At 69.1% G+C, this 54969-nt stretch carries 56 protein-coding genes (1 of these 56 running past the window's edge); 30 read left to right on the top strand and 26 right to left on the bottom strand.

Annotated features, from left to right (window positions below; all coding sequences use genetic code 11):
* Window positions 1–328, bottom strand: the 5' portion of a protein-coding gene (locus tag QWY84_RS01480) for a glycine zipper 2TM domain-containing protein (RefSeq protein WP_290200675.1). The gene continues 296 nt to the left of window position 1, outside the view; the window shows 328 of its 624 coding nt (coding positions 1–328); it begins with the start codon at window positions 326–328; its stop codon lies off the left edge, out of view.
* Window positions 329–576: 248 nt separating this feature from the next.
* On the opposite strand from QWY84_RS01480, the gene QWY84_RS01475 reads away from it, so the two are divergent.
* The 3 genes from QWY84_RS01475 to QWY84_RS01465 all read left to right on the top strand — a co-directional run bounded on the left by QWY84_RS01475 (window position 577) and on the right by QWY84_RS01465 (window position 3372).
* A complete protein-coding gene (locus QWY84_RS01475) occupies window positions 577–1638 on the top strand; it encodes a cobalamin B12-binding domain-containing protein (RefSeq protein ID WP_290200674.1) in 1062 nt (353 codons plus the stop codon).
* The gene (locus QWY84_RS01470) at window positions 1635–2618 is read left to right on the top strand and encodes a GGDEF domain-containing protein (protein WP_290200673.1); all 984 of its coding nucleotides are present in this window, start codon (window positions 1635–1637) and stop codon (window positions 2616–2618) included. Before QWY84_RS01475 ends, QWY84_RS01470 begins: the two co-directional genes overlap by 4 nt.
* A 115-nt stretch (window positions 2619–2733) precedes the next feature.
* Window positions 2734–3372: an FMN-binding negative transcriptional regulator gene (locus tag QWY84_RS01465; RefSeq protein ID WP_290200672.1), complete on the top strand. Its 639-nt coding sequence runs from the start codon at window positions 2734–2736 to the stop codon at window positions 3370–3372.
* A 6-nt stretch (window positions 3373–3378) separates the two neighbouring features.
* On the opposite strand, the gene QWY84_RS01460 is transcribed toward QWY84_RS01465, so the two are convergent.
* On the bottom strand, window positions 3379–3888 hold the full coding sequence (locus QWY84_RS01460) for an arsenate reductase ArsC (protein WP_290200671.1): 510 nt from the start codon (window positions 3886–3888) through the stop codon (window positions 3379–3381).
* Window positions 3889–4340: 452 nt separating this feature from the next.
* On the opposite strand from QWY84_RS01460, the gene QWY84_RS01455 reads away from it, so the two are divergent.
* Window positions 4341–4910, top strand: coding sequence for a PRC-barrel domain-containing protein (locus tag QWY84_RS01455; RefSeq protein ID WP_290200670.1), 570 nt, complete (start codon window positions 4341–4343; stop codon window positions 4908–4910).
* 144 nt (window positions 4911–5054) lie between these two features.
* Here the strand turns inward: QWY84_RS01455 and QWY84_RS01450 are convergent, their stop codons facing one another.
* A complete protein-coding gene (locus QWY84_RS01450; protein ID WP_290200669.1) occupies window positions 5055–5750 on the bottom strand; it encodes a winged helix-turn-helix transcriptional regulator in 696 nt (231 codons plus the stop codon).
* A gap of 265 nt (window positions 5751–6015) precedes the next feature.
* Between QWY84_RS01450 and QWY84_RS01445 the strand changes: the two genes are divergently transcribed.
* Window positions 6016–6834, top strand: coding sequence for a methyltransferase domain-containing protein (locus QWY84_RS01445; RefSeq protein WP_290200668.1), 819 nt, complete (start codon window positions 6016–6018; stop codon window positions 6832–6834).
* Window positions 6835–6874: 40 nt separating this feature from the next.
* Here QWY84_RS01445 and glpK read toward each other — a convergent pair whose 3' ends face one another.
* The 9 genes from glpK to QWY84_RS01400 all read right to left on the bottom strand — a co-directional run bounded on the left by glpK (window position 6875) and on the right by QWY84_RS01400 (window position 17101).
* Entirely contained in the window at window positions 6875–8374 is a 1500-nt protein-coding gene (gene glpK / locus QWY84_RS01440; RefSeq protein WP_290200667.1) for a glycerol kinase GlpK, read from the bottom strand.
* Between the two features lie 143 nt (window positions 8375–8517).
* A complete protein-coding gene (locus QWY84_RS01435; protein ID WP_290200666.1) occupies window positions 8518–10272 on the bottom strand; it encodes an ABC transporter substrate-binding protein in 1755 nt (584 codons plus the stop codon).
* A gap of 111 nt (window positions 10273–10383) precedes the next feature.
* Window positions 10384–10668, bottom strand: a complete 285-nt coding sequence (locus QWY84_RS01430) for a DUF2160 domain-containing protein (RefSeq protein WP_290200665.1) — start codon at window positions 10666–10668, stop codon at window positions 10384–10386.
* Between the two features lie 13 nt (window positions 10669–10681).
* Window positions 10682–11485 (bottom strand): carbohydrate ABC transporter permease, encoded by an 804-nt coding sequence (locus QWY84_RS01425; protein ID WP_290200664.1) that lies wholly within the window; start codon window positions 11483–11485, stop codon window positions 10682–10684.
* Window positions 11486–11495: 10 nt separating this feature from the next.
* On the bottom strand, window positions 11496–12368 hold the full coding sequence (locus QWY84_RS01420; protein WP_290200663.1) for a carbohydrate ABC transporter permease: 873 nt from the start codon (window positions 12366–12368) through the stop codon (window positions 11496–11498).
* A 9-nt stretch (window positions 12369–12377) separates the two neighbouring features.
* A complete protein-coding gene (locus QWY84_RS01415; RefSeq protein WP_290200662.1) occupies window positions 12378–13469 on the bottom strand; it encodes an ABC transporter ATP-binding protein in 1092 nt (363 codons plus the stop codon).
* Window positions 13470–13473: 4 nt separating this feature from the next.
* Complete coding sequence (locus QWY84_RS01410) at window positions 13474–14568, bottom strand: ABC transporter ATP-binding protein (RefSeq protein WP_290200661.1); 1095 nt, start codon at window positions 14566–14568, stop codon at window positions 13474–13476.
* Between the two features lie 43 nt (window positions 14569–14611).
* Window positions 14612–16135, bottom strand: coding sequence for a glycerol-3-phosphate dehydrogenase (gene glpD, locus QWY84_RS01405; protein WP_290200660.1), 1524 nt, complete (start codon window positions 16133–16135; stop codon window positions 14612–14614).
* Window positions 16136–16333: 198 nt separating this feature from the next.
* Entirely contained in the window at window positions 16334–17101 is a 768-nt protein-coding gene (locus QWY84_RS01400) for a DeoR family transcriptional regulator (protein ID WP_290200659.1), read from the bottom strand.
* Between the two features lie 179 nt (window positions 17102–17280).
* Between QWY84_RS01400 and gap the strand changes: the two genes are divergently transcribed.
* On the top strand, window positions 17281–18294 hold the full coding sequence (gap, locus tag QWY84_RS01395; protein WP_290200658.1) for a type I glyceraldehyde-3-phosphate dehydrogenase: 1014 nt from the start codon (window positions 17281–17283) through the stop codon (window positions 18292–18294).
* Between the two features lie 16 nt (window positions 18295–18310).
* Here the strand turns inward: gap and QWY84_RS01390 are convergent, their stop codons facing one another.
* Window positions 18311–19090, bottom strand: coding sequence for a class I SAM-dependent methyltransferase (locus QWY84_RS01390; protein ID WP_290200657.1), 780 nt, complete (start codon window positions 19088–19090; stop codon window positions 18311–18313).
* 239 nt (window positions 19091–19329) lie between these two features.
* Here QWY84_RS01390 and QWY84_RS01385 point away from each other — a divergent pair, with 239 nt between their 5' ends.
* From QWY84_RS01385 to QWY84_RS01375, 3 genes are all read left to right on the top strand, one after another.
* The gene (locus QWY84_RS01385) at window positions 19330–21090 is read left to right on the top strand and encodes a PHA/PHB synthase family protein (protein WP_290200656.1); all 1761 of its coding nucleotides are present in this window, start codon (window positions 19330–19332) and stop codon (window positions 21088–21090) included.
* A gap of 64 nt (window positions 21091–21154) precedes the next feature.
* Window positions 21155–21373, top strand: coding sequence for a DUF2835 family protein (locus tag QWY84_RS01380; RefSeq protein WP_290200655.1), 219 nt, complete (start codon window positions 21155–21157; stop codon window positions 21371–21373).
* Window positions 21374–21395: 22 nt separating this feature from the next.
* On the top strand, window positions 21396–22220 hold the full coding sequence (locus QWY84_RS01375; RefSeq protein ID WP_290200654.1) for an HDOD domain-containing protein: 825 nt from the start codon (window positions 21396–21398) through the stop codon (window positions 22218–22220).
* A gap of 12 nt (window positions 22221–22232) precedes the next feature.
* On the opposite strand, the gene QWY84_RS01370 is transcribed toward QWY84_RS01375, so the two are convergent.
* Window positions 22233–22475 (bottom strand): hypothetical protein, encoded by a 243-nt coding sequence (locus tag QWY84_RS01370; RefSeq protein WP_290200653.1) that lies wholly within the window; start codon window positions 22473–22475, stop codon window positions 22233–22235.
* 153 nt (window positions 22476–22628) lie between these two features.
* On the opposite strand from QWY84_RS01370, the gene QWY84_RS01365 reads away from it, so the two are divergent.
* From QWY84_RS01365 to QWY84_RS01350, 4 genes are read left to right on the top strand one after another with little or no spacing between them, the layout of a single operon-like run.
* The gene (locus tag QWY84_RS01365; protein ID WP_290200652.1) at window positions 22629–23483 is read left to right on the top strand and encodes an alpha/beta fold hydrolase; all 855 of its coding nucleotides are present in this window, start codon (window positions 22629–22631) and stop codon (window positions 23481–23483) included.
* Between the two features lie 33 nt (window positions 23484–23516).
* Entirely contained in the window at window positions 23517–24005 is a 489-nt protein-coding gene (purE, locus tag QWY84_RS01360; RefSeq protein WP_290200651.1) for a 5-(carboxyamino)imidazole ribonucleotide mutase, read from the top strand.
* Window positions 24002–25141: a 5-(carboxyamino)imidazole ribonucleotide synthase gene (locus QWY84_RS01355; RefSeq protein ID WP_290200650.1), complete on the top strand. Its 1140-nt coding sequence runs from the start codon at window positions 24002–24004 to the stop codon at window positions 25139–25141. The genes purE and QWY84_RS01355 overlap by 4 nt, the downstream gene beginning before the upstream one ends.
* A gap of 39 nt (window positions 25142–25180) precedes the next feature.
* Window positions 25181–26086, top strand: coding sequence for a recombination-associated protein RdgC (locus QWY84_RS01350; RefSeq protein WP_290200649.1), 906 nt, complete (start codon window positions 25181–25183; stop codon window positions 26084–26086).
* A gap of 358 nt (window positions 26087–26444) precedes the next feature.
* On the opposite strand, the gene QWY84_RS01345 is transcribed toward QWY84_RS01350, so the two are convergent.
* A complete protein-coding gene (locus QWY84_RS01345; protein WP_290200648.1) occupies window positions 26445–27071 on the bottom strand; it encodes an arylesterase in 627 nt (208 codons plus the stop codon).
* Here QWY84_RS01345 and QWY84_RS01340 point away from each other — a divergent pair.
* From QWY84_RS01340 to QWY84_RS01300, 9 genes are all read left to right on the top strand, one after another.
* Window positions 27070–27759: an ABC transporter ATP-binding protein gene (locus tag QWY84_RS01340; RefSeq protein WP_290200647.1), complete on the top strand. Its 690-nt coding sequence runs from the start codon at window positions 27070–27072 to the stop codon at window positions 27757–27759. The genes QWY84_RS01345 and QWY84_RS01340 overlap by 2 nt on opposite strands.
* Window positions 27756–30245 carry an ABC transporter permease gene (locus QWY84_RS01335; RefSeq protein WP_290200646.1) on the top strand — a complete coding sequence of 830 codons (2490 nt, stop codon included), beginning with the start codon at window positions 27756–27758 and terminating at the stop codon, window positions 30243–30245. Before QWY84_RS01340 ends, QWY84_RS01335 begins: the two co-directional genes overlap by 4 nt.
* A gap of 97 nt (window positions 30246–30342) precedes the next feature.
* Window positions 30343–30768 carry a MaoC family dehydratase gene (locus QWY84_RS01330; RefSeq protein WP_290200645.1) on the top strand — a complete coding sequence of 142 codons (426 nt, stop codon included), beginning with the start codon at window positions 30343–30345 and terminating at the stop codon, window positions 30766–30768.
* A gap of 5 nt (window positions 30769–30773) precedes the next feature.
* Window positions 30774–31580 (top strand): DUF432 domain-containing protein, encoded by an 807-nt coding sequence (locus QWY84_RS01325; RefSeq protein ID WP_290200644.1) that lies wholly within the window; start codon window positions 30774–30776, stop codon window positions 31578–31580.
* Between the two features lie 157 nt (window positions 31581–31737).
* Window positions 31738–32637, top strand: coding sequence for a mechanosensitive ion channel family protein (locus QWY84_RS01320; protein WP_290200643.1), 900 nt, complete (start codon window positions 31738–31740; stop codon window positions 32635–32637).
* Between the two features lie 77 nt (window positions 32638–32714).
* Window positions 32715–33488: an enoyl-ACP reductase FabI gene (gene fabI / locus QWY84_RS01315; RefSeq protein WP_290200642.1), complete on the top strand. Its 774-nt coding sequence runs from the start codon at window positions 32715–32717 to the stop codon at window positions 33486–33488.
* Between the two features lie 10 nt (window positions 33489–33498).
* Complete coding sequence (locus QWY84_RS01310; protein ID WP_290200641.1) at window positions 33499–34449, top strand: bifunctional enoyl-CoA hydratase/phosphate acetyltransferase; 951 nt, start codon at window positions 33499–33501, stop codon at window positions 34447–34449.
* The gene (locus QWY84_RS01305; protein WP_290200640.1) at window positions 34446–35615 is read left to right on the top strand and encodes an acetate/propionate family kinase; all 1170 of its coding nucleotides are present in this window, start codon (window positions 34446–34448) and stop codon (window positions 35613–35615) included. Before QWY84_RS01310 ends, QWY84_RS01305 begins: the two co-directional genes overlap by 4 nt.
* 77 nt (window positions 35616–35692) lie before the next feature.
* Window positions 35693–36013 carry a putative signal transducing protein gene (locus QWY84_RS01300; protein ID WP_290200639.1) on the top strand — a complete coding sequence of 107 codons (321 nt, stop codon included), beginning with the start codon at window positions 35693–35695 and terminating at the stop codon, window positions 36011–36013.
* Window positions 36014–36054: 41 nt separating this feature from the next.
* Here QWY84_RS01300 and cysQ read toward each other — a convergent pair whose 3' ends face one another.
* Together cysQ and nudE are read right to left on the bottom strand one after the other, a co-directional pair.
* Window positions 36055–36873: a 3'(2'),5'-bisphosphate nucleotidase CysQ gene (gene cysQ, locus QWY84_RS01295; protein ID WP_290200638.1), complete on the bottom strand. Its 819-nt coding sequence runs from the start codon at window positions 36871–36873 to the stop codon at window positions 36055–36057.
* Entirely contained in the window at window positions 36870–37439 is a 570-nt protein-coding gene (gene nudE / locus QWY84_RS01290) for an ADP compounds hydrolase NudE (protein ID WP_290200637.1), read from the bottom strand. The genes cysQ and nudE overlap by 4 nt, the downstream gene beginning before the upstream one ends.
* 264 nt (window positions 37440–37703) lie before the next feature.
* Between nudE and trxA the strand changes: the two genes are divergently transcribed.
* Window positions 37704–38030 (top strand): thioredoxin TrxA, encoded by a 327-nt coding sequence (gene trxA, locus QWY84_RS01285; RefSeq protein ID WP_290200636.1) that lies wholly within the window; start codon window positions 37704–37706, stop codon window positions 38028–38030.
* 362 nt (window positions 38031–38392) lie between these two features.
* Window positions 38393–39649 (top strand): transcription termination factor Rho, encoded by a 1257-nt coding sequence (gene rho / locus QWY84_RS01280; RefSeq protein WP_290200635.1) that lies wholly within the window; start codon window positions 38393–38395, stop codon window positions 39647–39649.
* A gap of 330 nt (window positions 39650–39979) precedes the next feature.
* Here rho and QWY84_RS01275 read toward each other — a convergent pair whose 3' ends face one another.
* The 5 genes from QWY84_RS01275 to QWY84_RS01255 all read right to left on the bottom strand — a co-directional run bounded on the left by QWY84_RS01275 (window position 39980) and on the right by QWY84_RS01255 (window position 44437).
* Window positions 39980–40465, bottom strand: a complete 486-nt coding sequence (locus tag QWY84_RS01275; protein ID WP_290200634.1) for an REP-associated tyrosine transposase — start codon at window positions 40463–40465, stop codon at window positions 39980–39982.
* A gap of 123 nt (window positions 40466–40588) precedes the next feature.
* Window positions 40589–41548 (bottom strand): hypothetical protein, encoded by a 960-nt coding sequence (locus QWY84_RS01270; protein WP_290200633.1) that lies wholly within the window; start codon window positions 41546–41548, stop codon window positions 40589–40591.
* An 80-nt stretch (window positions 41549–41628) separates the two neighbouring features.
* Window positions 41629–42273 carry an outer membrane protein gene (locus tag QWY84_RS01265; RefSeq protein WP_290200632.1) on the bottom strand — a complete coding sequence of 215 codons (645 nt, stop codon included), beginning with the start codon at window positions 42271–42273 and terminating at the stop codon, window positions 41629–41631.
* 120 nt (window positions 42274–42393) lie between these two features.
* On the bottom strand, window positions 42394–43674 hold the full coding sequence (locus QWY84_RS01260; protein WP_290200631.1) for a porin: 1281 nt from the start codon (window positions 43672–43674) through the stop codon (window positions 42394–42396).
* 562 nt (window positions 43675–44236) lie between these two features.
* Window positions 44237–44437, bottom strand: coding sequence for a DUF2905 domain-containing protein (locus QWY84_RS01255; protein ID WP_290200630.1), 201 nt, complete (start codon window positions 44435–44437; stop codon window positions 44237–44239).
* 177 nt (window positions 44438–44614) lie between these two features.
* Here QWY84_RS01255 and QWY84_RS01250 point away from each other — a divergent pair, with 177 nt between their 5' ends.
* The gene (locus tag QWY84_RS01250; RefSeq protein WP_290200629.1) at window positions 44615–45184 is read left to right on the top strand and encodes a DUF2452 domain-containing protein; all 570 of its coding nucleotides are present in this window, start codon (window positions 44615–44617) and stop codon (window positions 45182–45184) included.
* Here the strand turns inward: QWY84_RS01250 and QWY84_RS01245 are convergent.
* From QWY84_RS01245 to QWY84_RS01235, 3 genes are all read right to left on the bottom strand, one after another.
* A complete protein-coding gene (locus QWY84_RS01245; protein WP_290200628.1) occupies window positions 45181–46185 on the bottom strand; it encodes a sensor domain-containing diguanylate cyclase in 1005 nt (334 codons plus the stop codon). The two genes, QWY84_RS01250 and QWY84_RS01245, sit on opposite strands and share 4 nt — an antisense overlap.
* Before the next feature lie 100 nt (window positions 46186–46285).
* Window positions 46286–46486: a hypothetical protein gene (locus tag QWY84_RS01240; RefSeq protein ID WP_290200627.1), complete on the bottom strand. Its 201-nt coding sequence runs from the start codon at window positions 46484–46486 to the stop codon at window positions 46286–46288.
* Between the two features lie 144 nt (window positions 46487–46630).
* A complete protein-coding gene (locus QWY84_RS01235) occupies window positions 46631–48025 on the bottom strand; it encodes an aminotransferase-like domain-containing protein (protein ID WP_290200626.1) in 1395 nt (464 codons plus the stop codon).
* Between the two features lie 122 nt (window positions 48026–48147).
* On the opposite strand from QWY84_RS01235, the gene QWY84_RS01230 reads away from it, so the two are divergent.
* Window positions 48148–48759, top strand: a complete 612-nt coding sequence (locus QWY84_RS01230; RefSeq protein WP_290200625.1) for a LysE family translocator — start codon at window positions 48148–48150, stop codon at window positions 48757–48759.
* A gap of 150 nt (window positions 48760–48909) precedes the next feature.
* Here the strand turns inward: QWY84_RS01230 and QWY84_RS01225 are convergent, their stop codons facing one another.
* Window positions 48910–49791, bottom strand: coding sequence for a haloalkane dehalogenase (locus QWY84_RS01225; protein WP_290200624.1), 882 nt, complete (start codon window positions 49789–49791; stop codon window positions 48910–48912).
* A 140-nt stretch (window positions 49792–49931) separates the two neighbouring features.
* Here QWY84_RS01225 and QWY84_RS01220 point away from each other — a divergent pair, with 140 nt between their 5' ends.
* The 4 genes from QWY84_RS01220 (at window position 49932) to QWY84_RS01205 (ending at window position 54912) form a co-directional block, all read left to right on the top strand.
* The gene (locus QWY84_RS01220; protein ID WP_290200622.1) at window positions 49932–50378 is read left to right on the top strand and encodes a nucleoside 2-deoxyribosyltransferase; all 447 of its coding nucleotides are present in this window, start codon (window positions 49932–49934) and stop codon (window positions 50376–50378) included.
* Between the two features lie 173 nt (window positions 50379–50551).
* Window positions 50552–52210 (top strand): FAD-binding dehydrogenase, encoded by a 1659-nt coding sequence (locus QWY84_RS01215; RefSeq protein ID WP_290200620.1) that lies wholly within the window; start codon window positions 50552–50554, stop codon window positions 52208–52210.
* Window positions 52211–52215: 5 nt separating this feature from the next.
* Window positions 52216–53238, top strand: coding sequence for an alpha/beta hydrolase (locus QWY84_RS01210; RefSeq protein ID WP_290200618.1), 1023 nt, complete (start codon window positions 52216–52218; stop codon window positions 53236–53238).
* 111 nt (window positions 53239–53349) lie between these two features.
* Window positions 53350–54912, top strand: coding sequence for a sensor domain-containing diguanylate cyclase (locus tag QWY84_RS01205; protein ID WP_290200617.1), 1563 nt, complete (start codon window positions 53350–53352; stop codon window positions 54910–54912).
* Window positions 54913–54969 lie beyond the last annotated feature (57 nt).

Below are 54969 nucleotides of genomic sequence, written 5' to 3'. Positions count from 1 at the left end.
CGATGCCGCCGATGATCGCCGACCCGGCCTCGCCCGGGCCTTCGCGGTGGCGGTGCACGACCCGCTCGTCGTGGCATTCGCGGCGGGGCTGGCTGACCCGCACCTCCCGGTAGACGGGCTGCACCTCGACCACCCGGGCGTAATCGGAATAGCGCCGGGACTCGCTCCGGAATCCATGCCTGTCACCGTGATGCGCCGTCGCCGCGTGGGCCGGCGCTGCTGCGTGTGACGGCGGGCCCTTGGCCAGTGCCGGGGTCGTCAAGCCGGCCAGAGCCAGGACCAGCGCGGCGGACGCCAGCGCGTTCCGGGGCCAGTTTCGGTTGCTCATGACACACCTCCTCCTGTTCGTGACGCATTCGTCCCGTCTCACAACCCAGGATACGAATGGCAACTGAACGCCCGCTGAACGGGCCGTGGCTTGCGGTCGACCGCCGATCGAGGGGGCAGGGGCGGAGATCACGGGCGTGGTTGACCCGGCCGAGGTTGTACAATGTCGGCGGTGATGGGTCGTCTCCGGGTCCCGCTCCGGCGGGGAGACGATCACGGGCTCAACGCGTGACCGAATAGGGTGGACGGATGGTGCCAGCCAATCCCTCGATACCTCTGGAACAAGGCGCTGCAGCCGCGCAGGCCGTGGAGCAGTACCGTGCCCAGGCGGTGGATGAGGTCATGGCGGCCGTCTGCGAGCGAACGGCCGCGGGCGAGGATGTGTTCGGCGACAGCGGCCGGGACGATGTGGACGCCCTCTTCGACTACATCGCCGGGAGCCTGATTGCCGGTGAGCCCGCCCTGTTCGGCCAGTATGTGGTATGGCTGAACGAGCTTCTCGCGGCTCGCGGCGTGCCTCCGGACTCGCTGCCGCGATCGGTCGACCTTCTTCGCGACTTCTTCCGCGACCGGCTTCCCTCGGCGCAGTTCGATCTGGTGAACGCGGTTCTCGAGGGTGGACGCCGTGCCCTCGAGCAATCACCCGCTCTGGGCCGTGGTCCCCACTCGTCCATCGACGCCACGGCCTGTCATCCCTGCACGGAGGTCCTCGCGGAGAGCCTGATACGGGGGGATCAGCGCCGCTGTGAGGAGATCGTCGCCGCGGCGACGGCCGAGCATGGCTATGTGGACATGGCCGTTCGCCTGGTGCAACCGGCCCTGTATCGTATCGGCGAGGGCTGGCAGGCGCGGAAGGTCAGCGTGGCCCAGGAGCAACTCGCGACCGCGCTGGCGCAGCGATTGCTGGTGCGGCAGCTCGCCGAGGCGACGCCGGCAGCCGGGAACGGCCGCAGGGCGCTCTTTGCGTGCGTTCCTTCCAACCAGCACGTCCTGGGAGCCCGCATTGCGGCTGACGCCTTCGAGCTCGAGGGCTGGGAGGTGGACTACCTCGGCGCCGATACGCCGATCGACTCCCTGGTCGAGCGTATCCTGGAGACGCAACCGGAGCTGGTCGGGCTCTCCGTTGCGCTGATCCGGCAGCTGCCCGCCTTGAAGGAGGCCGTGGACCGCATTCGTTCCGCATGCGGGGACGCGGCGCCGCGGATCATCGCCGGGGGCGCCGGTCTCGATGCGGTTCCGAATCTTGCGCAACGCCTCGGGCTGGATCAATGGCATGCGCAGCCACGAACTGCGCTGGAGGAGTACGCGTGACTGCTCCGCTGACGAATGGCTCGGACGGTGTCCCGGAGATCCCGTCCTATCTCCGCCCGCTGCGCAGCGTACTGCTCGCGGTGCTCGATCACCGCGGCCGGGTAGCGGATGCCAACCAGGGATTCCTGGCGCTGGCGTCCGCGGCGGACAACCCGCCGTCCGGGCAGGACGTCCGCTCCCTGTTCATCAACCCGCGGTTCGGCGAGCTCCTCGACAAGGCGGAATCCGCCACCGATGGCGAGGTGTTCACCGGGTGGATGACGCTGGGGAACATGGACGGCGAATCGGAGACCTGGGTCGGCGGCGTGTATCGCCAGGGCGCTCATCTCGTGGTGGCGTGTGAGCGGGAGGTTGAACAGGACCGGCAACTGCAGCGCCAGCTCCTGGCGTTGACCGAGGACTATGCCGACCAGGAACGTGCCCTCGTGCGCGCCAATCGCACGCTCAGCCAGCGCGCCGAGGAAATCGAGCGGCTGTTGCGCACGGATCTGCTTACCAGCCTTCCGAACCGGCGTCATTTCGATGCCCTGCTCACCACGCAGATCGACGCAGCCAGCCGATACGGTGACCCGTTCTCCCTGCTGCTCGTCGATCTCGATGACTTCAAGGCGATCAACGACACCCACGGCCACCTGCAGGGCGACGAGGTACTGCGATGCGTCGCGGCGACGCTGCAGGCCACCCTCAGGGCGCCGGATGTGGTTGCCCGCTGGGGCGGGGAGGAGTTCATTGTCCTCGTTCCCAATACGGACGGCGACGGCGCCGCCGTTCTGGCCGAACGGCTGCGCGAGGCGATTGCCGTCATGGACAGCCCCGCGGAACGCCTTTCGGTCACCGCCAGTATCGGCGCCGCACAATGGCGGCCGGGCGAGTCGGCCAACGAGTTGGTCGGCCGCGCCGACAGGGCGCTGTACCGGGCCAAGGACGATGGCCGGAACCGGGTCGTCGTCGACCGTCGGACGAATCGATCTTCCTCGTAGTGGGAGCCCCTGTTGCAACCGCGACGCTGACGACCTCGGGCCATCGCAATACACGCATATGGCGCGTGGCTGCTAACCCGGTACGATCAGGGGATCATGTCGTTGAGGTCATCTCATGTATTTGCCAAGCCATTTTGAAGAAGCGCGCGATGAGCAGCTGCTGCGAACGATCGCGGCCTGTCCTCTGGGCGCATTGGTGATGAACGGTCCCGACGGGCTCGACGCCAATCATCTGCCCTTTCTGATCGACGAAGCGGGCGGCGACAGGAAGCTCCTGGGCCATGTCGCGCGGGCCAATCATTTATGGCGGGAGGCGAACGACGGGGACGAGGCGCTTGTTATCTTCCGCGCTGATGATGCCTACATATCGCCGAACTGGTACCCCAGCAAGCACGAGTCCCATCGCCAGGTCCCGACGTGGAACTACCGTGTCGTGCATGTCCATGGACGAGTCCGGATCCGGGACGACGAGAGATTCCTGCGCGGCGTGGTCGCTCGGCTCACGCGCACGCACGAAGGGCAGACCGGCTCGCCCGGGCCCTGGAAGATGACGGATTCTTCGCCGGAGTACATCGATGAGATGCTATCGAACATCGTTGGCATCGAGATCGAGATCACGGAGATGATCGGCAAGTGGAAGCTCAGCCAGAACAAGGACGAGCGAGATCGCGTCAACGCGGCCGAGGAACTTCGTAAGCGTGGCGCGCAGGAGATCTCGGAGGCAATGCTCGGCACGGTCGGTAGCAAAAGCTAGAACGATTCACTCAGCCGTATCACCGTCCTGGCCGATCCGGTCCAGCCGCTGTTGAAGCCGCATTCGGTCGAGGGATGCAAACGGCAGGTTGAGAAGCAGCCGGATGCGGTTCTGCAGGGCGAAGAACGCCTCCCGGTAGGCCTGGATGCGTTCCCGCTCGGTGCCCTCCACGCCGGCCGGGTCGGGAATCCCCCAGTGGGCCGTGACGGGTTGGCCCGGCCAGACGGGGCACGGTTCTGCCGCTGCACGGTCGCAGACGGTGATGATGAAGTCCATCGACGACGCATCATCCGCGGCGAACTCGTCCCAGCTCTTGCTCCGCAGTCCTTCGGTGGGGAGCTGCATGCGCTCCAGCAGCTGCAGGGCTTCCGGGCGGACTTCGCCTTCGGGCGTGCTTCCGGCGCTGTAGCCGATGAACCGGTCGGAGCCGAGATCGTTGAGAATCGTCTCCGCCATGATGCTGCGCGCCGAGTTTCCGGTGCACAGGAAAAGCGTATGGAACCGGGTGTCGCTCATTGCCTTCTCCCCGCGGCCCGAGCGGATAGACGTTATCCGCATCTTGTAACCCGTTTCCAGTGACGGAATTGTTACAGGGGCGGCCACGTCGGGGGTTCGACGTGTGGGCCGGGGGCGGGCGGCCATATTGACAGCATCCGCTCCCGAACGAGGCGCTGCCGATGCTTCTCTGGATGATAATGAACCCCTGGTTGTTGCCGTGGTGGAGCGGTGTCGGGGATCGGGCACCGCTGAGCGGCGACGTCCACTAGGCGATCTCGCCCCGCACGAGCTGGTTCTCACCGCGGCTGGATGTCCGCTTCGCCGGCGATCCGGCCATCGCACACCATCTGGTTGTCAGAACGACGCGTCGCGAGGGTGCGGTGTACCATGAGGGGCAGGCATCGGCCCGCCCCGGCAGCATCGGGGCCAAGGCCGCCGTGGAGCGCGGTGAATCATCAGGAGGGACGGCAATGATACGCAAGCGATGCATGCAGCAGCTCGCCGCCATCACGCTCGCAGGCGCGGCTGGCTGGAGCGCGAGCGCAGGTGCGGCGCAGGGGCTGTACTCGGCGGACAGCCTCCTCGGGGCGCCGGTGCACGACAGCGAGGGCGAGCGGGTCGGCACGGTGGACGACCTGCTCCTGGGAGACACCATGGCGGTCCACTCGCTGGTGGTGCATACCAACAGCGTCCTGGGCCTCGGCGGGCGCGAGATCGTCGCCGAGCGGGGCACGTTCACGGTGGAGACGGTGGCGGCGGAGAGCGCGTTCAAGGATATCGCCTACGAGGTCCACATGACCGTCGGCGGCGAGGAGATGGAGAACCTGCCCGAGTACGACCAGGGCTGGTGGAACCGCACCAGCGACCGGCTGGAGCAGGCCTGGGAGAATACCCGCGAGGGCAGCCGCAACGCCTGGGAGCGTGCGCAGGAAGTCGGCTCGTCGGTGTGGGAGGAAATTCGCGAGAGTGCCGAATCCGTCGGGGAGACCGTGGACGAGGCCGTCAACGGCGGCGACGGCGCGGATAACGAGGCGCCCTGAATGGGCGAGGCGGCCGGGCGACGTCGCCGCACCGAGGGCGACGCGCCCGCATCGGCTTTGCGGGCGGGGCAGCGCGGTCCCCGGAGCACAGCGAGGCTTGTCGGCCGGCTGAACGACGGCAGCACGGCGGGGGTTGTCCGGAAATCAGCCGGCAAGCCCGGCCCGGGCGTTGTTCCGCGGAATATCGGCCACATGGCTGAGCTTCAGCCAGGTCGGGAACGCGCTGCAAAGCCTGGCCGGGCCGTGCAGACGGATGGTGCCGTCGGCAATCGCCCGCTTCAGTGACACGTCGCCGTACCAGACCCAGGTCATCGTCCGGCTGTCGGTCATGACGAACAGATCGACCTCGAAGCCGGGGTCGGTGATGCACAGGGTCACGCCACTGCGGTCGCCCACCAGCCAGCGGCGCTGCCTGGCGCGCGGCTGATCGGAGAAGTTGAACTCGACGACGGTCCGGCTCTCGGGCATGTTCTCCAGCGCCATCCGCCGGTGCATGTCCCACATGATCAGGTCGGGATCGGCGTCGTCCGCGCTCAGTGTTGCCGGCAGCCAGCGCTTCCCCCATTCCGCCAGGCTCTGGATGGTCGGCAGCAGCTCCTCGCCGGCCGGCGTGAGCACGTACTCCACGTGGCCGCCGCTCCGGCTGCGCTCGATAATGCCGGCGTTCTCCAGGGTCCGCAGACGGCGCGTCAGCAGCGACGGCGACATCCGGGGCACGCCCCGCTGGATGTCGTTGAAGCGGCGTGCGCCCAGCAACAGCTCGCGGAGCACCAGCGGGGTCCAGCGCTCGCCCACGACCTCCGAGGCCAGGGCGAGGGGGCAGAACTGTCCGTAACCCATACCAAGCCTACCTGACAGCATCGCTGCCGTATTGCCCAGCTCTCTGGTAACGATTCTGGCCCCGACAACAGCCCGATTCCACTACAGATTCGGGAGTTGTTCCCGCCGTCCCCCGGCAGTGGAATGGACCCGACGTGGCAGCCGCTGCCGCGACGCCCGGCGGCACTGCCCTTCAACCTGGCGCTCGAAGCCCGCGCCTGAGCGGGAGACGCCCGATCTCGCGAGGACCGCAGGCTGCCACCACCCAGCACCGGAGGGCACACCGATGGACGAGGCAATCACCGAAAACCCGGCCGAAACCTACCACAGCTATCTCGGTCCCGCGCTGTTCGTCCCCTGCGCGGACCGGGTGCTCGCCGCGGCCGCCCCGCAGCCCGGCGAGTCCGCCGTGGACGTCGCCTGCGGCACCGGCATCCTGACACGCCGCCTGGCGCCTCGGATCGGCCCGGACGGGCGCATTACCGGCGTGGATATCAGCCCGGACATGCTCGCCGTGGCGCGGTCGCTGCCGGCGGCCGACGGCGCATTGGTGGACTGGCGGGAGGGCAGCGCGGACGGCTTGCCGGTGGCCGACGGCGGCGCGGACCTGGTGGTCTGCCAGCAGGGATTCCAGTTCTTCCCGGATCGCGCAGCCGCCGCCCGGGAGATGGCTCGGGTCCTGAACCGTGGGGGCCGCGCCGTGATCGCCGTGTGGCGGTCCCTGGAGCACCACCCGGTGTTCCGGGCGCTGATGGAGGCCGAGGCGGACTACCTGGGCGTGCCCCTCGCCCGGGTGGCGGTGCCGTTCTCCCTGGGCGACGCGGACGCGCTTCAGGGGACGCTGACGGCCGCAGGCTTTCGCGGCGTCCGGATCGAGGCGGCATCGTTCACGGCCGAGTTCCCCGATCCGGACCGCTTCATCGAGCTCACGGCGATGGCCGGCGCCGCGGTGATACCGGAGATCAGGCAGGCCGGGCCCGGGGCACAAGCGGCCCTTGTCGACGCCGTCACGCGGGCCTCGGCGGACACGATCCGCCGGCACCGAAGCGGCGACCGGCTCGGTTTCGCCATGCATGCCTGGGTAGCCACGGGCGCGATGCAGTGAGGGCGTTACGCGCGCGCGGCGCTCGCCCGGGCGGATGCCCTCACTCCTCCCGGGCCCAGCCCATGGTCCGCTGCACGGCCTTCTTCCAGCCGCGGTACTTGGCCTCGCGCAGCTCCGTGTCCATGTCGGGCTCGAAGACGCGGTCCAGGGCACCCTTGTTGCGGACCTCGTCCTTGCTCCACAGGCCCACGGCGATGCCGGCCAGGTAGGCGGCGCCCAGGGCCGTGCTCTCGGTGACCGTGGGGCGCTCGACGTTGACGCCGAGCATGTCGGCCTGGAACTGCATGAGCACGTTGTTGGCCACGGCGCCGCCGTCGACGCGCAGGGCCTTCAGGGTGATGCCGGAGTCGGCCTGCATGGCGTCGATCACGTCCCGGGTCTGGTAGGCCAGCGAGTCCAGGGTGGCCCGGGTGATGTGCTCCTTGCGGGTGCCGCGGGTCAGGCCGAAGATGGCGCCGCGGGCGTACATGTCCCAGTACGGGGCGCCCAGCCCGACGAACGCCGGCACCACGTAGACGTCCTCGGCATCCGGGATCTTGCCGGCGAAGTATTCCGAGTCCTCGGCGGAGTCGATCAGGCGCAGCTCGTCGCGCAGCCACTGGATGGCGGCGCCGGCGACGAAGATGGCGCCTTCCAGCGCGTACTCCACGCGCCCGTCCACGCCCCAGGCGATGGTGGTGAGCAGGCCGTGCTCCGAGGGCACGGGGGTCTCGCCGGTATTCATCAGCAGGAAGCAGCCGGTGCCGTAGGTGTTCTTGGCCATGCCCTTGTCGAAGCAGGTCTGGCCGAACAGGGCGGACTGCTGGTCGCCGGCGATGCCGGCGATGGGTACGCGCACGCCGGCGAAGAGGTTCTCGGCGGTGTGCCCGTAGATCTCGCTGGAGGGGCGGACCTCCGGGAGCAGCGACACCGGCACGCCCAGCTCGTCCAGGAGGTGCTGGTCCCATTCCAGGGAGCGGATGTTGTAGAGCATAGTGCGCGAGGCGTTGCTGTAGTCGGTGATGTGGCAGGCCCCGCGGGTGAGATTCCACACCAGCCAGGTATCCATGGTGCCGAACAGCAGCTCGCCGGCCTCGGCGCGCTCGCGCAGCCCGTCGACGTTGTCCAGCAGCCAGCGGATCTTGGTGCCGGAGAAATAGGCGTCCGCCACCAGGCCGGTGGCCTCGCGGATGTAGGGCTCCAGGCCGCGGGCCTTGAGGTCGTCGCAGATGGCCGCCGAGCGCCGGTCCTGCCAGACGATGGCGTTGTGCACCGGCTTGCCGGTCTGCCGGTCCCAGATCACGGTGGTCTCGCGCTGGTTGGTAATGCCGATGCCGGCGAGCTGGGACGGCTGGATGCCGTTGGTCTCCAGGGCCTCGCGGGCGACGCCCATCTGCGCGCCCCAGATCTCCATGGCGTCGTGCTCTACCCAGCCGGAGTGGGGGAAGTGCTGGGTGAACTCCTTCTGTGCCGTGCCCACGATGCGCGCCTCCCGGTCGAAGAGGATCGCGCGACAGCTGGTGGTGCCCTGGTCCAGGGCCAGGATGTAGTTCTTGTCCATGGCGGCTCTCCTCCGTCAATCACTACGGGCATCATGCGACCGTGCAGGCCCGGTGGGGAAGGGCCCGTCACCCGCGCCGACGCGGCAGGGAAGCGGACGGTGCCGGCGCATTGCGCCCCGGCACCGTCCGTCAGGGAGGGGCCTTAGTTGCTTTCGTTCTGCCAGCCCTCGATCAGCTCGTCGTAGGACACGGTTTCGCCCTGGGGCTTCTCGTTGTCCAGCTCGGGCTTCGGCGCGCCCGGCTGATCCAGCCAGTACTGCGGATCCCGCTCCTCGTTGAGGCGGACCGGGTAGCTGTCCTGGGCGCCGGCACGCTCCAGGCGGGCCATGAGCTCATCCATCTCGGTGGCCAGGTTGTCCATGGCCTCCTGCGCGGAGACATTGCCGCTGACGGCGTCCGAGATGTTCTGCCACCACATCTGTGTCATGCGCGGATAGTCCGGCACGTTGAAGCCCGTGTCGGTCCACAGCTCGCGGGCCGGGCTCCGGTAGAACTCGATCAGGCCGCCGAGGGCCTCGGAGCGCTCCGTGAACGACTCGTGGTGGATGGTGGAGTCGCGGATGAAGGTCAGCCCCTCGTGGCTCTTGGCCGTGTCCACCGACTTGGAGACCGTGAACTGGGCGTACAGCCAGGCGGCGGCACGCGCGTCCTCCTCGGTGTGGTTGAGCAGCAGCCAGGAGCCGATGTCCTGGTAGCCGACCTTCATGCCCTCCTCCCAGTAGGGGCCGTGGGGCGAAGGCGCCATCCGCCACTTGGGGTTGCCCTCATCGTCGGTCACGGGCAGCTCCGGGTCGGTCATGCTTGCCGTGAAGGCCGTATACCAGAAGATCTGCTGGGCGATCTGGCCCTGGGCGGGGACCGGCCCGGCCTCCGAGAAGGTCATGCCGCTCGCCTCCGGGGGCGCGTAGTTCTCCAGCCACTCGATGAACTTCTCCAGGGAGTACACGGCGGCGGGGGCGTTGGTGGCGCCGCCGCGGCTCATGCTGGCGCCCTTGGGATGGCCGTCCTCGTCCATGCGGATGCCCCACTCGTCCACCGGGCGACCGTTGGGCAGACCCGTGTCGCCGCCGCCGGCCATGGAGATCCACGCATCGGTGAAGCGCCACGCCAGGGACGGGTCGCGGCGGCCGTAGTCCATGTGGCCGTAGACCCGCTCGCCGTCGATCTCGCCGACGTGCTCGGTGAAGAACTCGGCGATGTCCTCGTAGGCGGACCAGTTCACCGGCACGCCCAGCTCGTAGCCGTAGATCTCCTGGAACTGCTCGCGCAGGTCCTCCCGCTGGAACCAGTCATAGCGGAACCAGTACAGGTTCGCGAACTGCTGGTCCGGCATCTGGTACAGCTTGCCGTCCGGGCTGCGGGCGGCGTTGAGGTTGATGAAATCGTCCAGGTCCAGGGTCGGCAGGACCAGGTCCGGGTTGTCGTTCATGTAGTCCTCGATCGGGTACACCGTGTCGTAGCGCACGTGCGTTCCGATGAGGTCGGCGTCGCTGATATAGGCGTCGTAGATGCCGCGGCCGGTCTGCATCTCCGTCTGCAGGTTCTCCACCACGTCACCCTCGCCGATGAGGTCGTGGGTCAGGTTGACGCCGGTCATCTCCGAGAACGCCTCGGCCAGCACCTCGGACTCCCACTGGTGGGTGGTGATGGGCTCCGAGACCACGGTGATGTCCATGCCCCGGTACGGCTCGGTCGCCTCGATGAACCAGCGCATCTCCTCGAGCTGCTCCTCGCGGCTGAGTACCGAAGGCTGGAGATGCTCGTCGACGATGCGCTCGGCGATCTCCATGCGTTCTTCCATGGTCATGTCGTCCTGCGCATGCGCGGCGGAAGCGGCGACCAGGCCCAGGGCCAGCGCCGTCACCGAGCATGCGGCTCGTTGCAGGTTGGTAGACATCAGGGTTCTCCTCCATTTCTGCATCCCGAGTCCGGAACGCGAACTCGCTGTGCGCAGCATTGTTGTGGCGCGTCACGGAGGCTGCGCCCCCTCCACGACGGCATGGGCCCGTCAGCCCCAGCGCAGGAGCACGGCGATCCACACCAGGCACGCGACGGTGGCGAAGCCCACGTGCATGTCGGTGAAGCCGAGCCACGCCAGGTGGATGAAGCCGCTGCTGAGCAGGCCGATGAACAGCCGGTCGCCCCGGGTCGTGCGCAGCGGCAGAAAGCCCTTGCGCTCCACGGTCGGGTAGACGACCTCGGCGACGGTCATGCAGGCCAGCAGCGTGGCGATGAAGATGAAGAAGCCCGCCGTCGGCCAGGTCCACATCATCCAGTCGAGTTCCATGAGCATCCCGAGTCTCCCGTCAGACGCGGCCCAGCGACAGGCCGCGGGCGAGGTTGTTGCGGACGAACCAGATCACCACGGCGCCGGGAATCATGGTCACCACCCCGGCGGCGGCGAGCAGGCCCCAGTCGATGCCGGTGGCGCTGATGGTCTGGGTCATGGTCACGGAGAACGGCCGGGCGTTGGTCGCGGTCAGGGTGCGCGCGAGCAGCAGCTCCACCCAGCTGAACACGAACACGAAAAAGGCCGTCACGCCGATGCCGCCGCGGATGAGCGGGATGAAAATGGTCACGAAGAAGCGCGAGAAGCTGTAGCCGTCGATGTAGGCCGTCTCGTCGATCTCCTTGGGGATCCCGCGCATGAAGCCTTCCAGGATCCAGATGGCCAGCGGCACGTTGAACAGCGCATGGGCCAGGGCCACCGCCAGGTGCGTGTCGTACAGGCCGATGTTCTGGTAGAGCTGGAAGAACGGCAGCAGGAACACCGCCGGCGGCGCCATGCGGTTGGTGAGCAGCCAGAAGAACAGGTGCTTGTCCCCGAGGAAGGAGAAGCGCGAGAACGCGTAGGCCGCCGGCAGCGCCACCGTCAGCGAGATCGCCATGTTCAGCAGCACGTAGGTGATGCTGTTGAGATAGCTGCCGTACCACGAGGCGTCCGTCACCAGCGTGATGTAGTTCTGGAACGTGTAGCGCTCCGGGTAGAGGCTGAACGAGCCCAGGATCTCGTGGTTGGGCTGCAGTGACAGATTGATCATCCAGTACAGCGGCAGGATGAGGAAGATCAGGTAGGCAGCCAGCCCAATATGGCTTGTCCGGATTCGCATCACCGCCTCCTTACTCGCGGTCCATGCGCGTGATGACCGTGTAGAACAGCCAGCTCAGCGCCAGGATGAACAGGAAGTACACCAGCGAGAACGCGGCGGCGCGGCCCAGGTCGAACTGGCCCACGCCGATGGTCGCGAGGTACTGGCTGAGAAACGTCGTCGTCGTCCCCGGGCCGCCGCCGGTGAGGACGAACGGCTCCGCGTAGAGCTTGAAGCTGTCCATGAAGCGCAGCAGGATGGCGATGAGCAGCACCCCGCGCATGCGCGGCAGCTCCACGTAGCGGAAGATGGCCCAGCGCGAGGCGCCGTCGACGCGGGCGGCCTGGTAGTAGGCGCCGGGGATCGCGCGCAGGCCAGCGTAGGCCAGCAGCACGGTCAGCGACGTCCAGTGCCAGACGTCCATGACCAGCACCGTCAGCCAGGCGTCGACGGGGTTGCGCTGGATGTTGTAGTCGAGCCCCAGCTCGTTGAGGGCCACGCCGAGCAGGCCGATGTCGGGGCGGGTGAACAGCAGCCAGCCCGTGCCCACCACGTTCCAGGGGATCAGCAGCGGCAGCGACACCAGCACCAGCGCCACCGACACCATGATGCCGCGTGTGGGCATGGCCAGGGCGATGGCGACCCCCAGCGGGATCTGGATGAGCAGGGTGATCACGGAAAACGCCAGCTGCCTGCCGAAGGCGGCCTGCAGCTCCGGGTCGCGGATGGTGTCCCGGAACCACTCGGTGCCCACGAAGAAGGCATTGGCGTAGTCCTGGCCGAAGATGTCCTGGACCGAGTAGTTCACCACCGTCATCAGCGGAATGACGGCGCTGAAGATGAACAGCACGGCAAGTGCCGGGAGGACCAGGAACCACGCTTTTTGATTCTGGATCTTTTCCATGGCTGTCGCTTACTCCACCAGCTCGTTGTCGCAGTACAGCCGGACCCACTCCTGCGGAAACCGCAGGCCGAGGCGCTCGCCCGGCTGGACGCGCCGGCCTTCCGGGACCCGGACGCGCACGCGCCGGGAGCCGATCGTGACCAGGCACAGCGCGTAGCTGCCCAGGTCCTCCACGGTCTCCGCCGTCGCCGTGCAGTGCCCCTCGTCGGCCGTCGGCGCCACCTCCATGCGGGACGGACGGATGCCCAGCTCCAGCGCGCCCGACAGCCGCGCGGCCCGTCTTGCCAGCGTCTCCGGCAGCGGGATGGCGACCTCCGGGGTGACCCGCGCGGCCTCTCCCTCGATACGGCAGGGCAGGAAGTTCATGCCGGGTGAGCCGATGAAGTAGCCGACGAAGGTGTGCGCCGGGTTCTCGAAGAGCTCCTGCGGCGTGCCCGTCTGGACGAGGCGCCCGTCGTCCATGACCACCACCTTGTCGGCGAAGGTCAGCGCCTCGGTCTGGTCGTGGGTGACGTAGATGAGGGTATGGCCGAACTCGGCGTGGATCTGCCGCAGCTTGCGCCGCAGCACCCACTTCATGTGCGGGTCGATCACCGTCAGCGGCTCGTCGAAGAGAATCGCCGCGACGTCGTCGCGCACGAGCCCGCGTCCCATGGAGATCTTCTGCTTCTCCTCGGCCCCCAGGTTCGCCGCCTTGCGCCCGAGCATACCCTCGAGCTCGAGCATCTCGGCGACGGCCCGGACGCGCTTGCGGACATGCGCCTTCGGCGCGCCGCGATTGCGCAGCGGGAAGGCGAGGTTCTCCTCGACGGTCATGGTGTCGTAGAGCACCGGGAACTGGAACACCTGCGCGATGTTGCGCTTCTCCGGCGGCATGGCGGTGACGTCCTCGCCGTCGAACAGCACCCGGCCCTGTGACGGCGTCACCAGGCCGGAGGTGATGTTGAGCAGCGTGGTCTTGCCGCAGCCCGAGGGGCCGAGCAACGCGTACGCGCCGCCGTCGTCCCAGGTGTGGGCAATGGGCTTGAGGGCATAGTCCGCCTCCGATTGCGGGCGGCCGGAGTAGCTGTGGGCGACGTCGTCGAACTCGATACGGGCCATGGCGCTATCCCTCCCCCCTGGCGCTGCGCTCCGGTGCGCCGGCGAGGGCGCCGCTGTCGTCGAAGGCGTACAGGTGATGGGGGAGTACCGTCATGCGCACATGCTCGCCCGGGGCGACATGGTGGATGCCGTCCATCTGCGCTACCCACTCGTAGTCGCCCTGGCGGAAATAGATCAGCGACTCCGATCCGCTCAGCTCCACCAGGTCGCATGTCCCCTCGATGGCGAGGCTCTCCGCCGCCGGGGCGTCGTAGCCGAGATGGTGCGGGCGGATGCCGATGTGGTAGCGGCCGGCACGGAGACCGGTCAGGTGCGCGGGCACCGGGATGTCGTGGCCGTCGTCCAGCTTCAGGGTGCCGTCGTCGAGGCGCGCGGGCACCATGTTCATGGGCGGATCGTTGAACACCCGGGCGACCCGGAGATCCGACGGCTGCAGGAAGCTGGCCACGGTGTCCCCGTACTGGATCACCTGCCCCTGGTACATGACGGCGGTGTTGCCCCCGAGGGTAAGCGCCTCGGTGGGCTCCGTGGTGGCATAGACCACCACGGCGTCGCGCGCGGCGAGGAGATGGCGCAATTCCTCGCGCAGCTCCTCGCGCAGCTTGTAGTCCAGGTTCACCAGCGGCTCGTCCAGCAGCAGGAGGCGGGTCTCGCGCACCAGCGCCCGGGCCAGGGCGGTGCGCTGCTGCTGCCCGCCGGAGAGCTCGGCGGGGAGGCGGTCGAGCAGGTGCTCGATGTGCAGCAGCTCCGCCATTTCCCCCACCCGGCGCTCGATCTCGGCGGCCGGCTCCCGGGCGATCCGCAGCGGCGAGGCGATGTTGTCGCGCACGCTCATGCCGGGGTAGTTGATGAACTGCTGGTACACCATGGCGACGCTGCGGTTGCGCACCGACTGCCTTGTGACGTCCGTGCCGTTCTCCACCACGCGCCCGGTGGTCGGCCGGTCCAGCCCGGCCATGATGCGCATGAGCGTGGTCTTGCCGGCCAGGGTCCGGCCCAGGAGCACGTTGAAGCTGCCGGGCTCCAGGGTCAGGTCCAGCGGGTACAGGTGGGTCTCTCCCCCGACCACCTTGCTGATGTTCTCCAGTCGCAGTGACATGGCTTCTCCGTCATGATCATTATTCTGTTGCGGCGCACCGGTCTCAGGAGGTGCCGGTCTCCGGGACTGCGGCGAACCACGCCTCGATCCGCTCCCGGGTCGCCGCGGAGACATGGAGGCCGAGCCGCGAGCGCCGCCAGAGTACCGCCTCGGCGCTCTCCGCCCACTCGTGATCGCGCAGGTACCGCAATTCTGCAGCATAGATCGAGTCGCCGAGATCGTCGCCCAGCTCGGCGAGCGAGCGGGCGTCGCCGACGATCTGCTCCGTCCGCGTACCGTAGTTCCTGGCGTACCGCCACGCCAGCTCCGCCGGCAGGAACGGGTAACGTTGCCGCACCCGGTCCAGGTAGCCGTCGAAGTCGGCATCCGGGATGTCGCCCCCGGGCAGGGGCGTGTCGGCGGTCCAGCGCCGGGTCTCGCGCAGCTGCAGGGGGCGGGCCAGCAGATCCATCGCTTCCTCGGCGAGCTTGCGGTAGGTGGTGATCTTGCCGCCGAAGATCGACAGCATGGGCGCCCGGCCCTCGCGCGCATCCAGGTCCAGCACGTAGTCCCGGGTGATGGCGGAGGCGTTCTCCGCGGCGTCGTCGTAGAGCGGGCGCACGCCGGAGTAGGTCCAGGCGATGTCCTCCCGGGTGACCGGCCGCTCGAAAAAGGTGTTGACCGTGTCGCAGAGATAATCGATCTCCCGGTCGGAGATCTCCACCACCGACGGGTCGCCCTCGAACAGCTCGTCGGTGGTGCCGATCAGCGTGTACCGGCCCTCGTACGGGATCACGAAGATCACCCGCTTGTCCGGATTCTGGAAGACGTAGGCGTAGTCGTGGTCGTAGAGCCGGTGGACCACGATGTGGCTGCCCTTGATCAGTCGTACCTGCTTGTCGGCACGGGACTGGCCGGTCTGGTCCAGGAAGCGGCTGACCCAGGGGCCGGCGGCGTTGACCACCGCCCGGGCGCGGACCTGCTGCGTCCCGCCGCTGCGCTGGTCGGCGAGCTCCACGTCCCAGTGGCCGTCGTGACGCGTCGCGCCCGTACAGGCGGTGCGGGTTAGCACGGTGGCCCCGTTCTCGGCGGCGTCGACGGCGTTGAGGATCACCAGCCGGGAATCCTGCACCCAGCAATCCGAGTAGACGTAGCCGCGGGTCAGCTTCGGCTGCAGCTGCTCGCCGGCGGCGTGGCGCCGCAGGTTGACGCCGTTCGAGGGCGGCAGCAGCTTGCGCCCTCCCAGGTGGTCGTACAGGAACAGGCCCAGGCGGATCATCCAGCGCGGGCGCAGCCCCCTGCTGTGGGGCATGACGAAACGCAGGGGCCAGATGATGTGGGGCGCCGCCCGCAGCAGGACCTCGCGCTCGATGAGCGCCTTGCGCACCAGGCTGAACTCGTAGTACTCCAGGTACCGCAGGCCGCCGTGGACCAGCTTCGTGCTGGCCGAGGAGGTATGGGCGGCCAGGTCATCGCGCTCGCACAGGAGCACCTTGAGGCCGCGTCCGGCGGCATCGCGGGCGATGCCGGTGCCGTTGATGCCGCCGCCGACGATGAGCAGGTCGTACGTGTCGTCCAGGGATGCCATGAGCGTTTTCGGATTTTTTCGATGTATGGTTCAAACGAACATAGCAGGAAAAAAACGAAGGTCAATACGCACTGCGGCGAAAACGAGGCATGGCCAGCCCGCCACGGGCGGCCCCGATTCCGGGGCCGCCCGTGGCGGGCTGGAGGCGTGGTGCCGGGGCGTGCCGTCGGGTTCCGTGAAGCCTCGCCTCCGCCGGAGTCATTCGGCGGCGACCTCCACCCGGGTGTCGCTGTCATCGAGCAACCGCCGCCACTGCGGCGGGGGATCGGCATCCGTGAACACTGCATCCAGCTGGCGGATGTGGCCGAGCTCCACCATGGCGCTGCGGCCGAACTTGCTGCGGTCCGCCGCCAGCCAGACCCGCCGCGAGTGGGCCATGATGGCCTGCACCACCCGAACCTCCTGGTAGTCGAAATCCAGCAGCGCACCGTCCGTGTCGATGCCCGAGATGCCGATGACGCCGTAGTCCACGCGGAACTGGCGGATGAAGTCGATGGTGGCCTCGCCGGTGATGCCGCGGTCGCGGGAGCGCACCACGCCGCCGGCGATGATGATCTCGAAGCTCGCGTTGTCGCTGAGGATGGTGGCCACGTTGAGGTTGTTGGTGATCACCCGCAGACCGTTGTGGGCGAGCAGGGCCTTGGCCACCTCCTCGGTGGTGGTGCCGAGGGTCATGAACAGCGACGCCTGGTCGGGGATCTGCGCAGCCATGCGCCGGGCGATGCGCTGCTTCGCCTCCTGCTGCATCACCCGCCGGGCGCGGTAGGCCACGTTCTCGACGCTGGACGGCAGGCCGGCGCCGCCGTGGTGCCGGCGCAGCATGCCGGCCGCGCAGAGCTGGTTGATGTCCCGGCGGATGGTCTGCGGGGTCATGTCGAAATCCCGGGACAGCACCTCGATGGTCACGAACCCTTCCTGCTTGACCCGCTGCATGATGTCGCGCTGACGCGGCGTGATGTCGTCCATCGGAAGTCCCCTGCCGGTGCCGGATGTTCGTTTTCGAAAACTGCGCTTGACAAAATCACCAAAAACGAAAAAATTGCGTGATAAAACGATAAACCAAAGCATAGCGGAGGATAGCGTGTCATGCCGGATACGTCGCCCGCACCGGCTCCGGCCACCGATCCGGTAAGGAGATGACAGCCATGGCTTTTCGAGTCGCAATCAACGGATACGGGCGTATCGGCCGCAATACGCTGCGTGCGCTCCATGAGCAGGGGCGCACGGACCTGGACATCGTCGCGGTCAACGATCTCGGCGACGCCGAGACCAACGCGTACCTGACGCGCCACGACAGCGTCCACGGCCGTTTCCCCGGCGACGTCGCGGTGGACGACGACGACCTGGTGGTCAACGGGCGGCGCGTGCGCGTTCTCGCCGAGCGGGATCCGGCGAAGCTCCCCTGGCGGGAGCTGGAGGTGGACGCCGTGCTCGAGTGCACGGGGCTCTTCACCAGCAAGGCCAAGGCGTCGGCGCACCTGGAGGCGGGAGCGCGCCGCGTGGTGATCTCCGCGCCGGGCGGCAGCGACGTGGACGCCACCGTCGTCTACGGGGTCAATGATGATGTCCTGACGGCGGAGCACGAGGTCATCTCCAATGCCTCGTGCACCACCAACTGCCTGGCGCCGCTGGTGAAGGTGCTGCACGAGGCGGTGGGCGTCGAGCGCGGCCTGATGAACACCATCCACTCGTACACCAACGACCAGGTGCTCAGCGATGTCTACCACAAGGACCCGCGCCGCGCCCGCTCCGCCACCCAGTCCATGATCCCCACGCAGACCGGCGCGGCCGCTTCCGTCGGCCTGGTGCTGCCGGAGCTGGCCGGGCGGCTGGACGGCTTCGCCGTGCGGGTTCCGACCATCAACGTCTCGCTGGTGGACTTCACCTTCCAGCCGTCCCGGGACGCCGGCGCCGACGCCGTGGACCGGGCGCTCCGCGAGGCGGCTGCGGGCCCGCTCGCGGGGATTCTCAATGTCTGCGACGAGCCGCTGGTGTCGAAGGATTTCAACCATGACCCCGCGTCGGCGACCTACGACCCGTCCATGACCCGTGTCTGCCAGGACCGGCTGATCAAGGTCTGCGCCTGGTATGACAACGAGTGGGGGTTCTCGAACCGGATGCTCGATACCGCCGCCGCCCTGCTGCGCGCCGCCCGCTAGCCGTTGCCGCGGCCCGTCAGCCGCTGCAGAGGTAGACGTCGAAGCGGGTGCTGCTGCCGCCGCAGGTGAAATCCGGTGCCGGCCCCCGCAGCGCCGGCGCACGGCGCTGGCGCTTGACGACGACGCGCCCGGTGGCGGCGGCCCGTGCCGCCTGCAGCAGCGCCGACGGGTCGGGATCGTGGCCCAGCAGGGCCTGCAGGTGCTGCATGGACCGGCCCGAGCGCGCGCCTCCGCGGCGGACTGGGTACATGGGGTCGAGGCAGACCACATCCGGCCGCTCGTCCGGCGCGAGCCGCCGCAGGTAATCCAGGGCGTCATCGTGGACCAGCGCCAGTCGCTGCGTCATCGCCGCCGTCCGGGGATCGTCCGCGGCGCGGCGAATGCCGTCCGCCAGCAGGGCCGCGATCACCGGCGAGCGCTCCACAAGCACCACCGGGCAGCCCGCCGCCGCCAGGACGGCCGCATCCTGGCCCAGACCGGCGGTGGCGTCGACGACCCGGGGGCGCTTGCCGCGGCGGGCCCCCACGGCCCGCGCCAGAGGCTCGCGGGCGGCGCCGGCCTGCTGCAGGCGGCGCAGGAACCCCTCCTCCAGGAAATCGACGCGGATGGAGCCCGGCTTCCCGGGGCGGGAGTCCCCGAGCTGCAGCGCATGTGCGGCTGCCCAGAGGCGCAGCCCGGGTGGTGTCGAGGCGGACGCCCGGGGCAGGTTCCAGGTGTGTGCCACCGCGTCCGCCGCCGGGGCGTCCTCCGGCGTGGCAGCGGCGACGTAACAGTGTTCCGTGGCCTTCTGTCTCATGGAAAAAACAAGGAAATCAGTCAGATGAAGATGAGTTGCCGGCCTTGTGGCAGTTGTGGGGGGTCGCCTGCTGCCGTAAGATAGCGTCATCGTACCGCGCATCGGGCGTCACTGGCGCGGAACGTTCGCGCCACCGCTGTCGCGCTCGATCGCCGCGGGCGGTGGTCCACGCGCCGGCGCGTCCGGCGGCTCCGAGGGCAGAATCGATGGTCGAGAATCAGGCGGCAGGAACGACTCCGATGGACGTCCATGAACTCTCCCGGACGCTGGTGGATATCAGCACCCGGAGCCAGGAGCTGGTCAACGAGTTCGTCACCCGCGAGCAGTCCGCCCATCGCATCGACATGGACGATGCCCTGCATCTGGTGGGGCTGTTCCAGCAGCTGACCAGCCGCATGGTGACCAACCCCGTGGAGCTGGCCCAGGGCCAGATCGCGTTCTGGCAGGACTACCTGCAGCTGATCAACAGCACGGCCCTGCGGATGCTGGGCCAGCCTAGCGAGAGCGTGATCCATCCCGCCCGGGGCGACAAGCGCTTTGCTCACGATGCCTGGGATGACAGTCCCCTGTTCGATTTCATCAAGCAGTCGTACCTGCTTGCGGCCGACTACGTCCATTCCACGGTATGCAACGTCGACGGGCTGGACGAGGCCACGGCGCGCAAGGTGGATTTCCACACCCGGCAGTTCGTCGACGCGCTGTCGCCGACGAACTTCGTGGCCACGAACCCGGAAGTGCTGGAGCGGACCGTGGAGACCGGCGGGCAGAACCTCCTGCGCGGCCTCCGCAATCTCCTGGACGATCTGTCGTCCGGCAACGGCCGCCTGCGGATCAGCATGACCGACACCGAGGCCTTCGAGGTGGGCCGCAACCTGGCGGTGACCCCGGGCAAGGTGGTCTACCAGAACGAGCTCATCCAGCTCATCCAGTACAGCCCCGCGACGGAGCAGGTCTACCAGAGGCCGCTGCTGTTCGTGCCGCCGTGGATCAACAAGTACTACATCCTCGACCTGCAGCCCGGCAACTCCCTGATTCGCTACATGGTGGAGCAGGGCCATACCGTGTTCGTCATCTCCTGGAAGAATCCCACCAGCGAGTACGCGGACATGGATTTCGAGGACTACATGTTCCTGGGGCCGCTGGCCGCCCTGGACGCCATCGAGCAGGCCACCGGCGAGCGCAGCGTCAATGTCGCAGGGTACTGCCTGGGCGGCACGCTGATGGGGGCCGCCGCGGCCTACATGGCCGCGCAGGGCGACGATCGCCTCGGCAGCATCACGTTCCTCACCGCCATGCTGGATTTCAGCTGGCCCGGGGAGCTGGAGATATTCATCGACGAGGAGCAGCTCGACAACCTGGAGCGGCGCATGGAGAGCCAGGGCTACCTGGAAGGCAATGCCATGGCCACCACCATGGCGACGCTGCGCGCCAACGATCTGATCTGGTCGTTCTTCATCAACAACTACCTCAAGGGCGACGACCCGTTCCCGTTCGACCTGCTTTACTGGAACCAGGACTGCACCAACATGCCGGCGCGCATGCACGCCTTCTACCTGCGCAACATGTACCAGGAGAACCGGCTCAAGGAGCCGGGCGGTATCGAGCTCGGGGGCGTGCCCATCGATCTGCAGCGGATCCGCACTCCGCACTGCTTCGTGGCGGCGCGGGAGGACCACATCGCCCCGTGGCATACCTGCTATCGCGGGGTGCACCTGATGCAGGGGGACAACCGCTTCATCCTGGGGGGCGCCGGGCACATCGCCGGGATCGTCAACCCGCCGGCCCGCGCCAAGTACGCGTACTGGACCAGCGATGCGACACCGCCCACGGGCGCCGAATGGCTGGACACGGCGACCCGCCACGAGGGCTCCTGGTGGCCGGAATGGAACCAGTGGCTCGTCGACCGGGCCGGCGGAACGGTGCCCGCCCGGACCCCGGGTGACGGCGGGTTGACGCCCATCGAGGACGCCCCGGGCAGCTACGTCAGGGAAAAGGCCTGACTCCCTCTCCGGGAGCGGGTGCACGGCGGGTTCGTGACCGCCGGAACAGGGGGTTGCCGTGCCGGTGGCGGAGTTCCGACTCGATATCTCCCGGGAGGAGATGCTGCTGTACTACGCCGGCCAGGGGTCCCGGGTGGTGGTCCGCAGCCGGGACGGCCTGTGGATCCAGCTCCCGGCCGGTCGCTTGCGTACTTTTGTGAACCATGACGGAGTTCACGGTCTCTTCCGTCTTTACTATGACGAGTCCGGGCGAATCGAATACCTGCAGAAAATTCGCGCATGACGCCCCTGCGCCGGGAAAGCCCATGACCGAGCCGGACCTGGAAAAACTCGAAGAACTACCGACGCTTCCCCGATTCGTGCAGGACATCCTGGCGGTGGTCAACGACAAGGACGCCCCGCTCGCGGACGTCGCCTCCGCTCTCGCGGTGGACCCCGGTGCCAGCGGCCGCATCGTGGCGGCGGCCAACGCCGCGTTCTTTACCGGCCATCAGCCCATCTACAGCGTCGACGACGCCGCCGTGCGGCTCGGGCTCAACCGGGTGCGCGTACTGGCGTCCACGGCGCTTCTCAGCGCCCAGTTCCAGCCCGATACCTGCCCCGCCTTCGACCAGGGGCGGTTCTGGCGGTCCAGCATGAACGTGGCCCTGTGCGCCAGCAAGCTGGCCAACTACGTGCCGCTGGAGACGGGCACGCCGGCCTCGTATCTCGCGGGGCTGCTGCACAACATCGGCGTTCTCGCCAATGCCTGCACCTTCCCCGAGGCCATGGGCCGGGTGCTGGCCGCGGCCGCGGACGAGGCGTCCTGCCTGGCGGCGGTCGAGGTGGATCATCTCGGCTTCGATCACTACCAGGCCGGCGCCGCGCTGCTGCGGCGCTGGCAGCTGCCCGAGGCCGTGGTGACGGCCGTGGGCAATCACATGGATCCGGCCTACCGGGGCGACTGGAGCCGCCTGACGAACATGGTGGGAGCCAGCGTGGACTGGTACCGGACCGGCTACCGCGAGCTGCCGCAAAGCCGGATCCTGCGCGGGATCTCCGAGTCGAAGCTGGAGAATATCGCCATGAGCTGCCGCCGGGAGGATGAGCAGCTCAAGTCGTTTGCCGCCGAGCTGGCCCGGGTGGCGTAACGGCGGGAAGGGTCAGGCGCGGGTGTCCACCAGCCGGCCCAGGGTTTCCATGGCCTCGTCCACGCTGTTGACGGCGCTCACGGATGCGCGCCCCAGGTTGGCATTCTCGGAGGCTTCCACCAGGGCGGTGTTCAGGTCCTCGTTGTCGCCGACATCGGCCGTAGCGCGGGCGACGGTCTCGGCGTTGCGCTGGAGACCCTGGTCCGCTCGCTGCAGGCCGCCCGCCGCGGCATTGAACGCGCTGTTGATGTCCATGGACACGCTTCCTCGTAGGCTGTACTGCACATTATCATCCCCCAGCGCCCGCTGTTTTGTGAACTGTGTCACGCCATCCGGTGCCCGTGACCGTTCTTGCCCCGGGGGCGGGGGCCTGCGCATAATCGGGCGCCTGCTGGACGCGGCGGAGCCATGAACCACGAGACCTTTGCCAGTCATGACGGCCTGCGCCTGTCCGTGCGCATTCTCGGCAGCGGCCCGCCGCTGGTGGTGGTGCCGGGCTGGCTGGGCGCGTACTCCGACTGGTACCCGGTCACGCGGCGCCTGGCGGACCGGCACACCTGCTACGTCTGGGAGGCGCGCCCCTACGTCGATGCCGCGACCCCGACCATTGACCGCATGGCGGCGGATCTGCGGGCGTTGATCACGGGCTTCGGCCTGGAGCGCCCGGTGGTCCTGGGGCACTCCATGGGCGCGCTGACCTGCTGGGAGTATGTGCGCCGCTTCGGTTGCGCGGATATCGGCGCCTTCTGCCTGGTGGACCAGGCGCCGCGGATGGTGACCGGTGACGACTGGTCCCTGGGACTGGAGGGCGGCTTTACGCCGGAGGCGAACCGCGCCTTCATCGACTGGATGTGGCAGGACTTCCCGGCCGCCGCCCTGGACCTCGTCGCGCGCAGCCGGCGCGCCCCCCCGGGCAGCGGCGCCGCCCGGCTGGAGGCCATGTTCCGGGATACACGCCGGCAGCGCATCGAGTCGCTGGACCCGGCGCCCTGGATCCGCGCCTGGGAGAGCTTCTCCTGGCAGGACTACCGCGAGGTCCTGCCCCAGGTACAGGTGCCGACGCTGCTGGTCTTCGGGGCGCAGAGCTTCTACGGGCTGGAGGTGGCGCGCTACGTCTACCGCCGCATGCCGGACGCCCGCCTGCGGATCCATGCAGTGGCCGGGCATTCGCCGCACCAGGATGATCTGCCGGGTTTTCTCGGTGATCTGCGGCAGTTCGCGGCCGGGGACGGCATCTACGCCGCCTCCCCCGAGGAGTGTTAAACTGATCGTTTTTCCTTGCACACTGGAATCGCTATGAGTGAACAGTCGCTGGTGGGCGTGATCATGGGCAGCAAGTCCGACTGGGACACCATGGGGCACGCCGACGAGGTGCTCACCGAGTTCGGGGTCGCGCACGAATGCCGCATCGTCTCCGCCCATCGCACCCCCGAGTGGATGGCGCAGTATGCCGGTGAGGCGGAAGAGCGCGGCCTGGAAGTGATCATCGCCGGCGCCGGCGGCGCGGCGCATCTGCCCGGCATGGTCGCGGCGCAGACGACGCTGCCGGTCCTCGGCGTGCCCGTGGAGAGCCGGACCATGAAGGGCCTGGACTCGCTGTATTCCATCGTGCAGATGCCGGCGGGCGTGCCCGTGGGCACCCTCGCCATCGGTACCGCCGGCGCGCGCAACGCCGCGCTGCTGGCCGTATCCATCCTGGCCAACAGCCGTCCGGAGCTGCGCCGGCAGCTGCATGCCTTCCGCGAGAAGCAGGCCCGGTCGGTCATGGAGGACAGCCTGTCGTGAGCGAGGCGATTCTCCCCGGGGCCACCATCGGCATCCTCGGCAGCGGCCAGCTGGGGCGCATGACGGCGTCGGCGGCGCGGCGCCTGGGGTATCGCGTGCATACCCTGTCCCCGGACCGTGACACGCCCACGGGGCACCTGGCCGACCGCGAGGTCACCGCTGCCTACGAGGATCTCGACGCCGTGGCGGCGTTCGCCCGGGACGTCGATGTCCTGACCTTCGAGTTCGAGAACGTCCCCTCCGCGACCACCGACTGTGCCGAGGCGCTGGTGCCGGTGCGTCCCGCCGGACGGGTGCTCCACGTCTGCCAGCACCGCCTGCGGGAGAAGCGGTTCCTCCACGATAACGGTTTCCCCGTGACTCCCTACCGCGAGGTGCCCGACCGCGCCGCCCTGGACGAGGCCGTTGCCGCCCTGGGGCTGCCGGCGGTGCTGAAGACGGCGGGCTTCGGCTACGACGGCAAGGGCCAGGCGGTGGTCCGCGACCAAGACGAGCTGGAAGCCGCCTGGGCGGGCCTGGGCGGCGGCGAGGCGGTCCTGGAAGCGCTGGTGGATTTCGACTGCGAGGTATCCGTGATCGCCGCCCGGAGCGTCGCCGGCGAGTTCGCCCACTGGGGCGTGGTGGCCAACGATCATCGCGACCACATTCTCGACGTGTCCGTGCCGCAGGCCGCCGTCGCCGAGGCGGTGCGCGAGCGCGCCGTGGCCGTGGCGCAGGGCATTCTCGAGGCCCTGGACGTGGTCGGCGTGCTGTGCGTGGAGTTCTTCCTGCGCCGGGACGGCGAGCTGCTGGTCAACGAGCTGGCGCCGCGGCCCCACAACTCCGGCCATTTCAGCTTCGATGCCAGCGTCACCAGCCAGTTCGAGCAGCAGGTGCGGGCGGTGTGCGGCCTGCCCCTGGGCAGCACCGAGCTCCTGCGGCCCGCCGCCATGGCCAACCTGCTGGGCGAGCTGTGGGACGGCGGCGAGCCCGACTGGAGCGCCGCCCTGCGCGACCCGGGGGTCAAGCTGCACCTCTACGGCAAGGCCGGAGCGCGGCCGGGCCGCAAGATGGGCCACCTGGTCGCCTTCGGCAGCGACCGCGACGACGCGCGCCGCCGCGCCGTCGCTGCCCGCGCCGCCCTGGGCGGCTCGTAAACCCGCCGACCACGATGCAACCCGACAAGGAACGCCTGAATGTGGTTCAAGAACCTGTGTCTCTACACCCTGGAGCAGGAATTCCCCTTCGACGCCGAGGGGCTGGATGAACGGCTGGCCCGGGACGGCTTCGAGTCCTGCGGGCGGCTGGACATGGAATCCGGCGGCTGGAGCCCGCCCCTGGGCGACGGCTCCGCGCAGCTGGTCCACGCCACCGGGCCGTGCCTGATGATGGCCCTCAAGGAGGAGAGCAAGCTCCTGCCCGCCGGCGTGATCCGGGAGTCCCTGGATGAGCGCGTGCAGGCCATCGAGGCCCAGGAAGGGCGCAAGGTGCGCAAGAAGGAGAAGGACCGGCTCAAGGACGAGATCGTCCTGGACCTGCTGCCCCGGGCGTTCAGTCGCAGCAAGCGCACGTTCGGCTACCTGGATACCCGCAATGGCTGGCTGCTGGTGGATGCGGCCACGTGGAAGAAGGCCGAGGAGTTCACGGAGCGGCTGCGCGACGTCCTGGGCACCCTGCCCGTGCAGCCGCCGGAGGCGGATACCGCGCCCCAGGCGGTGATGACCCGCTGGCTCACCCGCGACGCGCCGCCGTCGGATTTCACCCTCGGCGACGAGTGCGTGCTGGTGGACCCGGAGCTCGAGGGCGGCGAGGTGCGCTGCAAGCGCCTGGACCTGTCGTCCAGCGAGATCAAGAACCACCTCAAGGCGGGCAAGCGCGTCCAGCGCCTGGCGCTGACCTGGCAGGACCGCGTCAGCTTCGTGCTCGACGCCGACATGAGCCTCAAGCGCCTGCGCTTCCTGGATGCTGTCCAGGACGAGCGCGCCGAGACCGAGACCAATACCGACGCCGAGCGCTTCGACAGCGATTTCGCCATCATGAGCCTGGAGCTGGGCCGGCTGATGCCCCGCCTGCTGGAGGTGATGGCCGACGACCGGGGCTGAGCCGGCACCGTTCTGGCCGGAGTTTCCGTGATCGGGTGGAGCGCCTGTAGGAGCGACGTCAGTCGCGACGTTCCAGAGCCCGATTGCCTGCAACGGTCGCGGCTGAAGCCGCTCCTACACGGCTTCGGTGAAGCCTGTGCAGGATGCTGTGGGAGGGGCCTCAGCCCCGATATCCGGGGCGGCAGGCGCAAAGGGCTGGCAGCTCCGGAGTTCTCCTTGGCCGGTTGAAGGGCCGAGGGCCGTAGGAGCGACGTCAGTCGCGACCGTTGCAGTGCATCGGATTCTCTGGAACGTCGCGACTGACGTCGCTCCTACGGCGCACCGAATAGAATCGAGCCATTGCCGGTGCCGCGGAACCTTACTCCCTCAGCATCGGTCTCAGCTTCGGCCAGATATTGTCCAGGATGCGCGGCTGGGCCTCCGCGCGGGGGTGGATGCCGTCGTCCTGCATCAGCTCGCTGCGCCCGGCCACGCCGGCGAGAATGCGGGGCACCAGGGGGACGTCGTATTCCGTGGCAACATTGGTGAACGTCTCGGTAAAACGTTCGGTGTAGGCGCGGCCGTAGTTGGGGGGGATCCGCACCCCGGCGAGCAGCACCCGGGCGCCGTGCTCGCGCACGGTGGCCACGATGCGGCCGAGATTGCGCTCGATCTCCCCGGGGCTGATGCCGCGCAGCCCGTCGTTGCCGCCCAGGGCGACGATGACGATGCCCGGGGCGTGCTGCTCGAGCGCCGAGTCCAGCCGGCTCAGCCCCGTACGCGTGGTGTCGCCGCTGGTGCTGGCGTTGACCGCTTCCCAGGGCAGATCGTTGGCGCGCAGGCGTTCGTTCAGCAGTGCCACCCAGCCCTGATCGCGGTCCATGCCGTAGGCGGCGCTCAGGCTGTCGCCGAGAACGACGATGGTACGGTCCGCGGCGGCAGCCGGGGCCAGGACAAGCAGCAACAGGGCCGCTACGGCGAGCCGCAGCAGGAGCGTACGACCCATGGTGAATGACGGGCAGGGCAGTGTCTTGCGGGCGGACGGTCTGGGCATGGCGTTCCACGGTCCTGAAGGTGACATTCGACTGTTCCGGAACGTCGATCTTGCCATCCGTGGCGGCGAAACGCTTGCCATTCTCGGCGCCTCCGGCTCCGGCAAGTCCACCCTGCTCGGGCTTCTCGCCGGCCTGGATCTGCCCAGCGAGGGGCGGGTCTGGGTCGGGGACGCGGAGCTCACCGCCCTGGGCGAGGACGAGCGGGCCCGGGTCCGGGGCGAGCAGGTGGGGTTCGTGTTCCAGGCCTTTCATCTGCTGGGCGGGCTGACGGCCCTGGAGAACGTCATGATGCCGCTGGAGCTGGCCGAGCGGCCGGATCCCGCCAGGGCCGCCCGCCAGGCCCTGGAGCGCGTGGGCCTGGGCGAGCGCACCGGCCACTACCCCAAGCAGCTCTCCGGCGGCGAGCAGCAGCGCGTCGCCATCGCCCGTGCCTTCGTGGGGGCGCCGCGGGTGCTGTTCGCCGACGAGCCCACGGGCAACCTGGACCGCGCCACCGGCGCGCGCATCCAGGACCTCCTGTTCGAGCTCAACCGCGCCCAGGGGACGACGCTGGTGGTGGTAACCCATGACCCCGCCCTGGCGGAGCGATGCCAGCGCGTCCTGCACCTGGACGGCGGCCGGCTGGTGGCTGCGGCATGACGGCGGCGCGCCAGGGGTTCCGGCTCCTCCGGCGGGACTGGCGGGCCGGCGAGGTGCGACTGCTCGCCACCGCGGTGGTGCTGGCCGTGACCGCCATCACGGCGGTGGCCTGGCTGGCCGACCGTGTTGCCGCCGGCACCGAGGGCCGGGCCGCCGAGCTCCTGGCCGGTGACCGCGCCCTGGTGAGCGACCGGCCCATCGGCGACGGGCCGGAGGAGCTGGCCCGGGAGCTGGGCCTGGCGACCACGCGGACCCAGGAGTTCGCGAGCGTGGTACTCGCCGGCGACGAGACGCTGCTCACGGCGATCAAGGCGGTCGGCGACGGCTACCCGCTGCGCGGCGAGCTGCTGGTGGGCGACAACCTCGACGCACGGCGCGTCGCTGCCGAAGGTGTCCCGTCTCCGGGCGATGTCTGGGTCGACCCGCGGATCCTGCGCCAGCTCGGCCTGGACCCGGGCGACCCGCTCGACGTCGGCGCCACCACCCTGACCATCGACCGTGTCGTGTTCCTGGAGCCGGACCGCAGCAGCGGCTTCCGCAACTTCGCCCCGCGGGTGATGATGCACCGCAGCGACTTGCCGGCCACGGAGCTGATCCAGGAGGGCAGCCGGGTGCGCCACCGCCTGCTGGTGGCCGGTGACCCGGACCGCGTGGAGGCCTGGGAGAGCCAGGTGCGCCCGTCCCTGGAGCAGGGGGCGCGAATCGCGACCCCCGGCGAGCAGGACCCCGGCGTAACCCGCGCCATGACCGCAGCGCGGCGGTTCCTGGGGCTGAGCGCCCTGCTGACGGTGGTGGTCGGCGGCGTGGGTATGCTGCTGACCATCCGCCGCTACGCCGCCCGGCATCTGGACCGCGTCGCCGTCATGCGCTGCCTCGGCGCCACCCAGCGCCAGGTGGTGGCCATGCTCGGCTGGAAGATGGTGTGGCTGGGGCTGTTCGCCGGTCTTGTCGGGACGCTGCTGGGCTACCTCGTGCACGCGCTCATGCTGGCCCTGGTGGCAGATCTCCTGCCGCCGCTGCCCGGGCCGTCGTTGCGGCCCGCCCTGGTGGGTCTGCTCACCGCCCAGGTGATTCTCCTCGGGTTCGCCCTGCCCACGGTCCTGCGGCTCAAGCGCGTTCCGCCGCTGCGGGTCCTCCGCCGCGATCTCGGCGACGACGTCTACCGCGGCGGCGGTGTCTACGTCTTCGCCCTGGCCGCAGTCTTCGCCCTGATGTGGTGGCAGGCCGGGGATCTGCAGCTCAGCCTCTACGTCCTGGGCGCGGTGCTGGGCACCCTGGCCGCCCTGGCGGCGGCGGCCGCGGTGCTCATCCGCGTGCTGCGCCTGGCCCGGGGGCGCCGCGGTAACGCCTCGTTGCTGCTCTCGGGGCTGGTGCGGCGGCCCTGGACCGCGGTGATCCAGATCATGGCCCTGGGCCTCGGGCTGATGGCGCTGCTGCTGCTCACCCTGGTACGCAACGACCTGCTCGCCACATGGCAGGACGGGGTTCCCGACGATGCCGCCAACTACTTCCTGATCAATATCCAGCCGGGAGAAGTCGAGGAACTGACGGCACTACTGGACGACGCCGGGGTGGACACCACGCTCTATCCCATGGTCCGGGGCCGGCTGGTGGGGATCAACGAGCGCGACGTCCGCCCCTCGGACTACGAGGACCCGCGAACGCGGCGCCTCGTGGCACGGGAGTTCAACCTTTCCTGGCTGGAGCGCCTGCCCGAGGACAATCGCATCGAGGTGGGTGCGTTCTGGAATCCGGAACCGGCCGATCCGGCGCAGTATTCCCTGGAAGCGCGCATGGCCGAGCGTTTGGGTGTGGGTGTGGGCGATGTCCTGCACTTCAATGTCGCCGGCGAGCGCTACAGCGCACCCATTACCAATATCCGCTCAGTGCAGTGGGACAGCTTCAACGTCAACTTCTTCGCCGTGGCCGCGCCGGGCTTCCTGGACGATGCCCCGGCGACGTATATCACCAGCTTCTACCTGCCGCCGGAACGCTCCCGGCTGCTGGCGCGGCTGGTGGACGAGTTCCCCAGCGTCACGCTCATCGACGTCAGCGCCATCCTGGACACGGTACGCAGCATCATGGACCAGGGCGCACGCGTGGTGGAGCTCATGGCCCTGCTGACCCTGCTCTCGGGCATCGTGGTGCTCCTGGCGGCGCTGCAGGTCACGCGGGAGGAGCGCCAGTTCGAGAGCGCCCTGCTGCGGGCCCTGGGGGCGCGTCGGCGCCTGATCCGCCGGCTCGCGGTCACCGAGTTCGTGCTGCTGGGCGGCGTCGCCGGCCTGCTGGCCGGTGCCGGTGCGACCCTGGCCGGTGTTGTCATCAGCCGGCAGCTGTTCGACCTGGAATACGCCTTCAACCCCTGGTTCCCCCTCATCGGGGCAGCCACCGGGGCGGGCGTGGTGGCGCTGGCCGGGTGGCTGGCCACAAGGCGGCTCTACCGGGTCTCGCCCATGCGCTTGCTCCAGGACGCCGACGAAGCGTGAGTCGTCAAGGGCATTCGTTTCGGGGAGCCGCTTGGGCTACACTGCCGCCGCCATTAACTGCAATCCTTCTGGGAAGGTGCGTGTTACCGGGAGACCCATGTTGAATCGGGGATACTGTTTCGAGGATCTGGAAGTCGGCATGGAGGCCGGTTTCAGCAAGACGGTCACGGAGGCGGACCTGGCCAATTTCGCCGGGGTCAGCAGCGATTTCAATCCGCTCCACATGGACGAGACCTTCGCGGCCGATACCCGCTTCGGCGGGCGCATCGCCCACGGCATGCTCAGTGGTGCGTACCTGTCGGCGGTGCTGGGCATGCACCTGCCGGGTCCGGGGGCCGTCTACCTGGAGCAGTCGCTGCGCTTCCGCGCACCGGTGCGTATCGGCGACCGCGTCGTCTCCCGGGTGGAAGTGCGCGAGCTCATGCCCGAGAAGAACATCGTCACCTGCCGCACGGAAGCCCTGGTGGGTGACAAGGCCGTGGTAACGGGTGAAGCTGTGCTCATGGTGCCGTCAAGGGTGTAGCGTCGATGACCAGCAGCGAACGGCTGCGGCCCGATGCCTGGATCGGGGATTTCAGCGTGCCGGTGGGCAGCAGCCTGGCGCTCACCGTGGGACCGCTGTCGCTCAATGTGCACCGCAGCCCGCGGGAATGGCTGATTCGCCACCAGAGTACGGGCGAGCTGTACGCCGACGGCGTGACGCTGGAACGCCGCCAGGAGGCGCGCAGCGAGCCGGAGGACCGCAGCGAGCACCGGTTCGTGCTGACCGGCGACAGCACGGCCCTGCGCATCGCCCCGCGACTGCCGGACCGGGCCATCGTCTCGCGGCCGCTGACGCCGTTGAGCATTCCCGCCAGCGAGACGGCGCGGCTGTACCTGAGCTACCCGCTGTGGGTGACCGTGGCCGCCGGGGCGCCGGCGCGGGAGCTGCTGGAGTTTCCCAGCATGCGCCTGTCCGATACCTGGTTCGGTGACAACACCCTGGAGGGCGTGCTGTGCTATGCCACCCGCAGCCGCTGCCGGCTGGACCTGGCCGAGCATCCGCACCTGCCGTATCGCGCCATCACGCCGCTGGTGATCCGCAACCAGGCGAAGGAGACGCTGCTGCTGGACCGTGTCAGGCTGCCGGTGGCGACCCTGAGCCTGTACCGCGACGCCGACGGCCGCTTCTGGACCCAGGAGGTGACCCTGACCCGCCAGGCCGGGGGCGGCCTGGCCGACTTGGCCCTGGGCAGCGGCGCCCCGGCGGAGGCGGCCGGCGCCAGCCGCATTGCCGAGCCGCGGGAGGCACCGCAACGCAATACCCTGGTGCGGGCGTTCAGTGCCTTGTTCTAGCGCTGCGCCGTGAGCCGGCATGCCGGTGAGGTGTGTCGGGGCTGAAGCCCCTCCCACAAGGTGGAAGATCCGTCGTGGGAGGGGCTTCAGCCCCGACAGCAGCCTGGGGACCGGGGCGCTCGGCAGAGCACGGCGACAACGAAGGGGGAGATGCAAGGTGGGTGATCTCGGCACGACTCTCTGGAGCCAGTTGCTGGCCTTCAACTGGGCCGGGCTGCTGCGGGCGCTGATCATCCTCGGGGTGGGCATGCTACTGGCCCGGGTGGTCTCCCGCGCCGCCGGCCGCGTCCTGGCCCTGCGGCTCGATCTGCACCAGACCACCATCCTGCGCCGGGTGATCTTCTACGTCATCGTCGGCCTGGCGATCGCCTCGGCGCTGCATCAGCTGGGCTTCCGCCTCGGCGTCCTGCTCGGCGCGGCCGGCATCCTCACCGTCGCCATCGGCTTCGCGTCCCAGACCTCCGCGTCCAACCTCATCAGCGGGCTGTTCCTCATTGCCGAGCGGCCCTTCCAGATCGGCGACTTCATCCAGGTGGCCAACGAGGCGACGGGCGAGGTGCTTTCCATCGACCTGCTCTCGGTGAAGATGCGCACCCGGGACAACCTGTTCGTGCGCGTGCCCAACGAAACCCTGGTCAAGGCGCAGGTAACCAACTACTCGCGCTTTCCCATCCGCCGCTACGACCTCATGCTGGGTGTGGCCTACAGGGAGGACCTGGACCGCGTGCGGGAGGCGCTGGAGGCCGCCGCCGACGCCAACCCCCTGTGCCTGGAGGAGCCCCGGCCGCAGATCTTCTTCCAGGGGTTCGGGGCCTCGTCCGTGGACCTGCAGTTCTCCGTGTGGGCGCTGCGGGAGAACTTCCTGGACCTGCGCAACAGCCTGCCCCTGGAGGTCAAGAAGGAGTTCGATGCCCGCGGCATCGAGATCCCGTTCCCCCATCTCAGCCTTTACGCCGGCAGCGGTACGGGTCCTTTCCCGGTGACGCGCGGCGCCGGGGCGGAGGACGGAACCCGCGAAGCTGATCCGGATCAAGACGAGGGAGGGCGGAAAGGGTAGCCTGGACGCGTCTCGATGCAGTGCACCATCCCGGGCGGCGGGCGCCCCGGGGTGGTGGCGATAAAGGGGTTGCCGCTATGTCGGATTTTCTGTCTCTGCAGGGCAAGCGCGGGCTGGTCGTCGGCGTTGCCAACGAGGATTCCATCGCCTGGGCCTGTGCCCGCGCCTTCCACGAGCTCGGCGCCGAGCTCGCGCTTACCTACCTCAACGACAAGGCCCGCCCCTACGTCGAGCCGCTGGCCGAGCGTGTCGGCGCCGACCTGTTCCTGCCCTGCGACGTCCGTGAGCCGGGCCAGCTGGAAGCCGTATTCGACGCCATTGAATCCCGGTGGGGCCGGCTCGACTTCCTGCTGCACTCCATCGCCTTCGCGCCCCGGGAGGACCTCCACGGGCGCGTGGTGGACAGCAGCCAGGCGGGCTTCCTCCAGGCCATGGACGTGTCCTGCCACAGCTTCCTGCGCATGGCCCGGCAGGCCGAGCCGCTGATGCCCGACGGCGGCACGCTGCTCACCGTGACGTTCTACGGCGCCGACAAGGTCGTGGAGGACTACAACCTCATGGGCCCGGTGAAGGCGGCCCTGGAATCCAGCGTGCGCTACGCCGCCGCCGAGCTCGGGCCGCAGGGCATCCGTGTGCATGCGCTGTCGCCGGGCCCGCTGAAGACCCGGGCGGCATCCGGAATCCAGCGCTTCGACGAGCTCCTGGAGCGCACCCGCGAGCGGGCGCCCCAGCACAGCCTGGCGGACATCGACGATGTCGGTGCCATGGCCGCGTTCCTGGTGAGCGACCGGGCGAAGACACTCACCGGCAATATCACCTATATTGATGCCGGCTATCACGTTCTCGGCTGAGGAGGCGGACATGGGGAATACGGACATCCCGCGGGAGCACCACCGCCAGCTCAACCGGCTGCTGGAGCAGGCACAGGGGCTGGAGGCGCTGCGCATGGCCGTCGTCCACCCCGTGGACGAAGCCAGCCTGGCCGGGGCCCTGGAGGCCGCCCGGCGCGGGTTGATCGCGCCGGTCCTGGTCGGCCCGGAGCACAAGATCCGCGCGTGCGCGGATGCGAACGGCCTCGATCTGGGGCAGGCCGAGATCGTCGCCACCGAGCACAGCCATGAAGCCGCGGAGACCGCGGTTCACATGGCCGCGCGGGGGCATGTCGGGGCGCTGATGAAGGGCAAGCTGCACACCGACGAGCTCATGCGCGCCGTGGTGGCGCGCGGCGGCGGGCTGCGCACCGAGCGCCGCATGAGCCATGTCTGGACCATGGACGTGCCCACCTACCCGCGGCCGCTGCTGATCACCGACTCGGCGCTGAACATCGAGCCGGATCTTCTCACCAAGGCGGACATCACGCGCAACGCCATCGATCTCGCCCGGGCCCTGGACGTGGACAACCCCCGGGTGGCCATTCTCTCGGCCACCGAGGAGGTGAACCCGCAGATCCGCTCCACCATCGATGCCGCGGCGCTGTGCAAGATGGCCGATCGCGGCCAGATCCGGGGCGGCCGCCTGGACGGCCCCCTGGGGTTCGACAATGCCATCTCCGAGGAGGCGGCACGCACCAAGGGGATCCGCTCCGAGGTGGCGGGGCTGGCGGATATCCTGCTGGCACCGGACCTGGAGTCCGCCAACATGCTGGGCAAGCAGCTCCACTACCTGGCCGACGCCGAGGCCGCCGGCATCGTCCTCGGTGCCCGGGTGCCCGTCGTGCTCACCAGCCGCGCCGATGACCTGTTCTCGCGGACCGCCTCCTGCGCCGTCGCGCTGCTGCTGGCCGAGCACCAGCGCAAGGGGAGGATGACGTGAGCGCCGATGCCACCCTGCTGGTGCTGAACGCGGGCTCGTCGAGCATCAAGTTCGCCGTCTATCCCTGGGATGCGCCCGGGGGCGGCCCGGACCGCAAGGGGCAGGCCCACGGCCTGGGGGGTGACCGCCCGCGACTGCGCATGACCACGGCCGGGGGCGAAACCGCCGAGGAGGATCTGGCCGAATCGACGCACCGCCACGCGCTGCAGCGCCTGCTGGACTGGCTGGACGAGCACGTGGGCTACGGCAGCCTGCATGCCGTCGGACACCGCATCGTCCACGGCGGCACGGATTTCCATGCCCCGGTCCGGCTGACGGACGCGAACATGGACGCCCTGGAGGCGCTGTCCGGCCTGGCGCCGCTGCACCAGCCCCACAACCTGGCCCCCGCCCGCGCCCTGGCGGAGCTGCGCCCGGAGCTGCCCCAGGTGGGATGCTTCGATACCGCGTTCCATCGCACCCAGCCGGCGGTGGCACAGCGCTTCGCCCTGCCCCGGGAGTGGACGCAGCGCGGCGTGCTGCGCTACGGCTTCCACGGGCTGTCCTACGAGGCCGTTGCCGCGCGCCTGGCGCAGGACTACCCGGATCTGGCGCAGCGGCGGGTGATCGTCGGGCACCTGGGCAACGGCGCCAGCCTGTGCGCCCTGGATGCCGGCCGCAGCGTGGCGACGAGCATGGGCTTCACGGCGCTGGACGGCCTGCCCATGGGGCAGCGGTGCGGCGCCCTGGACCCGGGGGTGGTGCTGTACCTGCTGGATCAGGGGCTCAGCCGCGACGAGATCGAGGACATGCTCTACCATCGCTCGGGGCTGCTGGGCATGTCCGGCATCAGCCACGACATGCGCCAGCTCCTGGACAGCGACGCCCCGGCCGCCGCCGAGGCGGTGGCCACCTACGTCTACCGCGCTGCCCGCGAGATCGGCTCCCTGGCCGTGGCGCTGGGCGGTCTGGATGCGCTGGTGTTCACCGCCGGCATCGGCGAGAACGCCGCCGCGGTGCGCCAGGGCATCGTCGAGCAGCTGGCATGGCTGGGGTTCCGGCTCGATACCGAGGCCAACCGGGCCAACCGCCGCGCCGTGCAGGCCGAGGGCAGCCCGCCGGTGCTGGTCATCCCCACGGACGAGGAGGGCATGATCGCCCGCCACACCCGGGCGCTGCTATCGTAGTCCCTGGGTGAAGCACACGTGGGAGCGGCTTCAGCCGCGATCCGTTTCCAGGCATCCCCAAGGGTCCGGCAACTGCCATGAAACGCGTCTACAGCACCGACAGTCCACTCCTGGTGGGGCACATGCGCAACCTCCTGGAGCTGGAGGGCATCCGCTGCTTCACGCGCAACATGGGCCTGGTCGGCGGCGCCGGCGAGCTGCCGCCCACGGCCGTGTGGCCGGAGCTGTGGGTGGAGCGGGCCATCGATCACGACCGCGCCGAGGAGATCATTCGCGAGGCCCAGGCCGAAGGTCCCGCCGCGGGGAGCCACTGGCGCTGCCCGGGCTGCGGCGAGGAGCTGGAGCCCCAGTTCGGTCAGTGCTGGAACTGCGGCACCCGGCGGCCCCGGGAGGAGTAGACCCTGACGGCACCCGCAGCGGGGACCGCGGTTCCGTGCCCTCAAGTTTCTTCATTCAGCAGGTATCGCCGCCAGTCCACCCGGTCGTCGGCATAGGCGAGCACGTCGCTGGTGGTCAGGGCGCGCCGGGTGTTGTAGCGCACCGGGCGCAGGGTGGCCATGTCCGCGAGGTGGCCGCCGGCGGCCTCGAGAATGGCCTGCGGGGCGGCCATGTCCCACTCGGAGATGGGGCCGTAGCGCGGGAACAGGTCCGCACCGCCCTCGGCGATCAGGCAGAACTTCAGCGCCGCGCCCCACACGCGGGTGTCGTGCTCCGGGAGCTCCGCCAGCGCGGCGCGGGTCCGCGGTCCGGGGTTCCGGCGGCCCAGCACCACGCGCAGCGGGTGGCGCACGCGGGGGGCCGCGCGGATGGACAGCGGTTCCTCCCCCTCGGCCTGGCGGAATGCGCCCAGCCCGGGGCCGCCGAACCAGGTCACGCCGAGAGCCGGGGCGTGGACGACACCCAGGACCGGGCGATGGTCTTCCACCAGGGCGATGTTGACGGCGAACTGGTCGGACCGGGCCACGAACTCCCGCGTCCCGTCCAGGGGGTCCACGAGCCAGTAATGCCGCCAGCCGCGTCTCTCGCGGAAGGCGGGCGCCGTGGTCTCCTCGGAGACGACGGGCAGCGCCGGCGTCAGGCGGGCCAGGGCGTCGCGGATGATCTCGTTGGCCCGGTCGTCGGCCGGCGTGATGAGGGAGGTATCCGCCTTGGTCGCCACGGCGAAATCGTCCCGGTAGATACGCAGCACCGCCTGGCCCGCCCGGCGCGCGATCTGGCAGGCCTGGGGCAGAAGCCGTCGCAGGGCATCGCGGTTCACCGCGCCTCGCTTCCTCCCTGCCGGCGGCGGATGAAATCCCGGGCCAGGTAGAGGGCGGCAATGGAGCGCCCCTCGCTGAACTCCTCCTCCATGACGAGCGCTTCCAGCTCGTCCAAGGGGCGCTCGACGACTTCCAGGGGCTCGGGCTCGTCTCCGGGGGCGGACTGGGGATACAGGCCCTCGGCGAGGATCACCTGGGTATGGTGGCCGAAGTAGCCCGGGGCCAGGCTCAGGGCGCGGATCGGCGTCAGGCGCTCGGCGGCGTAGCCGATCTCCTCCATGATCTCGCGGTTGGCGGCCGCCAGCAGGTCCTCGCCGGGCTCCACGCGGCCCTTGGGCAGGCCCAGCTCGTAGCGTTCCACGCCCACGCCGTACTCGCGGATGAGGACCAGGGTGTCATCGCGCAGCACGGGCACGACGATGACCGCCCCCACCCGGCCGGAGCCGCGCATGCGCTCGAATTCCACCTGGGTGCCGTTGTCGAAGCGCAGCTCCACCGCCTCGATCCGGAACAGCCGGGAGCGAGCGACGGTGCGGGTATCGAGGATCGCGGGTTTGTTCGGCATGAATGCGGGGTCTCTCCGTAGCTTGCGACAGGGATGACGCGTCCCAGTCTACACCCTCGGTGCGTCGTCGCGCGGCCCAACCGGGGGGCGGCCCGGGTGGCAGTGGATGATTGACATGCCGATGTGCCCCCGCTATCGTTCACCGTTAACGACCGGCCGCCTCGTATCCAGGGAGCGCGCCCAACGCGAACCCCCGCTTCGCATTTCCACGACATCGATCATTTCTGAACACTCCGAACCCAAGCACTCTGGAGGCACGCAACCGTGAGCGGAGAGATAGTCTACGTATCGGACGACAATTTCGAGCAGCAGGTCCTGCAGGCCAGCGAGCCGGTGCTCGTGGACTACTGGGCAGAATGGTGCGGCCCGTGCAAGATGATCGCTCCGATTCTGGAAGAGATCTCCAACGAGTACGAGGGACGGCTGAAGATCGCCAAGCTGAACATCGACGAGAATCCGGAGACCCCGCCGAAGTTCGGTATTCGCGGGATTCCGACGCTGATGCTGTTCAAGAACGGCAATGTCGAGGCGACCAAGGTCGGCGCACTTTCCAAGTCGCAGCTGGCGGCGTTCATCGACAGCAATCTCTGAGCGCCCGGGCGGCGGCAGCCCCCGCCGGGGCAGAGACGCCGGGCACGGCGGCCGCTCCCCGCGGCCGTCGGCGACAACACCCCAGGCCCCGCATACCACGAGCCCGAGCTGGGCGATTGATGCAGCGGGATAACAGTGAAGGGCGAGCGCGCGGGGCAGGTCCCGATGCAGCTGCCCGCACGAGGGACCGGCCCCTTGCAGGCCACCCCGGGGGCTACGGGTAACGATAGGTAGCGGTTGCGGCCACCACCGGCCGTGACGATCCACGAGCATTCTGAACCATGTCGGCCGCGGCGCGGGTGCGACACCAACGGCGGGCGTAGCCCGCGAATTCCGATCAACTCTTACTGACAGACAACGCCATGAATCTGACCGAACTCAAGAAAATGCCCGCCAAGGAGCTGCTGGACCTGGCCCAGGAGCTCGGGATCGAGGGCATGGCCCGCTCGCGCAAGCAGGACCTTATCTTTGCCGTCCTCAAGGCGCACGCGAAAAAGGGCGAGGACATCCACGGGGACGGGGTGCTGGAGATCCTCCAGGACGGCTTCGGCTTTCTCCGCTCGGCGGACAGCTCCTATCTGGCCGGCCCGGACGACATCTACGTCTCGCCCAGCCAGATCCGGCGCTTCAGCCTGCGCACCGGCGACACCATCTCCGGCAAGATCCGGCCGCCCAAGGAAGGCGAGCGCTACTTCGCCCTGCTCAAGGTCAGCGAGATCAACTTCGAGCCGCCGGAGAACGCCAAGCACAAGGTCCTGTTCGAGAACCTCACGCCGCTGTTCACCCGCGAGCGCTTCCGCCTGGAGCGGGGCAACGGCAGCACCGAGGACCTCACCGCCCGGGTCATCGACATGTGCGCGCCCATCGGCAAGGGCCAGCGCGGGCTCATCGTCTCGCCGCCCAAGGCCGGCAAGACCATGATGCTCCAGAACATCGCCCAGAGCATCGCCGCCAACAACCCCGAGGCCTACCTGATCGTGCTGCTCATCGACGAGCGCCCCGAGGAGGTCACGGAGATGGCGCGCTCGGTGCGCGGCGAGGTGGTCTCCAGTACCTTCGACGAGCCCGCCAGCCGCCATGTCCAGGTCGCCGAGATGGTCATCGAGAAGGCCAAGCGCCTGGTCGAGCACAAGCACGACGTGGTCATCCTGCTGGACTCCATCACCCGCCTGGCCCGGGCCTACAACACCGTGGTGCCGTCCTCCGGCAAGGTGCTCACCGGCGGTGTCGACGCCAATGCCCTGCACCGGCCCAAGCGGTTCTTCGGCGCCGCCCGCAACGTCGAGGAGGGCGGCAGCCTGACCGTGCTCGCCACCGCCCTGGTGGAGACCGGCTCGCGCATGGACGAGGTCATCTACGAGGAATTCAAGGGCACCGGCAACATGGAAGTGCACATGGACCGGCGCATCGCCGAGAAGCGCATCTTCCCGGCCATCAACATCAACCGCTCCGGCACCCGCCGCGAAGAGCTGCTCATGCCCCAGGACGAGCTGCAGAAGATCTGGATCCTGCGCAAGGTCCTGCACTCCATGGACGAGCTCGCCGCCATCGAGTTCGTCCTGGACAAGCTCAAGGACACCAAGGTCAACAGCGAGTTCTTCGAGGCCATGAAGCGCTGACCAACCGGGAGTCAATACCTGGAGGAGGAGAGGCGGCGCCCCGCGGGGCGCCGTTTTTTTGAGGAGCGATGCGGACAGGGGGATCCTGCCCTGATACGGCATTCCTTTGTAGGAGCGGCTTCAGCCGCGACCTGTCGCAAGCGCTTGCTTCCGGACTTGTCGGGGCTGAAGCCCCTCCCACAACGAGACGGGGGTGGTTCGCGAGAACCGCCTCTGGAGCGAATTGTTCGTGAGACCGATCCGGACTGGCCTGCCTCGGCAGGCCGGTGAGCGGTGTCTTTTGGTGGGAGCGGCTTCAGCCGCGACCGCTTCCAGAGTGGCTTCTGAGCCTCAACCTCCCGCCCCTCCATCCTCCACCCAGACCGCATCCCACAGCGGATAGTCCCCGATGTGCTCCACCAGGCCGGCGCGCAGGGGGTTGGCGACGATGTAGCGGGCGAGCCCTCGCAGGTCCGTGTCGGCGCGTACGGCGTGGTCGTGAAAACCGGCCTGCCAGACGGGGCGATGGCGTGGCGTAACCCGCCCGATATCCCGGGCGGACCAGCCCTTCACGCGCTGGACGACGGAAGCCAGGTCCATGGCACCGCGAAGATGAAGCAGCCAGTGCAGATGGTCCGGCATGATCACGTAGCAATGGGTGGGTGCCACGGGTTCGATTCGCCGTAAGGCCCGGACCACCAGCCGACCGGCTGTGAGGTCGCGGAAAACGGGGCGACGACCCGCCGTGACCGCGGTAACCAGATAGGAATGATCGGCCAGAGATACACGGCCGCGCCGCAGGGCGGCGTACCCTGGGCGCTGGGGAGTCCTTCCCATGGGGCAGATCCTTCTGCTTCCGAGTCATTTTTTGCTTGTCGGGGCTGAAGCCCCTCCCACAAGAACCGGGATATGGGCCGGCACTGGTTGTGGGAGGGGCTTCAGCCCCGACGAATCGAACCGCTAATCCTCGGTCACCAGCACATCCTCCTCTCCGGGCCCTTCACCCTCGACCAGGCTTACGATGGCGACATCATCCCCGGCGAAGTCGATGACCTCGACCACGCCCTTGCGGCTGCCCGGGCGCCAGGCCACCGGGCGGCCGCCGGGGGTGCGGATGATGCTGGGCTCGCCGCGGACGGCGAGCTGCTGGCCCTGCTCCAGGCCCGCGGCCCGGCCGGCGTTGATGGCCCAGCCGTCGTCCTGCCGGGAGAATGCCCGGGCGTGCCAGGGCGCGGTGTCCAGGCGGTCCACCGTGGCGATCAGGGCCTGGTCGGCGAAGGCGCGCCAGGCCCCTTCGGGGACCTCGCCGTCGACCTCCGGCGCCTCGCCCACGCGGGTGGCATGCTCGTGGTCCAGGACCACGTCGTAGCTGGACCAGCGCAGCTCGTTGCCGTCGACGTCCACCCGGAGGACGGCGCGCAGGCCGGGGTAGAGGGACAGCGCCTCGGCGCAGGTGGATGGGTCGGCGGCGTCGCAGCCGGCCTCGGCGAGGCTGTCCCGGGTGGCGCCGTCGCCCATGAGCACCACCGGGTGGTCCGGCGCCACGTCGCGGAAGGCAGCGGCCAGCGCATCGGCATCACCGCTGAGCAGCAGGCCCACCCGGGTGCGCGGCTGGTCCGTGTCCACGGGCTCCCGGTCGCTGCCGCGCGCGTCGGCGCGTTCGCTGCGCTGCTCCTCCAGCTCCCGGATCGCCTGCTCCAGCTCCGCCAGACGCTCCTCGTCCGCCTCGGCGGTGCCTTCCTCGTTGCCGAACAGGTCCCGGAACAGGCTGGGCCGGTCCGACCAGTCCTCGTGCTCGAGGCCGTAGGCTTCCTGATAGCGGCTTCTTTCCTCCTCGGTCAGGCCGTCACCGGCACAACCGGCGAGGAGCAGGACGCTCAGGGTGATCGTGCCAAGGGCTGCGGTCGGACGTCGCATCATGCAGGCTCCGCATATTCGTGAAAAGGCGAGCATAGGAGAGCACGCGGTCAGGGGCAATCCCAACGCGCCGGGCCATGCCGTCAGAAGCGGAGCACGCCGCCGGCCTCGAACCAGGACTCGCTGTAGGGATTGTCGCCGACCGCGCCGTCGTCGACTCCCGCGCCGTTGTCGTGCCAGACGTGGTTGTACTCCAGGCGCAGCCGGGTATTGTCCCACAGGCGGAACTCCGCGCCGGCGCCCAGGCGCAGGCCGTTCAGGAGGTCGCCGTCGCGGAATCCCGGAACCAGCGGGCCGCTGCGGGATGGCAGGTAGCCGGCCCGTCCGTAGAGCAGGGTGTCCGGCCGTACCAGCCCGCCCATGAGGCCGGAGATTCCCAGCGGGCCGCGCGGGGCGGGGTCGGCGTCGTCGAGGGCGTGGGCCGGGCGGCGGCTGCCGAAGCTCGGGTCCAGGCCGGCCTCGCCGCCCAGGTACAGGCCCCCGCGGCTCCAGCCGAAACCGCTGTAGCCGCTGAGCAGGGCGCCGGCGCGGTCCGCATCCAGGCCCAGCGCATCGCCGTGGTACGGGGACCGGTAGCTGCTGCCGGTCACCGAGCTGCTGGGGGCTGCCCCGCCCAGGCCGGCATAGGGGCCGTTCCAGTCGCCACCGTGCACGGGCCCGGCTGCCAGCAGCAGGCCCGCGGTTGCGAGAAGAGCGAAACGGGTCGTCACGGCGCTTGCCTCGTCCATGATGGGGATTCCGTGAATGTAGCTCCGTTGCATCCGCGCGGCAAGGTGTTGTTTGTGAGAGACAGCACAAAAAAGGGCGCCCGCGGGCGCCCTTTTTGATCACTCCAGTCAGTGCAAGCCCTAGAACTGGGTCTCCACGTTCAGGCTCGTGGCGTAGCTGTCCTTCTCGCGCATGCCCAGAGCGTTGAAGTAATCCTCCGTCTGGGCATATCCCGCCGTAGCGTAAACGGTCGTGGATGGCGTCAGGCTGTAGTGCGCCTGAAGGTCCGCGAACATGACGTCCTCATCCACGTCGTTGGCGGTCGTGTTGACAGCCGTGCCGGCAGCCAGCTCATAGTTGACCCAGCCGACGGCCCCCATGAACGTCCAGTCCATCACGTCGTAGGTGCCGCGGGCGGCAACCAGGGTGCGGGTGTCGTCGGTCTGATCGCCGAACGCACTTCCTTGACCGGTACCTTGACCGCCGAGATTCAGGCCGCCGATGCGCGTCGGTGACTGGCTGTGGTCCGGGCTGTTGTGGATCAGGCTGGAGAAGGTGTCATAGCCGCCGGCAACCAGAGTCCCCTTGGCCATGTACATGACCTGCGCTTCTGCCTTGAATTCCGGCGTGAGCTGGAAACCGCCACGGAGATATGTGCCGTAGGTGTTCTCGGTGTAGACGCTCCCGCGGCTGTCGCCGAGATAGTGCCCACCGACCTTGTAGTCGAAGTTTCCGGCTTCGCCGGCAACATAGGGTGCGAAGAGCTGGGCGCCGCGCAGTGCATAGCCAGCGGAACCGGCGCCGGAGTCACTGGATTCCCAGCGCGTGTACAGGACACCGTAGTTCATGCCCTGCGCGAGTGGACCCAGCACCGCGAGGTTGAGCTGGTTGCCATCGAGCGCGGCGTTGTTGCCGGTGGCTGTAGTCTGGTCCGTGGTGCGCCGGTCATAGCTGGGCGCAAAGACATGGCCGCCGCCGAGCGGGATGACGAAGCCGATGCGGTCACGGCGGTCGTCGCTGGCGGTGAAGTTGTGGTTCCAGTTGGATGCCTGGCGGCCGATGTTCATGCGGCCGATGCCGATGGGCAGGCTGATGTAGCCGAGATCAAGATCAACGCCACGATGGTCGCGGTTGCTGAAAGGCTGCTCGTCAAGACCGCCGTCGCCGCTGGCGTCACCGGTCCACCGGTCATTGAACAGGTTCAGGCGCGTGTGGACTTCAACGCCCCCGTCCGTTTCAAAGGCCGCCTGCAGACGGATGCGCTGCTGCATGCCGCTGGTGCGATCGGAGCTCTGCGCAGCAGCCCCGTTGCGGACGTTGTAGGCGTTGAATTCCGCATCGCCGCCGAACTCGACCTGTGCGAAAGCCGCCGGGCTGCCGATCAGGGCGGCGAGAGCCAGAGCTGAAGTCACTTTTTTCATGGATGCTTCCCCTTGAGATTTCTGTTTTGGTACTTCCGTGGGTGCATCGGCGGTTGCTGCCGCCGCCGGGCCCCCCACACGACCCGGTGGGTGTTGCCACCCGAAAGCCCACCGGGTTGTTGCGCAAATGCCACGAGACAACCCGGCGAAGTGTCTACGACACGTACAAACGTGTTTACTACAATCTTTCGCAATGATCAACAATGCTAAGAAACTACTTTAAGTTTCGTTGCTAAATAACAACAAATGAAGGGTAAAAACGCAGAACCGTCGATGGTGTCGCGGCTGCTGCCGGGCGCCCGGGGAAGTGTGGATGGCGTGGGTAGCGCAAAAAGCAAGGGATATCCGTTCTCCGTTCCCGGAAAGCCACTTCCTGATGCCCGGGTTGTCATTGTTTCCGCCGAGTATAGCCATGTGAGCCGTCGCGTCGAGGGCGAGTTGTGACGCGTTGCAACAAACCGGCGGTGTGTAACAGCGGCTTGTGGTGCCGTTGCGCGAGGTGGATTCCCGGACTGGTCGGGGCTGAAGCCCCTCCTGCGGAAGATGCGAGGGATCGGGTCCGCTATTTCCGGAACAGCCAGAAGATGATGGTGATGACCACGCTGACAACGATGCAGGTGGTGATGGGGAAGTAGAAGCTGAAGCCCTCGCGCTGGATGACGATGTCGCCGGGCAGCCGGCCCAGGCCCAGCTTGCTGATCCACGGCCAGAGCAGGCCCGCGGCCAGGACGAGGATGCCGGTAATGATGAGGATGCGCTGCATGGGCCCGAAGATACCGGAGCCGGGGAAAGGCAGGCAATTCCGGCCCGCCGGGGCGCACGGCAGGTGTGCCGCGGTTCCTCGACCCGTGCCGCCGGCGCCCGGACCTGGCAATCGGCCCGGAAACGTTAGTAGACTCTTGCAGCCTTTCCGGAACAAACGCAACGCAGCCGAGACGCCATGCCTGACAATCCCAATCCCCAGGGCAAGGGGCAGGTGCCGGTGCTGGCCGCCCTGGCCGAGGGGCAGCGGGCGGCGCGGGCGGTACCCGCCAAGAACGTGGAGCAGGTGTCAGTGGAGCTGTTCACCTCGCTGTTCGTGCTGGAGAGCGAGTTCGGTTTCCAGCCGGTGGTCGGCGAGTCGTACTGGCTCTACCACAAGGAGGGCCGCTTCCGCCTGTCGCCGCTGCCGCCGGACCAGTGGTCGCCCACGGTGTACGGCCGCTACATCGGCGAGTGCCGGCTCCAGGAGGACATGAGCTGGACGCTGATGCTGGCCGAGGAGGTTGCGGAGGACCCGGTGTTCGTGCGCTACCTGGAGGAGCGCCGGGCCCGCTTCGAGGAGGCCCTGGAAGCGGCGGACACCCTGGAGGACGCGCTGCCCGTGCACGACGGGCGGCTGCCGTTCTACCAGCGTGCCTACGCCTACGGCCTGGCGCATTCCCTGGGCGCGTCCATGGAGCGTTCAGGGATCCGCGAGCTCTCCTACAACGAGGCCCGTGGCCTGCTTACCCATCAGTCCGACCGCTAGGACGCCGAGGAGCGGTCGCGACCCTCGCGCTTGGACTGGCGCAAGGCCTCGTCGGCGCGGAGGACCACAGACTCGATGGCCGTGTCCGCGGTGTCCCGGCATGCCACCCCCAGGCTTATGGAGCAATGGGTGTTGCTCCGGACCAACGTGCGCAGCCGCTCGGCCGTGCAGCGCGCGTCGGCAAGACCGGTGCCCGGCAGCAGGATCACGAACTCGTCGCCGCCGACCCGGCCCAGCCGGTCGGAATCGCGCAGAGCGTCCTGGACGGTGCGCACCAGATCCACCAGCACCGCGTCGCCGTAGTGGTGACCGTGGTCGTCGTTGAACGACTTGAAGTGGTCGACATCCAGCATCACAACGGAGAGCTCATGGTCGTACCGGCGCGCCCGTTCCAGCTCCTCGGTGCCGATGCGGTAGAGGACGCGCCGATTGAGCGCATGGGTGAGGCCGTCCCGGCTTGCCTGCTCCTCAAGCTGGCGGTTGAGTTGCTCCAGCTCGCGAGTGCGCGCGGCGACACGCTGTTCCAGGCGCACATTCTGCTCCTCCACCGCCCGACGGGCACGATAAATGTCGGTGACATTCTGGGAGATGCCGAACAGGTGCCGGATCGTGTCCTGATCGTCCCGAATGGGCACGAGCAGCGTCAGCCAGTGGCCGCGGCGCTCGGCCCCGACGTCGTCCAGGTACACGCCGCGTTCCTCGTAACGCAGTGGTTTGCCGGCTGCGACGCACCGCCGATAGTTGGCAAGGATCTCGTCACAGCCGGGGGCCGGCAACAGCTCATCCAGGCGCCGGCCGAGGCAGTCGTGCAGCGGTCGGTTGAGCAGAGCGTGCTGTGCGGGGTTGATGGCTTCCACGACGAACGTGTCGCCGGGAAGAACCCCGATGACGAACATGTTCTCGGGGAAGTGGGCCCAGAGGTCCTGGATCAGCTTCCAGCCCTCCCGCTCGCCGAGCAATGACAGCGGATGGCCGGAATCCGGATGATGCGGGACGGTCACTAGGCAGCACTCCAGGCCGGGCCCGCGCTGCCCGGAAAATCTGGACCGATTGCCTCAAATAGTCGTCCATTCCGTCGGCGGCGGCAAGTGCCGGGAGGCGTCAGGCCTCCCGGACCCGCCCGTTGGCGCGGGGCTCCGCGGTGCCGATGGCGTCGCGCAGAGCCGCCCGGGTGTGCCGGAAGGCCGCGCGGATCAGGCCGGCCACGTACTCGTCCCGGGCCCGGCGGGCTTCCCGCTCGATGCGCGCAATCTGGTCCACGGAGTAGGTGCGATCGATCTCGAAGGCGTTCGTTCTGGCCATGGTGTTTCCCTCCTTTGGGACGCTCGTTCAGTATGGCCAGTACTTTACAGCCGATGACGCATCGCATCATCCGGGTTTGCCTCACATTACCTGTGATTCTGCGGAACAGACATGAAAAATCCTGTGCTCTTGAGGCTCAGCTTGTCACAGGGTTGAAGGGGGGCGCGGCCCGTGCTCCAGCAGGCCGCGCACGACGTCCAGGCCGCGACGGACGTCGTCCAGGGAAGCCGGCGCCGACAGTGCCAGGCGGATCGCCTCGGGCACGGGCTGATGGCCCACGGCGAAGGGCTCGCCGCTTTTCACGTGGACACCCTCGCTGGCGCAGGCGGTGACGAAGGAGCCGGCCCGCCAGGGCTCCGGCAGGTGCAGCCACAGGTTGAATCCGTAGGGCTGCGCGCGGAACGTGTGTCCCGCGAGCCGGTCCGCCGCCAGGGCCTGCCGCTCGCCGATGGCCCGGCGCTGCCAGTCGGCGATCTCCCGTGCCAGCCCCGACGTGATCCAGCGACAGGCGAGCTCCGCGTTCAGCGGCGGGGCCATCCAGCAGTGGCTCCGGAGAGCGTCCTCCAGCGGGCGCACGAGGTGCCCCGGCGCCCGCAGGATTCCCACCCGCAGGCCGCCTGCGAGGATCTTGGAGCAGCTGGTGACGTACAGCACCCGCTCCGGGGCGAGATCCACCAGATTGGGCGGGCGCTCGCTGCCGTCCACCAGGTGGACCTCATCCTCGATGAAGAATACGCCGTACCGGCGGGCCACGGCGGCCAGCTCCCGGCGGCGCTCCTCGCTCATGCACGCCGTGGTGGGGTTGTTCTGGTTGGGCACGCAGTAGACGGCACGCACGGCCCGCTGCTCGCACAGCCGCGCCAGGGCCGAGGGGATCATGCCCTCGTCGTCCAGCGCTACGGGCTGCAGGTCCAGGTGCTGCTGGCGGGCGGCGGCGATGAGTCCCGGGTAGGTCAGCGCCTCGGTGGCGACGGTCTCACCGGGCCGGGCGAGGACCTGCAGCGCCAGGTGCACGGCGTGCAGGCCGCCCAGGGTGAGCAGGACCTCGTCACCGGCCAGCGCCACGCCCCAGTCCGCGAGCCAGTCGCGCAGGGTGTCCCGGTGCCGTCGCAGGCCGGCCTCCGGCTGGTAGGACAGGGTGTCATGAAGTGCCGCCGGGTCGTCCGCCAGCCGCCGCAGGGCATCGGCCAGCATGCTCTCGCGGCGCGCCGGCACCGGCAAGGCGAGGCCGAAGTTGACGTCGCCGTCGGTCGGCGCTTCTGCCGGGATGCCGAAGGGCACCCGGTGCCCGTCGCCGTCACCCAGCACGTAGGTGCCGCTGCCCACGCGGCCGCCCACGAGCCCCTGCCGCTCGGCCTCGGCGTAGCCCCGCGTCACGGTGCCCACGGTCACGCCCAGGGCCTCGGCCAGCTGCCGGTGGGTCGGCAGCCGGTCGCCGGGCTGCAGGGTCCCTCCGGAAATGTCCTCGGCGACGGCGGCGGCGATGGCCTTGTAGCGGGGGCCAGGGTAGCGCTCCAGCTCGGGTTGCCAGAATGTCATGGTTACAAAAATCCGATTGCATGCATTTTGTGCAAGTGTAATCTTGTTTTTGTCGTTAAAACAGGCCAAAAAGCCCAGTATTTCGTTTATTTGTATCGATACAATCAGGAGTGGGTCAACCCATGAACGCTCTGGACTTCGACGGCTTCTTCCTGCCGGTGGTGCTGTTCGCGTTCGCGATGTCGGCCACCCCGGGTCCGAACAACGTCATGCTCACGGCCTCCGGCGCCAACTATGGCTTCCGGCGGACCATCCCGCACATGCTGGGGATCTCGGTGGGGTTTCTCACGCTCATCACGGTGGTGGCCGCCGGACTGGGCGCGCTGTTCGTCACCTATCCGCCGGTGAAGACCACGCTCGAGGTCGTCGGCGCGCTCTATCTGCTGTACCTGGCGTGGCGCATTGCGACGGCGGCACCGAAGACCGAGGTCGATGCCGGCGGCCGGCCCATTACCTTCCTGGAGGCGGCCGGCTTCCAGTACGCCAATCCCAAGGCCTGGGTGATGGCGATATCGGCGGTGAGCGCGTTCACCGTCAACGGCGACGCCTACGTGATCTCGGCGATCGCGGTGGCGCTGACCTGCTCACTGGTCAACCTGCCGTCGATCAGCATATGGGCGGCGTTCGGCACCGGCATCGGCCGGCTGCTGCACACGGCCCGGGCGTGGCGCTGGTTCAACCGCGTCATGGGCGGGCTGACCGCGGCCTGTGTCGTGCTCATCGCGCTGGACTGAACGGGGCAGCCTCGCCGGTGGGCAAAGGTGGCACGCGAGCGGCTACGAGGCGGCGCAGGCGCGGACCCGCGATACCAGGGGGCCGCCGTCGGATCGTCGGCCTCCCCGCGGTGCGAGCCCACTCCGTGGCGCCGCCCGTGCCGGCGGTCGTCAGCTCTCCAGGCGCCGGTACCAGTCGGCGACGGCCTCGCCGATGGCCTCCGGCGAGTCCTCCTGGATGAAGTGGCTGCCGGGCACCGTGACCTCCGTCTGGTTGCGCCACCGGCGGCAGCTCTCGCGCGCCGGGCCGGTCAGGATGGCGCCGGGGTCGGCGTTGACGAACAGCTTGGGCAGATCGTTGTCCGCCATCCAACGCGCGTAGTCGGAGGCGATCTCGTGGACGTCGGCGGGCTCGCCGTCCAGGGGGATCTGCCGCGGCCAGGTGAGCGTCGGCCGCCGCGCCTCGCCGGGCTCGGCGAACGGGCGGCGGTAGACCGCCATCTCGTCGTCACTGAGCCCGCGCAGCACCGAGCCGGGGAGCACCCGCTCGACGAACAGGTTCTTGTCCAGGACCATTTCCTCGCCCGCCTCGGAGCGGAAGCCCTGGAAGATGGGCTTGATCGACTCCGGCCACTCCGCCCAGGACAGCGGGCGCACGATGGCCTCCATGTAGGCGATGCCCCTGACGCGCTCCGGGTGCCGGCGGGCCCAGTCGAACCCCAGGGCCGAGCCCCAGTCGTGGATCACCAGGGTGACCCGGTCGCCGAGGTCCAGCTGCTCCAGCAGCGCATCCAGGTATTCCCGGTGCTCGACGAAGCGGTAGCGCTCCGGACCCGGGTCGTCCAGCTTGTCGGAGTCGCCCATGCCGATGAGGTCCGGCGCGATACAGCGCCCCAGCCCCTCCAGGTGCGGGATGATATTGCGCCACAGGTACGACGACGTGGGATTGCCGTGCAGGAAGACGATGGCATCGCCGCTGCCGCGCTCGACGTAGGCCATGGTCCTGCCGTGGACGGTGGCGGTCTTCTTTGCGGGTTCCTCGCTGGAGATCATGGTCTCTCCTCCATTGTGTTGTCGGGGCGCCCGGGGGCCCGCCCGGTCTGTGCGCCGGTCTTGGCCGGACACGATAACCCGGGTATGGTCCCTGCGCTTTGCGAACCGAGTATGTCACTGCAGACAGGGAGACGAGAACCATGCAGGTCTATTTTGCCGGGGCGCTGTTCGGGCTGGCGGAGAAGCGCTTCAACCGGCAGCTCACCGACGCGCTGAGCGGGCGCCTGGACGGCGTGGACTTCATTCTGCCCCAGGAGCGCGCGCAGCAGTTCCTGGGCCGGGAGGACTGGTCACAGTGCATGTTCGCCGACTGCCTGGCGATGATCGATGCCAGCGATGCCGTGCTCGCCGTGCTGGATGGACCGGATGCCGACTCCGGCACCAGCCTGGAGCTGGGCTACGCCCACGCCCGCGGCGTGCCCGTGGTGGGCGTGCGCACCGATTTCCGCGGCGGCGAGGACCGGGGTCTCAACCTGATGCTGGCCAACGTCTGCCGTACGCTGCTGCTCGAGCCCGTGGATGCGCTCGACACCCTGGCGGACCGGCTGGTGCCGGTGCTCGCGGAGCTCCGTACGCGCTCGGGCTGACTGCCCCCGGAGGGGCCGCCCTCTGGTCTGCGTATTCCGGGGCCGCGTACGGTAGGCTGGTGTCCCGGCTCCCGGGGACGCGCCAGTGCCGCGGCCGACAGCGCCGCCAGAGCAGGGCGCGTCCCCGGGAATCGGGACACGACGGCACGGAGACCGACACGGAAGGAGGGCGCATGGCCCTGGATGCGGATGTCATCGTCGTCGGCGCCGGGCTCGCGGGGCTGGTGGCGGCGGCGGAGCTGGCGGACGGCGGGCGCCGGGTCGTCATCGTCGACCAGGAACCGGAGCAGAATCTCGGCGGGCAGGCGTACTGGTCCTTCGGCGGGCTGTTCTTCGTCGACTCGCCGGAGCAGCGGCGCATGGGCATCCGCGACTCCCGCGAGCTGGCCCGGCAGGACTGGCTGGGCACCGCCGCCTTCGACCGGCCCGAGGACGCCTGGCCGCGCCGCTGGGCCGAGGCGTACCTGGATTTCGCCGCCGGCGAGAAGCGCGCCTGGCTGCGGTCCATGGGCCATCGCAGCTTTCCGGTGCTCGGCTGGGCCGAGCGCGGCGGCTACCATGCCGGCGGCCACGGCAACTCCGTGCCGCGGTTCCATATCACCTGGGGCACGGGGCCGGGGCTGGTGGAGCCGTTCGAGGACCGGATCCGCCGGGCCGAGGCGCAGGGGCGCGTCACCCTACGGTTCCGCCACCGGGTGGACGAGCTGCTGACCACGGACGGCCGCGTGGACGGGGTCCGCGGTGCCGTGTTGTGCCCCGACGATGCACCCCGCGGCCAGGCCACGTCGCGGGCGGAGACCGGCGCCTTCGCCCTGCGCGCCCAGGCCGTGATCGTCGCCTCCGGCGGCATCGGCGGCGACCACGAGCTGGTTCGCCGCCACTGGCCGCAGCGGCTGGGCCCGCCGCCGGCGCACATGGTCACCGGCGTGCCCGCCCACGTGGACGGGCGCATGCTGGAGATCGCGGGCACCGCGGGCGGGCGGCTGATCAACCGCGACCGCATGTGGCACTACGTGGAAGGGCTGCACAACTGGAACCCCGTCTGGCCGGGGCACGGCATCCGCGTGCTGCCGGGGCCGTCGGCGCTGTGGTTCGACGCCCGCGGCCGCCGCTTCCCGGCACCCCTGTACCCGGGGTCCGATACGCTGGGCCAGCTGGCCCACCTGGCGACCACGGGGTTCGATTACAGCTGGTTCGTGCTCAACCAGAGTATCATCCGCAAGGAATTCGCCCTGTCCGGCTCCGAGCAGAACCCGGACCTCACCGGCCGCAGCTGGCGCCTGACCGCCCGGCGCGCCGTGGGCCGCAAGGCCACCGGGCCGGTGGAGGCGTTCAAGGAACACGGGGCAGATTTCGTGGTCCGTTCCTCGGTGCGGGAGCTGGTGGACGGCATGAACGCGCTCACGGGGGACGACCTTCTGGATCCGGCGGACCTGGAGGCGCAGATCGCCGCCCGCGACCGGGCACTCGACAACCCCTTTTGCAAGGATTTCCAGATCATGGCGATTCACAACGCCCGCCGATTCCTGGGGGACAAGCTGATCCGCACCGCCCGGCCCCACCGGATCCTGGATCCGAAGCACGGCCCGCTCATCGCGGTGCGGCTCAGCGTGCTCACGCGCAAGGCCCTGGGCGGTCTGGAGACGGACCTGCAGGCACGGGTCCTGGGCGCCGACGGGGCCCCGGTGCCGGGGCTGTACGCCGTTGGCGAGGCGGCCGGGTTCGGCGGCGGGGGCATGCACGGCTACCGCTCGCTGGAGGGGACGTTCCTGGGCGGCTGCCTGTTCACCGGGCGCACGGCCGGCCGTGCCGTAAACGAGGCGCTGGGATAGGGCCGATGAGCACCATGGCACGCTGGACCTCCTGGCTGCTCGTCGTGGCGGCGGTGCTGGCCGCCGCCGGCTGTGCCCGCTCGGCCGAGCGCCCGGTGGGCCCGGGTCCGACGGAACCCGCCCTCGCCGGCGAGCACATGATCGCCGCCGACGGCTACGAGCTGCGCCTGCGCCGGTGGCTGCCGCAGGGGCGGCCCGAGGCCGTGGTGCTCGCCCTGCACGGCTTCAACGACTACGCCGGCGCCTTCGATGTGCTTGCCGGTCCTCTCAACCAGGCCGGCATGGCGGTGTACGCCTACGACCAGCGCGGCCATGGCGCCTCCGGCCCGCGGGGCGTGTGGGCCGGCCGCAAGCTGCTGGTCGACGACGCGGTCACGGCCATCGATCTCCTGCACCAGCGCTATCCCGGTCGCCCCGTCTACCTCCTGGGCGCCAGCATGGGCGGGGCCGTGGCGCTGCTGGCCCTGGATCGCGAGCCCGCTCCGCAGGTGGCCGGCACGGTCTTGCTGGCCCCGGCCGTCTGGGGTGACGAGGTCATGCCCTGGTACCAGCAGTTCGGGCTGTGGCTCGGGGAGGCCGTGGCCCCCGGGATGCGGCTCTCGGCCCAGCTCGGCCAGATGCTGGGCAAGAGCCCCACGGATCAGGACGAAGTGCTCCAGCAGCTGCGGGACGACCCGCTGGTGCAGCGCGAGGCTCGGGTGGATACCCTGGAGGGGCTGTCGGAGCTCATGGACGACGCGCTGGAGGCCACCGCCCGCCTGACCGGGCCGGCGCTGATCCTGTACGGCGACGAGGACGAGATCATTCCCGCCGAGCCGGTGTGCCGGATGCTGGACCGGCTTCCGGACGCCGGCCGAACGCCCTGGCGCATGGCCCTCTACCCGGAGGGCTACCACATGCTCACCCGCTACTCCGGAGCCGGCCAGGTGCGCGCCGATATCCGCGCCTGGCTGCTGAACCACGGGGCGGCGCTGCCCTCGGGCCACGAGGTGACCCGTGCCGAGGCGCGCAGTGCCCTGTGTGACTGACCGCTATTCTCATTCACCCGCAAACACCGCACACTGGATTCGACAGAATGATCTCATCGCCCCGGGGCACGGCGGACTGCGGGGACCGGCGGGGGCGCGCATGAGGACAGTATGTACAGCAGCGAAGAAGAACGCCGGGCGGTGCGGCGCGCGGCCCGCATGGGACTGGTCTACGCGCTGTTCGGGGCGCTCTGGATCACGTTCTCCGATCAGATCACGGTATGGCTGTTCTCCGAGCCGGCGGTTCGCACGGCCGTGCAGACCGGCAAGGGCTGGATTTTCGTCGGCATCACGGCTCTGGCGTTCTTCCTGATCCTGCGGCGCCGGTTTCTCCACGATGCGCGCGTGCTCGCCGAGCGCGAGGCCGAGCGGCGCGAGCTGGAGGAGCTGAACCAGTTCCGCGAGGCCGTGATCGACAATGCCAGCATCTGGATCAACGTTCTCGACCGCGGCGGCTCCGTGACGCTGTGGAACAAGGCCGCCGAGCAGATCAGCGGCTATTCCCGTGACGAGGCGCTGCTCGGGAGTACCGTCTGGGAGTGGCTCTATCCGGACCCGGAATACCGCGATCGTATCGCCGGGGCGATGCGTGATCTCATGCGCAGCGGCGGGGACCTGGATGACTTCGAGACCCGTATCCGTACCCGCGGCGGCGAGGACCGCACCATGCTGTGGTCGTCGCGGCGCCTGTTCGGCGTCGGCGGCACGCCCATGGGCATCGTGGCCATCGGTCGCGACGTGACCGAGAGCCGGCGCACCGAGGAGGCACTGCGCGAGCGTGAGCGCGAGCTGGCCACGCTGCTGGGCAACCTCCCCGGCATGGCCTATCGCTGCCGCAACGACGCCCACTGGACCATGCTCTACGTGTCCCAGGGCGCCCGCGAGGTGACCGGCTACGAGCCGGAGCAGCTGCTGGACAACCGCGAGGTGGCATTCGCGGACCTGATCCTCCCCGAGGACCGGCAGAGCGCCGACGAGGCGGTCCAGCGCGCTCTTGCCGCCGGGCGCTCGTTCGCCCTGGAGTATCGCATCCGGCGGCGCTCCGGGGACGAGGTCTGGGTCTGGGAGCAGGGCTGTTCCGTGGACGGCGAAGACGGCGCGCGGCTGGAAGGCATCATCATGGAGATCGACGAGCGCAAGCAGATGGAACGCAAGCTTGCCAGCCTCGCCATCCACGACCCCCTGACCGGCCTCTACAACCGGCGCGAGCTGGACCAGCAGTTCGCCGACGAAGTCGAGCGTGCGCGCCGCTACGAGCGCCCGCTGGCCCTTCTCTGGCTGGACGTCGACGAATTCAAGGGCATCAACGACCGCCTCGGCCATCTCGTCGGCGACGACGTGCTGCGGGCGCTGGCGCGGCTGCTGCAGGACAACATCCGCAACGTGGACTACGCGGCCCGCTACGGGGGCGAGGAGCTGGCCGTGGTCATGCCCGAGATGGGTGTGGACGAGGCCCGCGAAGCGGCGGCCCGGCTGCGCGCCCTGACCGGCGACCGGCCGCTGGTGGTGGACGGGGCCGGCGCGGTGCGGGTGACCGTCAGTGTCGGCGTCGCGGTATTCCCCGACCACGGCGGCTCCGCCGACGAGCTGCTGCAGGCGGCCGATGAGGCCATGTACGCCGCCAAGCGCCTCGGCCGCAACCGCATCTGCGTCGCCGGCAACGCTGAGACCTGACCGGGCCTTGCGGCAATGGCCCTCGTTCGCGGGGTCCCGCCGGGTTGCCTCGGGGAG

It is taken from the genome of Aquisalimonas lutea (genome assembly GCF_030409225.1).
Lineage (GTDB): Bacteria > Pseudomonadota > Gammaproteobacteria > Nitrococcales > Aquisalimonadaceae > Aquisalimonas > Aquisalimonas lutea.
Note: the sequence above shows the minus strand (reverse complement) of the source record. Positions and strands in the feature narration are given on the sequence as shown.

Bases quoted from the DNA above. Each gene is read 5' to 3' on its own strand.
- QWY84_RS01475 (WP_290200674.1), top strand. From the start codon at position 577: ATGGTGCCAGCCAATCCCTCGATACCTCTGGAACAAGGCGCTGCAGCC.
- QWY84_RS01465 (WP_290200672.1), top strand. From the start codon at position 2,734: ATGTATTTGCCAAGCCATTTTGAAGAAGCGCGCGATGAGCAGCTGCTG.
- QWY84_RS01460 (WP_290200671.1), bottom strand. From the start codon at position 3,888: ATGAGCGACACCCGGTTCCATACGCTTTTCCTGTGCACCGGAAACTCG.
- QWY84_RS01455 (WP_290200670.1), top strand. From the start codon at position 4,341: ATGATACGCAAGCGATGCATGCAGCAGCTCGCCGCCATCACGCTCGCA.
- QWY84_RS01450 (WP_290200669.1), bottom strand. From the start codon at position 5,750: ATGGGTTACGGACAGTTCTGCCCCCTCGCCCTGGCCTCGGAGGTCGTG.
- QWY84_RS01445 (WP_290200668.1), top strand. From the start codon at position 6,016: ATGGACGAGGCAATCACCGAAAACCCGGCCGAAACCTACCACAGCTAT.
- glpK (WP_290200667.1), bottom strand. From the start codon at position 8,374: ATGGACAAGAACTACATCCTGGCCCTGGACCAGGGCACCACCAGCTGT.
- QWY84_RS01435 (WP_290200666.1), bottom strand. From the start codon at position 10,272: ATGTCTACCAACCTGCAACGAGCCGCATGCTCGGTGACGGCGCTGGCC.
- QWY84_RS01430 (WP_290200665.1), bottom strand. From the start codon at position 10,668: ATGCTCATGGAACTCGACTGGATGATGTGGACCTGGCCGACGGCGGGC.
- QWY84_RS01425 (WP_290200664.1), bottom strand. From the start codon at position 11,485: ATGCGAATCCGGACAAGCCATATTGGGCTGGCTGCCTACCTGATCTTC.
- QWY84_RS01420 (WP_290200663.1), bottom strand. From the start codon at position 12,368: ATGGAAAAGATCCAGAATCAAAAAGCGTGGTTCCTGGTCCTCCCGGCA.
- QWY84_RS01415 (WP_290200662.1), bottom strand. From the start codon at position 13,469: ATGGCCCGTATCGAGTTCGACGACGTCGCCCACAGCTACTCCGGCCGC.
- QWY84_RS01410 (WP_290200661.1), bottom strand. From the start codon at position 14,568: ATGTCACTGCGACTGGAGAACATCAGCAAGGTGGTCGGGGGAGAGACC.
- glpD (WP_290200660.1), bottom strand. From the start codon at position 16,135: ATGGCATCCCTGGACGACACGTACGACCTGCTCATCGTCGGCGGCGGC.
- QWY84_RS01400 (WP_290200659.1), bottom strand. From the start codon at position 17,101: ATGGACGACATCACGCCGCGTCAGCGCGACATCATGCAGCGGGTCAAG.
- gap (WP_290200658.1), top strand. From the start codon at position 17,281: ATGGCTTTTCGAGTCGCAATCAACGGATACGGGCGTATCGGCCGCAAT.
- QWY84_RS01390 (WP_290200657.1), bottom strand. From the start codon at position 19,090: ATGAGACAGAAGGCCACGGAACACTGTTACGTCGCCGCTGCCACGCCG.
- QWY84_RS01385 (WP_290200656.1), top strand. From the start codon at position 19,330: ATGGACGTCCATGAACTCTCCCGGACGCTGGTGGATATCAGCACCCGG.
- QWY84_RS01375 (WP_290200654.1), top strand. From the start codon at position 21,396: ATGACCGAGCCGGACCTGGAAAAACTCGAAGAACTACCGACGCTTCCC.
- QWY84_RS01370 (WP_290200653.1), bottom strand. From the start codon at position 22,475: ATGGACATCAACAGCGCGTTCAATGCCGCGGCGGGCGGCCTGCAGCGA.
- QWY84_RS01365 (WP_290200652.1), top strand. From the start codon at position 22,629: ATGAACCACGAGACCTTTGCCAGTCATGACGGCCTGCGCCTGTCCGTG.
- purE (WP_290200651.1), top strand. From the start codon at position 23,517: ATGAGTGAACAGTCGCTGGTGGGCGTGATCATGGGCAGCAAGTCCGAC.
- QWY84_RS01350 (WP_290200649.1), top strand. From the start codon at position 25,181: ATGTGGTTCAAGAACCTGTGTCTCTACACCCTGGAGCAGGAATTCCCC.
- QWY84_RS01340 (WP_290200647.1), top strand. From the start codon at position 27,070: ATGGTGAATGACGGGCAGGGCAGTGTCTTGCGGGCGGACGGTCTGGGC.
- QWY84_RS01345 (WP_290200648.1), bottom strand. From the start codon at position 27,071: ATGGGTCGTACGCTCCTGCTGCGGCTCGCCGTAGCGGCCCTGTTGCTG.
- QWY84_RS01335 (WP_290200646.1), top strand. From the start codon at position 27,756: ATGACGGCGGCGCGCCAGGGGTTCCGGCTCCTCCGGCGGGACTGGCGG.
- QWY84_RS01330 (WP_290200645.1), top strand. From the start codon at position 30,343: ATGTTGAATCGGGGATACTGTTTCGAGGATCTGGAAGTCGGCATGGAG.
- QWY84_RS01325 (WP_290200644.1), top strand. From the start codon at position 30,774: ATGACCAGCAGCGAACGGCTGCGGCCCGATGCCTGGATCGGGGATTTC.
- fabI (WP_290200642.1), top strand. From the start codon at position 32,715: ATGTCGGATTTTCTGTCTCTGCAGGGCAAGCGCGGGCTGGTCGTCGGC.
- QWY84_RS01310 (WP_290200641.1), top strand. From the start codon at position 33,499: ATGGGGAATACGGACATCCCGCGGGAGCACCACCGCCAGCTCAACCGG.
- QWY84_RS01300 (WP_290200639.1), top strand. From the start codon at position 35,693: ATGAAACGCGTCTACAGCACCGACAGTCCACTCCTGGTGGGGCACATG.
- nudE (WP_290200637.1), bottom strand. From the start codon at position 37,439: ATGCCGAACAAACCCGCGATCCTCGATACCCGCACCGTCGCTCGCTCC.
- rho (WP_290200635.1), top strand. From the start codon at position 38,393: ATGAATCTGACCGAACTCAAGAAAATGCCCGCCAAGGAGCTGCTGGAC.
- QWY84_RS01275 (WP_290200634.1), bottom strand. From the start codon at position 40,465: ATGGGAAGGACTCCCCAGCGCCCAGGGTACGCCGCCCTGCGGCGCGGC.
- QWY84_RS01270 (WP_290200633.1), bottom strand. From the start codon at position 41,548: ATGATGCGACGTCCGACCGCAGCCCTTGGCACGATCACCCTGAGCGTC.
- QWY84_RS01265 (WP_290200632.1), bottom strand. From the start codon at position 42,273: ATGGACGAGGCAAGCGCCGTGACGACCCGTTTCGCTCTTCTCGCAACC.
- QWY84_RS01260 (WP_290200631.1), bottom strand. From the start codon at position 43,674: ATGAAAAAAGTGACTTCAGCTCTGGCTCTCGCCGCCCTGATCGGCAGC.
- QWY84_RS01255 (WP_290200630.1), bottom strand. From the start codon at position 44,437: ATGCAGCGCATCCTCATCATTACCGGCATCCTCGTCCTGGCCGCGGGC.
- QWY84_RS01250 (WP_290200629.1), top strand. From the start codon at position 44,615: ATGCCTGACAATCCCAATCCCCAGGGCAAGGGGCAGGTGCCGGTGCTG.
- QWY84_RS01240 (WP_290200627.1), bottom strand. From the start codon at position 46,486: ATGGCCAGAACGAACGCCTTCGAGATCGATCGCACCTACTCCGTGGAC.
- QWY84_RS01235 (WP_290200626.1), bottom strand. From the start codon at position 48,025: ATGACATTCTGGCAACCCGAGCTGGAGCGCTACCCTGGCCCCCGCTAC.
- QWY84_RS01230 (WP_290200625.1), top strand. From the start codon at position 48,148: ATGAACGCTCTGGACTTCGACGGCTTCTTCCTGCCGGTGGTGCTGTTC.
- QWY84_RS01225 (WP_290200624.1), bottom strand. From the start codon at position 49,791: ATGATCTCCAGCGAGGAACCCGCAAAGAAGACCGCCACCGTCCACGGC.
- QWY84_RS01220 (WP_290200622.1), top strand. From the start codon at position 49,932: ATGCAGGTCTATTTTGCCGGGGCGCTGTTCGGGCTGGCGGAGAAGCGC.
- QWY84_RS01215 (WP_290200620.1), top strand. From the start codon at position 50,552: ATGGCCCTGGATGCGGATGTCATCGTCGTCGGCGCCGGGCTCGCGGGG.
- QWY84_RS01210 (WP_290200618.1), top strand. From the start codon at position 52,216: ATGAGCACCATGGCACGCTGGACCTCCTGGCTGCTCGTCGTGGCGGCG.
- QWY84_RS01205 (WP_290200617.1), top strand. From the start codon at position 53,350: ATGTACAGCAGCGAAGAAGAACGCCGGGCGGTGCGGCGCGCGGCCCGC.